At 67.2% G+C, this 50,246-nt stretch carries 34 protein-coding genes and 1 pseudogene; 23 read left to right on the plus strand and 12 right to left on the minus strand.

All coding sequences use genetic code 11. From position 1 onward, the window contains the following. Window positions 1-183: 183 nt before the first annotated feature. Window positions 184-732: a Dps family protein gene (locus tag AB4Y98_RS19855; RefSeq protein ID WP_025879374.1), complete on the minus strand. Its 549-nt coding sequence runs from the start codon at window positions 730-732 to the stop codon at window positions 184-186. 86 nt (window positions 733-818) lie between these two features. On the opposite strand from AB4Y98_RS19855, the gene hrpA reads away from it, so the two are divergent. Next, the gene (gene hrpA / locus AB4Y98_RS19860; RefSeq protein WP_442245002.1) at window positions 819-4,904 is read left to right on the plus strand and encodes an ATP-dependent RNA helicase HrpA; all 4,086 of its coding nucleotides are present in this window, start codon (window positions 819-821) and stop codon (window positions 4,902-4,904) included. A gap of 138 nt (window positions 4,905-5,042) precedes the next feature. Here the strand turns inward: hrpA and AB4Y98_RS19865 are convergent, their stop codons facing one another. Beyond that, window positions 5,043-5,579 carry a hypothetical protein gene (locus AB4Y98_RS19865; protein WP_176019856.1) on the minus strand — a complete coding sequence of 179 codons (537 nt, stop codon included), beginning with the start codon at window positions 5,577-5,579 and terminating at the stop codon, window positions 5,043-5,045. A gap of 129 nt (window positions 5,580-5,708) precedes the next feature. Between AB4Y98_RS19865 and AB4Y98_RS19870 the strand changes: the two genes are divergently transcribed. Together AB4Y98_RS19870 and AB4Y98_RS19875 are read left to right on the plus strand one after the other, a co-directional pair. Continuing rightward, on the plus strand, window positions 5,709-7,865 hold the full coding sequence (locus AB4Y98_RS19870) for a bifunctional (p)ppGpp synthetase/guanosine-3',5'-bis(diphosphate) 3'-pyrophosphohydrolase (RefSeq protein WP_099843383.1): 2,157 nt from the start codon (window positions 5,709-5,711) through the stop codon (window positions 7,863-7,865). 30 nt (window positions 7,866-7,895) lie between these two features. Next, the gene (locus AB4Y98_RS19875) at window positions 7,896-9,461 is read left to right on the plus strand and encodes a hypothetical protein (RefSeq protein ID WP_442245003.1); all 1,566 of its coding nucleotides are present in this window, start codon (window positions 7,896-7,898) and stop codon (window positions 9,459-9,461) included. Here the strand turns inward: AB4Y98_RS19875 and AB4Y98_RS19880 are convergent. Further along, complete coding sequence (locus AB4Y98_RS19880) at window positions 9,458-11,557, minus strand: glycosyltransferase (RefSeq protein ID WP_442245004.1); 2,100 nt, start codon at window positions 11,555-11,557, stop codon at window positions 9,458-9,460. The genes AB4Y98_RS19875 and AB4Y98_RS19880 overlap by 4 nt on opposite strands. 95 nt (window positions 11,558-11,652) lie before the next feature. Here AB4Y98_RS19880 and mrcB point away from each other — a divergent pair, with 95 nt between their 5' ends. From mrcB to tsaB, 4 genes are all read left to right on the plus strand, one after another. After that, the gene (gene mrcB / locus AB4Y98_RS19885; RefSeq protein ID WP_442245005.1) at window positions 11,653-14,094 is read left to right on the plus strand and encodes a penicillin-binding protein 1B; all 2,442 of its coding nucleotides are present in this window, start codon (window positions 11,653-11,655) and stop codon (window positions 14,092-14,094) included. Beyond that, window positions 14,091-14,627, plus strand: a complete 537-nt coding sequence (locus AB4Y98_RS19890) for a hypothetical protein (RefSeq protein ID WP_080150494.1) — start codon at window positions 14,091-14,093, stop codon at window positions 14,625-14,627. Before mrcB ends, AB4Y98_RS19890 begins: the two co-directional genes overlap by 4 nt. A 567-nt stretch (window positions 14,628-15,194) precedes the next feature. Further along, on the plus strand, window positions 15,195-17,243 hold the full coding sequence (locus AB4Y98_RS19895; protein WP_442245006.1) for an ATP-dependent DNA helicase: 2,049 nt from the start codon (window positions 15,195-15,197) through the stop codon (window positions 17,241-17,243). Between the two features lie 9 nt (window positions 17,244-17,252). Further along, window positions 17,253-17,966, plus strand: coding sequence for a tRNA (adenosine(37)-N6)-threonylcarbamoyltransferase complex dimerization subunit type 1 TsaB (tsaB, locus tag AB4Y98_RS19900; protein WP_428704319.1), 714 nt, complete (start codon window positions 17,253-17,255; stop codon window positions 17,964-17,966). A 532-nt stretch (window positions 17,967-18,498) separates the two neighbouring features. Here tsaB and AB4Y98_RS19905 read toward each other — a convergent pair. After that, entirely contained in the window at window positions 18,499-19,383 is an 885-nt protein-coding gene (locus AB4Y98_RS19905) for an energy transducer TonB family protein (protein ID WP_312787528.1), read from the minus strand. Further along, window positions 19,383-20,330, minus strand: a complete 948-nt coding sequence (gene gshB / locus AB4Y98_RS19910; protein WP_180166096.1) for a glutathione synthase — start codon at window positions 20,328-20,330, stop codon at window positions 19,383-19,385. Before gshB ends, AB4Y98_RS19905 begins: the two co-directional genes overlap by 1 nt. 240 nt (window positions 20,331-20,570) lie before the next feature. Here gshB and pilG point away from each other — a divergent pair, with 240 nt between their 5' ends. From pilG to AB4Y98_RS19945, 7 genes are all read left to right on the plus strand, one after another. Further along, window positions 20,571-20,972: a twitching motility response regulator PilG gene (gene pilG, locus AB4Y98_RS19915; protein ID WP_005418455.1), complete on the plus strand. Its 402-nt coding sequence runs from the start codon at window positions 20,571-20,573 to the stop codon at window positions 20,970-20,972. A gap of 18 nt (window positions 20,973-20,990) precedes the next feature. Next, complete coding sequence (locus AB4Y98_RS19920) at window positions 20,991-21,353, plus strand: response regulator (protein WP_049466295.1); 363 nt, start codon at window positions 20,991-20,993, stop codon at window positions 21,351-21,353. Continuing rightward, a complete protein-coding gene (locus AB4Y98_RS19925; RefSeq protein ID WP_025877750.1) occupies window positions 21,353-21,883 on the plus strand; it encodes a chemotaxis protein CheW in 531 nt (176 codons plus the stop codon). The genes AB4Y98_RS19920 and AB4Y98_RS19925 overlap by 1 nt, the downstream gene beginning before the upstream one ends. A gap of 41 nt (window positions 21,884-21,924) precedes the next feature. After that, on the plus strand, window positions 21,925-23,961 hold the full coding sequence (locus AB4Y98_RS19930; protein ID WP_312108306.1) for a methyl-accepting chemotaxis protein: 2,037 nt from the start codon (window positions 21,925-21,927) through the stop codon (window positions 23,959-23,961). Between the two features lie 100 nt (window positions 23,962-24,061). Beyond that, window positions 24,062-30,706, plus strand: coding sequence for an Hpt domain-containing protein (locus AB4Y98_RS19935; protein WP_442245007.1), 6,645 nt, complete (start codon window positions 24,062-24,064; stop codon window positions 30,704-30,706). Continuing rightward, window positions 30,693-32,024 carry a chemotaxis protein CheB gene (locus tag AB4Y98_RS19940; protein WP_394198481.1) on the plus strand — a complete coding sequence of 444 codons (1,332 nt, stop codon included), beginning with the start codon at window positions 30,693-30,695 and terminating at the stop codon, window positions 32,022-32,024. The genes AB4Y98_RS19935 and AB4Y98_RS19940 overlap by 14 nt, the downstream gene beginning before the upstream one ends. Further along, window positions 32,021-32,485: a chemotaxis protein CheW gene (locus AB4Y98_RS19945; RefSeq protein WP_312109829.1), complete on the plus strand. Its 465-nt coding sequence runs from the start codon at window positions 32,021-32,023 to the stop codon at window positions 32,483-32,485. The genes AB4Y98_RS19940 and AB4Y98_RS19945 overlap by 4 nt, the downstream gene beginning before the upstream one ends. 153 nt (window positions 32,486-32,638) lie before the next feature. Here AB4Y98_RS19945 and AB4Y98_RS19950 read toward each other — a convergent pair. Both AB4Y98_RS19950 and bioA read right to left on the minus strand, forming a co-directional pair. After that, window positions 32,639-33,250: pseudogene (locus AB4Y98_RS19950) on the minus strand (16S rRNA (uracil(1498)-N(3))-methyltransferase); the annotation flags it as partial. Continuing rightward, entirely contained in the window at window positions 33,241-34,632 is a 1,392-nt protein-coding gene (gene bioA / locus AB4Y98_RS19955) for an adenosylmethionine--8-amino-7-oxononanoate transaminase (RefSeq protein WP_363732059.1), read from the minus strand. The gene bioA and the pseudogene AB4Y98_RS19950, both read right to left, overlap by 10 nt. Before the next feature lie 77 nt (window positions 34,633-34,709). Here bioA and nudE point away from each other — a divergent pair, with 77 nt between their 5' ends. The 5 genes from nudE (at window position 34,710) to AB4Y98_RS19980 (ending at window position 37,643) form a co-directional block, all read left to right on the plus strand. Next, on the plus strand, window positions 34,710-35,273 hold the full coding sequence (gene nudE, locus AB4Y98_RS19960) for an ADP compounds hydrolase NudE (protein WP_312109837.1): 564 nt from the start codon (window positions 34,710-34,712) through the stop codon (window positions 35,271-35,273). Further along, entirely contained in the window at window positions 35,270-36,073 is an 804-nt protein-coding gene (gene cysQ, locus AB4Y98_RS19965; RefSeq protein ID WP_442245008.1) for a 3'(2'),5'-bisphosphate nucleotidase CysQ, read from the plus strand. The genes nudE and cysQ overlap by 4 nt, the downstream gene beginning before the upstream one ends. A 14-nt stretch (window positions 36,074-36,087) precedes the next feature. After that, complete coding sequence (gene mazG / locus AB4Y98_RS19970; protein ID WP_088100967.1) at window positions 36,088-36,924, plus strand: nucleoside triphosphate pyrophosphohydrolase; 837 nt, start codon at window positions 36,088-36,090, stop codon at window positions 36,922-36,924. Next, entirely contained in the window at window positions 36,921-37,247 is a 327-nt protein-coding gene (locus tag AB4Y98_RS19975; RefSeq protein ID WP_032974968.1) for a YnfA family protein, read from the plus strand. The genes mazG and AB4Y98_RS19975 overlap by 4 nt, the downstream gene beginning before the upstream one ends. 93 nt (window positions 37,248-37,340) lie before the next feature. After that, the gene (locus AB4Y98_RS19980) at window positions 37,341-37,643 is read left to right on the plus strand and encodes a DUF962 domain-containing protein (protein WP_363732067.1); all 303 of its coding nucleotides are present in this window, start codon (window positions 37,341-37,343) and stop codon (window positions 37,641-37,643) included. Window positions 37,644-37,676: 33 nt separating this feature from the next. Here the strand turns inward: AB4Y98_RS19980 and AB4Y98_RS19985 are convergent, their stop codons facing one another. From AB4Y98_RS19985 to AB4Y98_RS20005, 5 genes are read right to left on the minus strand one after another with little or no spacing between them, the layout of a single operon-like run. Continuing rightward, window positions 37,677-38,861 carry a GDSL-type esterase/lipase family protein gene (locus tag AB4Y98_RS19985; RefSeq protein WP_442245009.1) on the minus strand — a complete coding sequence of 395 codons (1,185 nt, stop codon included), beginning with the start codon at window positions 38,859-38,861 and terminating at the stop codon, window positions 37,677-37,679. A gap of 14 nt (window positions 38,862-38,875) precedes the next feature. Continuing rightward, the gene (locus AB4Y98_RS19990) at window positions 38,876-39,628 is read right to left on the minus strand and encodes an SDR family NAD(P)-dependent oxidoreductase (protein WP_089236518.1); all 753 of its coding nucleotides are present in this window, start codon (window positions 39,626-39,628) and stop codon (window positions 38,876-38,878) included. 45 nt (window positions 39,629-39,673) lie between these two features. Beyond that, window positions 39,674-40,978, minus strand: a complete 1,305-nt coding sequence (locus tag AB4Y98_RS19995) for an MFS transporter (RefSeq protein WP_033831792.1) — start codon at window positions 40,976-40,978, stop codon at window positions 39,674-39,676. Further along, a complete protein-coding gene (locus AB4Y98_RS20000) occupies window positions 40,975-43,224 on the minus strand; it encodes an oligoalginate lyase (protein WP_442245010.1) in 2,250 nt (749 codons plus the stop codon). Before AB4Y98_RS20000 ends, AB4Y98_RS19995 begins: the two co-directional genes overlap by 4 nt. Next, window positions 43,221-44,567: a polysaccharide lyase 6 family protein gene (locus AB4Y98_RS20005; RefSeq protein ID WP_442245011.1), complete on the minus strand. Its 1,347-nt coding sequence runs from the start codon at window positions 44,565-44,567 to the stop codon at window positions 43,221-43,223. Before AB4Y98_RS20005 ends, AB4Y98_RS20000 begins: the two co-directional genes overlap by 4 nt. Before the next feature lie 336 nt (window positions 44,568-44,903). On the opposite strand from AB4Y98_RS20005, the gene AB4Y98_RS20010 reads away from it, so the two are divergent. The 4 genes from AB4Y98_RS20010 to AB4Y98_RS20025 all read left to right on the plus strand — a co-directional run bounded on the left by AB4Y98_RS20010 (window position 44,904) and on the right by AB4Y98_RS20025 (window position 50,158). Further along, window positions 44,904-47,795, plus strand: a complete 2,892-nt coding sequence (locus AB4Y98_RS20010) for a TonB-dependent receptor (RefSeq protein WP_442245012.1) — start codon at window positions 44,904-44,906, stop codon at window positions 47,793-47,795. Window positions 47,796-47,897: 102 nt separating this feature from the next. Continuing rightward, on the plus strand, window positions 47,898-48,641 hold the full coding sequence (locus AB4Y98_RS20015; protein WP_442245013.1) for a FadR/GntR family transcriptional regulator: 744 nt from the start codon (window positions 47,898-47,900) through the stop codon (window positions 48,639-48,641). 121 nt (window positions 48,642-48,762) lie between these two features. Then, complete coding sequence (locus AB4Y98_RS20020; protein WP_313113754.1) at window positions 48,763-49,722, plus strand: SPFH domain-containing protein; 960 nt, start codon at window positions 48,763-48,765, stop codon at window positions 49,720-49,722. 1 nt (window position 49,723) lies between these two features. Next, the gene (locus tag AB4Y98_RS20025) at window positions 49,724-50,158 is read left to right on the plus strand and encodes an NfeD family protein (protein WP_105164521.1); all 435 of its coding nucleotides are present in this window, start codon (window positions 49,724-49,726) and stop codon (window positions 50,156-50,158) included. Window positions 50,159-50,246: the final 88 nt, after the last annotated feature.

A 50,246-nucleotide genomic window follows, 5' to 3' on the forward strand; every position in this document is an offset into this window, starting at 1 on the left:
GGTGGGTCCGGTTGCGGGGGCGTGAGCGCCATGGATGGCGCGACCGAGCCTACAGGGACGTATTCACGGCGTCCCCCGCAACCGGACCCACCCCGCCAACCCTCAGGAAACCAGCTTTTGCTTCGGCCGTTGCCGTTGCCTCTGCAGGTGCAGGGCGCAGCCCTGCCGAACCACCCAAAACCTTTACTGGAGCAGCGAGCGCAGCATCCACGCGTATTTCTCGTGGGTCTGCAGGCGCTGGGTCATCAGATCCTCGGTCGGGGCGTCGTCAGCGTCGTCGGCCACATCCAGCACTTCACGTGCCGTACGGCATACCGCTTCGTTGGCGACCACCAACTGGCGTACCATTTCACGCCAGTCCGCACTGTCGGTCAGGCCCGGCTCCTCGACGATCGAGGTCAGCGCAGCAAATTCCCGGTAGGAGCCCGGGGCATTGAAGCCCAGTGCGCGGATGCGCTCGGCCACATCGTCCAGTGCCGCCCATTGTTCGGTGTACTGGGTCTCGAACATGGTGTGCAGCGAGTTGAACATCGAGCCGGTGACATTCCAGTGGAAGTTGTGGGTCTTCAGGTAGAGCGTGAACGCATCGGCCTGGAACCGCGCCAAACCGTCGGCGATCTTCTTGCGGTCGCCCTGGGTGATCCCGATATCGATGTTGGGGGCCGACGGCGCGGAAGCCGCAAGCTTCTGCTTGCCGGTCTTGGGCTTGGTCGTGCTCTTGGTCTTCGCCATGGGGTTCCTCCTTGTGGAATCGTTGGCCTTCACAATAAATCAGTCGTGATGACTGGTCGCATTCAAAGTTTTAAACGAACCGATTGATGAACGCTATCGACAAAATGCCGCAGTCCCGCCAGCGCCAACAGCGTGCCGCCATCGACGGCGCCATGAGCCGCGACCGTGGACGATTGCTGGGAATGCTCTCGCGTTGCCAGGCCAAGCCACAGGATGCGGCGTTGGCCGCCAGTTTCGAGCAGGCCTTGCAGGTTTCGGTGCAGCGCCGGCAGGCGCGGGCGCAACAACAGCCGGCCATTACTCTGGACCCACAGCTGCCGATTGCGCGTGAAGCCGAGACCATCACCCAGTTGATCCGCGACCATCAGGTGGTGGTGATCGCCGGTGAAACCGGCTCGGGCAAGACCACCCAGCTACCGAAACTGTGCCTGGCCGCCGGCCGTGGCCAAGCCGGCATGATCGGCTGCACACAGCCGCGCCGGATCGCCGCACGTGCGGTGGCCAGCCGTGTCGCGCAGGAACTGCAGAGCGAGCTGGGCCAGCTGGTGGGCTACCAGGTGCGCTTCAACGACAAGGTCGGCGAAGACACCCGCATCAAGTTCATGACCGACGGCATCCTGCTGGCCGAGATCGCCAGCGATCGCTGGCTGTCGAACTACGACACGATCATCGTCGACGAAGCGCACGAACGCAGCCTCAACATCGACTTCCTGCTTGGCTATCTCAAACAGCTGCTGCGCAAGCGCCCGGACCTGAAGCTGATCGTCACTTCGGCGACCATCGACACCGAGCGCTTCGCCCAGCATTTCGACAATGCGCCAGTGATCAGCGTCGAAGGCCGTACCTATCCGGTCGAGGTGCGCTATCGCGCGCTGGAAGGCGAGGGCGAAGACCAGGGCGAACGCACGGTCAACGATGCGATCGTTGCGGCCATCGACGAAATCACCCGCCTGGATTCCCGTGGCGACGTGCTGATCTTCCTGCCGGGCGAGCGTGAGATCCGCGATGCGCACCAGTCGCTGGAGCGGCGCAAGTACCGCAATACCGAAGTGCTGCCGCTGTACGCGCGGCTGTCCAACCAGGACCAGGACCGCGTGTTCAATCCCGGCCCGAACCGGCGCATCGTGCTGGCCACCAACGTTGCCGAGACCTCGTTGACGGTGCCGCGCATCCGTTATGTGGTCGACCCCGGTTTCGCCCGCGTCAAGCGTTACAGCCCGCGCAACAAACTGGACCGGCTGCACATCGAGCCGATCTCGCAGGCCAGTGCCAACCAGCGCAAGGGCCGCTGTGGCCGCGTGGCCGAGGGCATCTGCTATCGCCTGTATGCCGAGGCCGATTTCCAGGCGCGGCCGGAGTTCACCGATCCGGAAATCCGTCGTTCCAGCCTCGCGGGGGTGATCCTGCGCATGCTGCAGCTCGGCCTGGGCCGCATCGAGGACTTCCCGTTCCTTGAGGCGCCGGATGAGCGGGCCGTCGCCGATGGTTGGCAGCATCTGACCGAGCTGGGGGCGATCGACAGCGAGCGCCACTTGACCGCGATCGGCAAGCAGATGGCGCGCCTGCCGGTGGACGTGAAACTGGCGCGCATGCTGGTGGCGGCGCAGGCCGCGGGCTGCCTGCGACCGATGCTGGTGATCGCCTCGTTCCTGGGCATCCAGGATCCGCGCGAGCGACCGCCCGAGGCGCGCGGCGCGGCCGACAACGCACATGCGCAGTTCGCCGATGGCCGCTCCGAGTTCGTCGGTGTACTGCGCCTGTGGGACGCCTATCGCCAGTCCCATGAGGATCTGACCCAGTCCAAGCTGCGCGACTGGTGCGGCCGCCACTTCCTCGGCTTCCTGCGCATGCGTGAATGGCGCGAGCTGCATCGGCAGCTGCGCCTGCTGTGCGAGGAACTGGGCTGGAAGGAAGAGGCCAACGAGGCATCGATGGCACCGCTGCTGGCCGGCAGCAGTGCGCCGGCTCCGGCGCGCGATGATGCTGCTGCGGTGAAGGCGACCCGTGGCCAGCTGCACCGTGCCGCGCGCCTGGCCCGCGAGGGCAAGGCCGAAACGGCGCCCGCGCCGGTCGCCGCCCGTGCGCAGAAGGACCAGGCGCCCGACGGCGGTGGTTACAGCGAACGCGTTCGCGCCACGGCGTACCAGACCCTGCATCGGGCCTTGGTGGCGGGGCTGCCCACGCAGATCGGCCATCGCAGCGAGAAGGGCGATTTCCAGGCGCCGCGCCAACGCCGTTTCCTGCCGTTCCCTGGTTCGACGCTGTCCAAGCGGCCGCCACCCTGGCTGCTGGCAGCCAACCTGCTGGATACGCAGAAGGTCTGGGGCATGACCCTGGCGGCGATCGAGCCGGACTGGGTGATTGCCGAACTGCCGCACCTGCTGCTGCGCAAGCACTTCGACCCGCATTGGTCGCGTGCGCAGGGCCAGGTGCTGGCCTCCGAGCAGATCAGCCTGTTCGGGCTGGTGCTGGCGCCGAAGAAGCCGGTGCATTACGGCCGCATCAACGCCGGCGAGGCGCATGACATCTTCGTGCGCCAGGCACTGGTGACCGGTGAGATCAACACCCGCGCCAGCTTCGTGGCCGACAACCAGAAGGTGCTGGAGCAGGCACGCGAGGAAGAAGCCAAGCTGCGCCGTGCCGGCATCGTTGCCGACGAGGACTGGCAGGCACGCTGGTACCTGGACCGGGTGCCGCCGCAGATCCACTCCGCGTCAGGGCTGGATGCGTGGTGGAAGGCGTTGCCGCCGGAACAGCGCAAGGGCCTGCACTGGTCGCTGGTGGATCTGCTGCCGGGCGAAGGCAGCGAGCAGGAGCGCTACCCGAAGTACCTGGCGTTGGGCCAGGCGCGGTTGCCGCTGCACTACCGCTTCGAACCCGGGGCCGAAGATGACGGCGTGACACTGGACGTCCCGCTGCACCTGCTCAATGCATTGGATGCGGTGCAGTTGGGATGGTTGGCGCCCGGTTTCGTTGCCGACAAGGCGGCCGCGCTGATCCGCAGCCTGCCCAAGGCGATGCGGCGCAACTACGTGCCGGCGCCGGATTTCGCGCGCGCGTTCTACGAAGCGTTCCCGCAGCCCAGTGCCGATGCGATCACCGGTGAGCTGGCGCGCTTCCTGTCACGGGCAACCGGGGCAACGGTGGCCGCGATCGATTTCGAGCCCGGTTCAATCGAGCCGCACCTGCACATGAACCTGCGCCTGCGCGATGAGCAGGGCAAGGTGCTGGCAACCTCGCGCGACCTCGATGTGCTGCGTGCGAAGTTCGGTGGCCGTGCCGGCGATGCGTTCGCCGCACGTGCCGGGCGCGAGATGGCGGCCGATGGCCTGCGCACGTTCCCGGCCTCGCCGATTCCGCTGCAGGTACCGGGCGAGGCCGGCGTGCCGGCCTATCCCGCGCTGAAGGATGAGGGTGACAGCGTTGCACTACGCATCTTTGCTGATCGCCAACAGGCCGAGGAAGCACACCCGCTGGGCGTGCGTCGACTGCTGGAGATCGGCCTGGGCGAGAAGATCAAACAGGCACGCAAGCAGTTGCCGGTAGCAGCGAAAACCGGCCTGTTGTACGCCTCGATCGAAACCCAGGAACGCCTGCGTGGCGATCTGGTCGATGCGGCGCTGAATGCCGTGCTGGCCGACGGCCTGAGCGATATCCGCGATGCGGCGGCGTTCGAACAGCGTCGCGAGCACGCCGCAAAAACGCTGTTCGGCGAGGCCATGCAGCGGTTGAAGCTGGCCGAGACGATCCTTGCCCTGGTGGCCGAATTGAAGCCGATGCTGGAAGCACCGTTGATGGGCTGGGCGCGCGGCAATCTGGATGACATGGAAGCGCAGCTGGTTGGGCTGATCCATCCCGGCTTCCTGCGCGACACGCCGGCCGACGCCCTGGCGCAGTACCCGCGCTACCTGAAAGCGATGATCCTGCGCACCGAACGCGCCAAGCGCGATCCCCCGCGTGACCAGGCGCGCATGCTGGAACTGCACCCGTTCCTGGAGGCGTTGCAGGTGGGCGAGCAGCAGGGCCTGCGCGAACGGCCGCAGTGGCAGGCATTACGCTGGGACCTGGAAGAGCTGAGGGTATCGCTGTTCGCCCAGGAACTGGGCGCACGCACCGGCGTTTCGGCGAAGAAACTGGCACAGCGGGTGACCGCACTGCGCCAGGCCTCGTAACCCCTGGGCTGACCCCGCCGGGTACTGGCTGGCGGGGTCAAGCGGAATGGCATCCACGCATGGCGTGGATCTACTGCGGGACGTGGCGCAGCAGGTTGTCGCCAATCGTTGGCTTGGCTCTACAGCAAAGCCAGGCCGTTACTTGGTGCGGCGGACCTTGGGCTGGGTGTTCACGCCTTCGACCTTCAGGTACCACACGCCCATCACCCCGGGGCTGATGCTGACTTTCGGCGATTGCTTGCGTACGCCGGAAACCGAGGTGGTATCGGTCTGTTCCCACTGCTGGCCATTGTCCAGCACGTAGATCCGGCCCTTGCCGAAACCGCGGAACTCGCCCTGCAGCACGCCGCTGATCGGTTCGTTGCTGCCGAAGTCGAAGAAGCCGCGGTTCTTCACGATCACTTCCTGGCGGCCTTCCTCACGCGCTTCTTCGCGCACCGCAGCGACCGCCTCGGTGGTGGCGGCTTCAACCTTGCCCTGCAGCCAGCGGTTGAGCGTGGCCAGCTCGGCGGCATTGAGCTTGTCCAGGCCTGCGGCCTTGAATTCGGCCGGCGACATCTGCTGCTGCAGGTCGCCCTGCACCACGCGCTGGGCCAGCGCGGGCGCCGACAGGGACAGCAGCACGGCGGCACAGGCCAGCAGGCGAGGGCGGAAAGGCAGGGTGATCGAAGGCATGCGGAACTCTCCCGTGGATGTCGGCGAGTGTAGCGGCATGTCCACATTCCCGGCGATGCTGGCCGCGGCGATTGTTCCTGAACGGCTGCGGCGCTAGTGTAGGGGCTTCTGTCTTGCCTGCTCGATGCTGTGAACCGCGCTTCCGTCCCCGGCCTGGATGCCTTGTTGAACCGCCCCTCGGCAGCCGTGCTGCCGGCTCCGCTGCGCCAGGCCCTGCGCGGGCATTGGGAAGCGCCCGACTGCGACCCGCAGATGCGTGCCAGCTGGTCGGTGCTGGGCGATACCCTGGACGCGCTGGCGATGCTCTCGGCAGACGAGGGTGCCGTGGTGGCGGCCCTGCTGTTCGATCTGCCGGGCCTGCGCGTCCATCTCGATGCACTGCCGCTGGGCAGCCACAAAGCGGCGGTGATCGGCCTGCTCGATGGACAGGATGCGGCCGATCCCGTCTGGGCACTGCATGCCGGTCGCGAGGCCGGCCGCAACAGCGAAGGCCTGCGCCGGTTGCTGCTGGCCATCATCCGCGACCTGCGGGTGGTACCGATCCTGCTGGCCCGGCAGCTGGCGCGCATGCGCGCGGCCGACAAGCTCGATGAGGAGCAGCGCCGCGCGCTGGCCCAGTTGACCCGCGACATCCATGCGCCGCTGGCCAACCGGCTCGGCATCTGGCAGTTGAAGTGGGAGCTGGAAGACCTGGCCTTCCGTCACCTGGAGCCGGAAACCTACCGGCGCATCGCGCGTGAGGTCGACGAAACCCGCATCGCCCGCGAGCGTTATGTCGAGAATGTGAAAAAGGTGCTGTCGCGCGAACTGGGCGTGCAGGGCATCCGCGCCGAGGTCAGCGGCCGGCCCAAGCACATCTACAGCATCTGGCGGAAGATGCAGAAGAAGCGCCTGGCTTTCGACCAGCTGTATGACATCCGTGCGGTACGGGTGATGGTCGACGACGTCGCCGCCTGTTACGCCGCGCTCGGCGTGGTGCATGCGCTGTGGGCACCGGTGCCGAGCGAGTTCGACGATTACATCGCCCGGCCCAAGGCCAACGATTACCGCTCGCTGCACACGGCGGTGGTTGGCCCGGAAGGGCGCACCATCGAAGTGCAGATCCGCACCCACGACATGCACGCGCAGGCCGAGCTGGGCGTGGCCGCGCACTGGAAGTACAAGGAAGGCGGCAAGGGCGCGGAGAAGTCGTTCGATCGCAAGATCACCTGGATGCGGCAGCTGCTGGAGCAGGCGCAGGACGGGCAGGGCAATGAACTGGCCGGGGCGCTTGATGCCGAGCTGACCGAAGACCGTGTCTACGCGCTGACCCCGAAGGACGAGGTGCTGGACCTGCCGCAGGGCGCAACACCGCTGGATTTTGCCTACCAGGTGCACACCATGGTCGGGCACCGCTGCCGTGGGGCCAAGGTCAACGGCCGCATCGTGCCGTTGACCTACCGCCTGCGCAGCGGGGATCGCGTCGAGATCCTCACCGGCAAGGAGGCCGACCCGCGCCGCGACTGGCTGATGCCGGCCAACGGCTTCCTGGCCAGCAACCGCTCGCGCGAGAAGGTGCGCAGCTGGTTCCACAAGCTGGACCGTGCGCGCAACGTGCAGGCAGGGCGCGAGCTGCTGGAGCGCGAACTGAAGCGGCTGGGCCTGCAGCATTCGGACCTGTCCGCGGCGGCGAAGAAGTTCCATGCCGACAGTGTCGACGACCTCTACATCCAGGTCGCCCTGGGTGATACCGGCCCCAACCAGGTCAGCCGTTCGCTGCTGGAAGCCGAGCGTGCGGCCAGCCAGCCGGCGCCGACGTCGGCATTGCCGCGGCCGACCGCGCGCCGCGAGAACCTGGGCAAGTCCAAGTTCACCGTACAGGGCGTGGGCAACCTGCTGGTGCAGCTGGCGCGTTGCTGCCAGCCGGTGGCGGGCGAACCGATTGTCGGCTACCTGACCCGTAGCCGGGGTGTCACGGTGCATCGTGCAGACTGCGTGGCACTGGCGCGGCTGGCTGCGACCAGCCCGCAGCGGATCCTGCCGGTGGAATGGGGCCAGGCCGGCGGTGGCTATGAAGTGGACGTGGTGGTCGACGCAGTGGACCGCCGCTGGCTGCTGAAGGACATCACCAACCTGATCGCACAGGAAGACGCCTACGTGCTGGACATCCACAGCGACAACGTCCGCAACAGTGGCCGCGCGCATCTGCGCCTGCGGCTGAAGGTCAGCGACTACGGCCAGCTGTCGAATCTGCTGGGCAAGCTCGATGCGTTGCCCGGCGTCAGCGAGGCGCGTCGTCTGGGCTGAGCTTCACGCTGCCCCGGCTACCCTGCACGCATGGAACGCGAGCCCCCGCATCGCTCACACGGCGCCGCACATCCGGCGCTCGATCGCGTTCGCCGTGAAAGCCGCTGGTGGTGGCTGCAGGCGCGCCATGCACGCCGGGTGTGGCGTTGGGCGCTGTTGACGGCTGCAGCCGTGTTCGTGCTGCTGGTGCTGGTGCGCAAACCGCTGGCGGACTGGTTCTGGGATGAGCCACAGATAGAGCAACTGCTGGCCGAGGGCGATCGCGCGCTGGCAGAAGGTCGCTTGACCGCGGGCGACGGCAGCGGCGCGCGAGAACGCTATCAGGCGGTACTGGCCCTGGATGGCGACCGTCCGCAGGCACGACAGGGCTTGGCCCGAACCGGTGCGGCAGCGCTGCAGCACTCACGCGAGCGGCTGCAGGCGGGCGACCTGGACGGCTGCGCGCAGGCGCTGGCGTTGGCGCGTGAGCTGCAGGTGCCGCGTGCCGAGGCAGACGCGGTGGCCCAGCAACTGCAGGCGCGTCGTCGTGCTGGGGCTGGCATCGGCGCCTTGCTTGCGCAGGCCCGCAATGCCTTTGCAGCGGGGCGGCTGGACGACGGCGACAGCAGTGCGTTGCCGTTGTTCCAGCGGGTGCTGACGCTGCAGCCGGACAACCTGCCTGCGCTGGAAGGTCGCGAGGATGCATTGAGCGACCTGCTGCAGCAGGCGCGTGCACAGGCCGCGCGCGGCGAATTGGCCACGGCGGCTGTGATCCTGCAGCGCGCACGTCAGTTCGATGCAGGTCATTCCGAGCTTCCTGCCAGCCAGGAAGCGCTCTCCCAGGCCGTCGATCAACGGCTGCAGCAGGGTCAGCGTGCGCTAAAACGGCAGCAGCTTGAGACGGCTGCGGATAGTTTCCAGGCCGTGCTGGCGGTCACGTCCGATGATCCCACTGCACTGCGTGGGCGCGAGCAGACCGTGCAGGCATTGCTGGCGCGCAGCCAGAAGCGGGCCGACGATTTCCAGTTCGAGGCGGCCGACAAGGATGCTGCGCTGGCGGCAGGTCTGGGTGCCTCGCAAGCGGCGCAGCAGCAGCTTGCACAGCGCCTGCAGCGTGCGCGGCAGGCACGCCAGTCGTTGCAGCAGCCGGGCATCAGCGCTGCCCAGCGTGAGCGCCAGCTGCGTGATCGGTTGCGCCAGATCGATCGCGCCGAGCGTGCCGGGCAGTGGATCACCCCCCCCGGGCACAGCGCCTTCGATGCGCTGCGCGAAGCGCAGGCACTGGCACCGCGCGACAGCCGGGTCAAGGCGGCGGCAGCGCGCCTGCTGCCCGCCAGCAGGTCCTGTTTCGATGACAACCTGCGACAGAACCGGGTGCAGGCCGCAGGTGCCTGCCTGCAAGCGTGGCAGACCCTGGCGCCGACGGCCGCAGGATTGCCCGATGCGCGTTCCCGCCTGGCCCAGCGCTGGCTGGCGATCGGCAGCGAACGGCTGGGTCGTGGTGATGTGGAATTTGCCGCCTCGGCCGTGGAGCAGGTGCGGCGGTTGCAGCCGGATCTGGCCGAGCTTGCCGCGTTCGAGGACCGCCTGCGGCACGCAGGCGGCCACATCGACTAGTCGAAGAACACCCGCTGCACGGTTGCCGATGCGGCATCCAGCGAGAAATGTTCGGCCACGTTGGCCAAGCCAGCGGCGGCCAGCTGCTGCCAGAGCACAGGGTCCTGGTACAGGCGGACCACCGCATCGGCAAAGCCCGCTGCATCGTCGGCCACCAGCACGTCCTGGCCGGCACGCAGGTGCATGCCTTCCACCGCGCAGGTGGTGCCGACCACGGGCTGGCCATGGGCCATGCTCAGGTTGATCTTGCCCTTCACGCCGGCGCCGAAACGCAGCGGCGCGATGGCGATCCGGGCACCGTCCATGTACGGAACGATGTCTTCGACGAAGCCATGCATCACTACGCCCGGCTGGTTGGCTGCCAGGGCAAGCAGCGTGTCCGGTGCACCGGCACCGATGCAATGCAGGCGCACCTGCGGCAGCGCCGCGCGGACGTGCGGGAACACATCGCCGATGAACCACTCCATCGCATCCAGGTTCGGCGGATGGCGGAAGCCGCCGACGAACACCAGGTCGTGGCGCTGCGCGAACGGTGCACCCGTGCCGGCGACCTCATGCAGGTTGGAGATCAGCTCCACCCGGACCTGGGGCGCATCGGCCTGCAGCTGTTCGCGCTCGGCGGCGCTGACCAGCACGGTGATGTCGCACCGGTCCATCACTGCCAGTTCGCTGGCGCGGGTGCGTTCGGCGTTGCGCAGCAGGCCAGCATCGCCCGCCACTTCCGCACCCCTGCGTTCGCGCAGGTAGTGCAGGTCGACGGTGTCGAACACGGTGCGGGCCTGCGGCGCATAGCGCTCAAGCAGCGGCAGGCATTCATTGGCGACGTGGTGGCGCACCATCATCACCACGTTGAAGCGGGTGCCGTGGCTGCGCAGCCAGCCTGCAACACCGTCCAGGAAGGGCGTATACCAGACTTCCACGCCCATCCGCTGCAGGGCTTCGGTCGCCACGCCGCCGTGTTCGCGCCGGGTGGGCACGAACACCACGTGGGCGCCGCCCTGCAGCAGCAGGCGGATCAGGTTGACCTGCCGCAGCGAGCCGGAGTCGCGCTCCGGGCGCGGCACTTCCTCATCCAGGATCAACACCTGGCGACGGCCGCGCAGCAGCAGCGCCGGCGAAGGTACCTCGCCGAGCTTCGGATGGGAGGCCAGTTCAGCGGCCCATCTGGCTGCGAAAATACCTTGGTTGCGTAACTGGTAGGCCTTCACGCCGCTGCCGGTATCGGTGCCATTGCTGGTGCCTTCATCGTGGATCACCCGGCTGGCCGGTTGCACCAGCACGCGCAGGCCCTGTGCCCGCACGCGGAAGGCCAGGTCGGTATCTTCGTAGTAGGCGGGCTTGTAGCGGGTGTCGAAACCGCCCAGCTGCTGCCACAGGGCACGCGGCAGCATCAGCGCGGCGCCGGAGCAGTAATCGACGTCGCGCAGGCTGGCGAAGCGGGGATCATCGGCGGCTTCGAAACGGCCGTAGCTCCAGCCGCTGCCATCGCTGAAGATCACCCCGCCCGATTCCTGCAGGCGGCCGTCGGGGTACAGCAGCTGGCTGCCGACCAGACCGGCATCGGCGACGGTCGCAAAGGTGTCCAGCAATGCCTCCAGCCAGCCCGGCTGCGGCACGGTATCGTTGTTGAGCAGCACCACATAGTGGCCGCGCGTGCGCGACACGCCATCGTTGCAGGCCTCGATGAAACCACCGTTGTGCTCGCGGACTTCGTAGCGCAGGCCACTGATCTGCGGCATCCACTGCACCGTTGCGTCGCTGCTGCCGTCGTCCACCACCAGGATTTCGCAGGCCACCGACGGCGGGTGCGCGGCCAGGGCGCGCAGGCAGGCCAGGGTATGGTCGACGTGGTTGTACACCGGAATGACGATGCTGACGTCCGGGGTATCGCTGGTGGGCACCGCAAAGGGAGCGAACGGCTGTGCCGGTGGCAGGTAGAGCGGCTTGCGCGGTGCCGGCACCGCGCGCTGGGCGTGGACCCGGATCCGCTGCCATGTGGCCCGCCAGCCGCGGGTGCGCAGGCTGGCCAGGCTGCGGCGGGCCAAGCCGGTCAGGCGATTGATCAGGTAGCGGATTTCGGCCAGGGACATCGCCATCCGGTTGCAACTCCAGCTTAAGCAGGGGGGCCGGGAGAATTCGCCTGCCGCAGCGGCTGGGGTAGACTCGCCAGACCCTACATTGTCGCATTCCCGTGCCCCGACGCTACGATTCAGACGATATCGACGATTTCGACGACGACGACCAGCAGGACACCGGTCCGCTCTGGCGCCGCCGGCTGATCACCTGGAGCATGGCGGCGGTCGCGTTGGGATTGGGTTTCCTGATCCCCTATACGCTGTACCTGAACCAACAGGTGACGCAGCGCTTCGGTGAACTGCGCTGGCAGATCCCGACGCGCGTCTATGCACGCCCGCTGGTGCTGATGCCCGGCAAGGCGATGGATGCGGCAACCCTGAAGACCGAACTGGCCGCCTCGGCCTATCGCGATGATGGCCAGGGCAAGGATCCGGCAACCTATGCGGTGCAGGGCGGGCGCTTCGTCATCTCCAGCCGCGGTTACAACGATGTCGATGGCCACGTTGCTGCGCGCCGGGTCGAGCTGTCGCTGTCCGGCGGCAGCATCGCCTCGCTGCGCGACGCCGACAGCCGCAAGGCGCTGAAGGCAGCCCGCATGGATCCTGCGCGCATCGCCACGCTGTATGGGCAGAAGCAGGAAGAGCGCCGCCTGATCCGCATGAACGAGGCCCCGGACCTGTTGGTCACTGGCCTGCAGGCGGTCGAGGACAAGGACTTCAACCGCCATCACGGCATCGATCTGTCCGGCATCGCACGCGCGGTCTGGGTGACTGTCCGCTCCGGTGGGCAGAGCCGCCAGGGTGCTTCCACCCTGACCCAGCAGCTGGCCCGCAGCGGCCTGCTGGGAATCGGCAAGGAACAGACCGTCACCCGCAAGTTCAACGAGGTGCTGTATGCGTTGATCATGGAAGCGCGCTATGACAAGCGCACCATCTTCGAGGCGTACCTCAACCAGGTGTATCTGGGCCAGCGCGGCAGCCAGGCGATCCACGGCATGTCCTCCGGTGCCGAGTTCTGGTTCGGCCGCGATCTCTCCTCGCTGGAAACCGAGCAGATCGCGCTGTTGATCGGCCTGGTCAAGGGGCCGTCCTACTACGACCCGCGGCGTAATCCCGAGCGGGCGCTGGACCGTCGCAACTTCGTGCTGGGCAAACTGCACGAGGCGACCTTGATCGATGATGCCGAGTACCAGCGTGCGTTGAAGGCGCCGCTGGGCGTGCCCAAGACCCCGGGCCTGGTGGCGGCCAACCGCTTCCCGGCCTACGTCGACCTGGTGCGTCGCCAGCTTGCCCACGACTATCCGGAATCGGCCCTGCAGGGCGCCGGCCTGAGCGTGATGAGTGGTATGTCGCCGTCCGCACAGGCCTATGCCGAAGGCGCGGTCACGCGCACCATCAAGTCGCTGGAAAGCAAGCGTCGCCCCGAGCTGCAGGCCGGCCTGGTGATGACCGACGTGCACAACGGTGACGTGGTGGCGGTGATCGGCAGCCGCGAAGTGTCCGAGGTCGGCTTCAACCGTGCCATCGAGGCGCAGCGCCCGGTCGGCTCGCTGCTCAAGCCGTTCGTGTACCTGCTCGCGCTCGCGCAGCCGGACCGCTATTCGCTGGCCAGCTGGGTCGATGATTCACCGGTGACCGTGCAGCTCAGCCGCGGCCGCAACTGGAACCCCGGCAATGCGGACAACCGCAGCCACGGCACCGTGCGCCTGATCGATGCGCTCGCCCACTCCTACAACCAGGCGACGGTACGGGTGGGCATGCAGGTCGGCCCGGAACGGGTGACGCAGCTGATCCACGTGCTGGCCGGCATCAAGGCCGAGGCGAACCCGGCGGTGATCCTCGGCTCGACCGACCAGAGCCCGTACGCGATGGCGCAGCTGTACCAGTTCCTGGCATCGGGCGGCGAGATCCAGCCGCTGCACGCGGTGCGTGGCGTCCTTGATCCGCAGGGCAAGCTGCTCAAGCGCTACGACAAGACCCCTGCACCGGCACAGGAAGGTGACTCGATTGCCGCCAACCTGATCAGCATCGGCCTGCAGCAGGTGGTGGCCAGTGGTACCGCGCAGCGTTTGAACGCCGATGGCCTGGGCCGCCTGCAGCCGGCCGGCAAGACCGGCACCACCAACGATGGCCGCGACAGCTGGTATGCCGGTTACACCGGCGATCACCTGGCGGTGATCTGGATGGGCAACGATCAGAACGAACAGGCTGGCCTGTACGGCGCCACCGGCGCGATGCGGGTGTGGTCGGGCATCTTCCAGCGCCTGCCGACGGCGCCGTTGAAGGTCAGCAACAAGGGCCTCGACTGGCAGCCGGTTGCCGCTACGGGAACCAACAGCACCGATGAAGGGTGCCCGGGTGCCCGCCGCTTCCCGTTCGTGGTGGGCTATGCGCCTGCGTATGAACCTTGCGCACCGGCGGCCTTGCCGGACGCGCAGGGCGGTGCGGAAGGCGAGGGCGGCGGCTGGCGCAGCTGGTTCGGCCTTGACCGTAAGCCCGAACCCGCTGCTGAACCTGCCGCAGCACCCGCTGCAGCGACTCCTCCTCCAAGCCGATGATGCCGATGACTATCCGTTCGCTGTTCCAGCCCTTGGTCCTGAGTGGCCTCAGCCTGGCCCTGGCGGCCTGCGTGAGCAGCGCGCCGCAGGTGGTCAAGCCGGTGGATACCACCACGCCCGCACAGCGGCTGGCAGCCGTGGAAGCCGCAGCCGGGCCGGATGACAAGGAACTGTCGGTGCAGCCACTGCGCGATTCCCAGGTTGAGGATCTGCGGCAGACGGCGCTGACCCAGCGCAAGGCCAATGATCTGGCTGGCGCGGCCGGCAGCCTGGACCAGGCGTTGCAGATCGTGGCCGGTGATCCGTCGGTATTGCAGGAACGCGCGGAACTGGCGCTGCTGCAGGGCCAGTGGGCGGAGGCGGAAACGTTCGCACGCAAGGCTGTGGACCTTGGCTCGAAGACGGGGCCGTTGTGCCGTCGGCACTGGGCGACGATCGAGCAGGCGCGCCTGGCGCGGGGCGAGAAGGAGAATGCGGTGTCCGCGCACGCGCAGATTGAAGGCTGCACGGTGCCGGGGATCAAGCGGTACTGAGTTTCCAGCCAACGGCGCAGCCCCTCGTGGCTGGCTGCCTGGTCGCGCAAAAGCCGCGCTGGGCCGGGCAGGTTGGATTCGCGGGGGACGCCGTGAACCCATCCCTGGGGGCTTGGCCGCGGCATCCATGCCGCGGACACCCCCGCGMACCCAMCCYGCCCGRCCYCYGACAGTTTCCGTGTGCGGTCAGCCACGGAAAAGAAAAAGAAAATCAATAGCGGGTCGCGCGCTGCGCGCACTCGCTGCTGGGTCGGATCCGTTTCCGCAGGAAAACGGATCCGACCCCTTCTACTTTCTCAGTTACACCAACCGCTTCCGCCCTGCCTTTGCATTCCGTCAACGGGAAACTGTCGAAGGCGGGGCTGTGGGTTTGCGGGGTGTCCGCGGCATGGATGCCGCGGCCAAACCCCCAGGGATGGGTTTACGGCGTCCCCGCAAACCCACAGCCCCCCGCCAGCCCTCAGTACAACCCAGAGCCATGAACAAACGCTGTTGCCGTTGCTTTTGCTTGTGTTCTGGCCTGAAACGGGTGCCGGGCAGCGCCCGGCCGGGTATCCTTTCCACCTGATGTCCGACCTTGTCCATGCCAGCCGCGAAGCCCTCAGCGAAGGCGGCGCGCTCGCCTCCCATCTGGACGCGTTCGTTCCGCGTCCTGCGCAGCTGCGCCTGACCGAGGCCATTGCCGCGTCGATGCAGCAGCGCGACCTGCTGCTCGCCGAAGCCGGTACCGGCACCGGCAAGACCTTTGCCTATCTGGTGCCGGTGCTGCTGTCCGGAATGCGCACCATCATTTCCACCGGCACGCGCGCGCTGCAGGACCAGCTCTACCACCGTGACCTGCCACGCGTGCGCCAAGCGCTGGGCGTCGGCCTGCGCAGCGCGTTGCTGAAGGGACGCAGCAACTACCTGTGCCGCTATCGCCTGCAGCAGGCACGCGGTGAACCGCGCTTTTCCAGCCCCGAACAGGCGGCACAGTTCCAGCGCATCCTGGCGTGGTCCGGTCGCTCGGATTCGGGCGATATCGCCGAACTTGATGGCCTGGCCGACGACTCGCCGCTGCTGCCGATGGTCACTTCCACCGTCGACAACTGCCTGGGCAACGAGTGTCCGTTCTGGGAGGACTGCTTCGTCGTGCGGGCCCGCCAGCGTGCCCAGGCCGCCGACCTGGTCGTGGTCAATCACCACCTGCTGCTGGCCGATCTTGCGCTGAAGCAGGAGGGCTTCGGCGAACTGCTGCCCGGTGCGCAGGCCTTCGTCATCGACGAGGCCCATCAGTTGCCCGAACTGGCCGCGCAGTTCTTCGGCGAGGGCTTCGGCATGCGCCCCTGGCAGGAACTGGGCCGTGACTGCCTGGTTGAAGCGCGCGGCGTGGGTGGCGCACAGTCGGCACTGCAGGAACCGGTCGATCATCTGCAGCAGGCGTTGTCTGCGCTGCGAGCTGCGATGGAGGGGCTGCCCGCGCGCGGCACGCAGTGGCGGGCATTGGCGATGCCGCAGGTACGCGAGGGTTTCGATGCGGTGATGTCCAGCCTGGTGGTGCTGGAGCAGGCATTGCAACCGCTGCGCGAAGCCGCTGCTGGCCTGGATGCCTGCCATGCGCGCGCACGTGAGGCGATTTCGCGGCTGGGCCGTTGGCTGGGGGATGAAGAACCCGCGCTCGACTTCGATGCCGATCCTGCAGAAGCGACCGCCGCCGCTGGTGACGTGCTCTGGTATGAACTGACCGCGCGCGGTTTCCGCTGCCAGCGCACGCCGATGGATGTGTCCGCGCCGCTGCGCGAACATCGCGAGCGCAGCCATGCAGCGTGGATTTTCACCTCCGCCACGCTGACCGTTGGCGGCGGCTTCGAGCACATCGCCACGCGCCTGGGCCTGGATGATCCACAGACGCTGGTACAGCCCAGTCCGTTCAACTGGCCCGAGCAGGCACTGTGCTACCTGCCTGAAGGCCTGCCGGATCCGGCTGCGCGCGGTTTCGGAACCACGCTGATCCAGGTGCTGCGTCCGGTGCTGCAGGCGTCGCAGGGCAGGGCGTTCCTGTTGTTTGCTTCGCATCGTGCGCTGCGCGAGGCGGCCGAGGCGCTGCGTGATGGGCCCTGGCCGCTGTTCGTGCAGGGCGAAGCGCCGCGCGCGACCCTGCTGCAGCGTTTCCGCGAATCCGGCAATGGCGTGCTGCTGGGCTCGGCCAGCTTCCGCGAGGGCGTGGATGTGGTCGGCGAGGCATTGAGCGTGGTGGTGATCGACAAGCTGCCCTTCGCCACGCTCGATGATCCGGTGTACGAAGCGCGGCTGGATGCCATACGCACCCAGGGCGGCAATCCCTTCCGCGACGAGCAGTTGCCGCAGGCGGTGATTGCCCTGAAGCAGGGCGTTGGCCGCCTGATCCGCAGCGAGACCGACCGTGGCGTGCTGGTGCTGTGCGACCCGCGCCTGCTCAACCGGGGTTATGGCAAGGTCTTCCTGCAGTCGCTGCCGCCGTTCCGGCGAACCCGGGCCCTGGCCGATGTGCAGGCCTTCTTTGCGCCACAATGGGCGCCCGTGGCAGATGCTGCTGCCCCGACCGCCGCCGTGGCGGGGCCGGAGCCGGCTCCCGGCGCCACGTTCCCCCTGTTCTGACCCGATCCGATGAAACTGCTCGCCTTTGAAACCGCCACCGAAGCCTGTTCCGTAGCCCTGCATGTGGATGGGCAGGTACTGGAACGCTTCGAGATCGCCCCCCGCCGGCATGCCGAACTGAGCCTGCCGTGGGCGGAGGAGCTGCTGGCCGAGGCCGGCATCAGCCGCCGCCAGCTGGACGGCATCGCGCTCAGCCGTGGTCCCGGTGCGTTCACCGGTGTGCGCTTGGCGATCGCGTTGGCGCAGGGCATCGCGCTGGCGCTGGATCGGCCGTTGTTGCCGGTGTCGACGCTGCAGGTGCTGGCGCTGCGCGCGCCGGTGGAAGAGAACCAGATCCTGTCGGCGATCGATGCGCGGATGGGCGAGTTGTACGTGGCGCGCTTCGAGCGCGTGGATGGACTGCCGGTGGCGCGGGATGCCGAGCGCGTGTGCGTGCCGGCGGCGGTGTCGTTGCCGGAAGCCGCGTCCGTCTACGGCGTCGGCACCGGGTTTGCCGCGGCCGAGGGCGCGCTGGTCGCGCAACTGGGGGCTGGCCTGCGCCGCTTCGATGCGACGGCGCTGCCGCGTGCAGCGGATGTGCTGGCACTGGCGGTACCGGCGTTCGCGCGCGGCGAAGGCATTGCGCCGGAGAAGGTCGAGCCGGCGTACCTGCGTGACAACGTGGCGCTGACGCTGGTCGAGCAGCAGGCGGCGCGGGATGCCAAGGCGAAGGCCAACGGCTGAGCCCCTCGTGGCGGGTGGTGGGTCGCTGAAAGCAGAAGCCGTGGGTTGGCCGGGCGGGTGGGCTACGCAGGGGACGCCGTGAATACGTCCCTGTAGGCTCGGGCGCGCCATCCATGGCGCTTACGCCCCTGCGCAGCCCACCCGCCCGGCCACGGATAGTTTCCGTGCGCGTCCGCCACGGAGAATCAAGAACAAAATCAAARTCAAAMGCCGGTCGCTTCGCTCGCATCCACGCATGGCGTGGATCTACCGTGCAGGCATGGCGTGGATGCATCGTGTCGACCAAGGTCGACAGCTACCAACAGCAAAGATGCGCCGCGATCTGTCAGGGGTGGGGCGGTGTGGGCTTGCAGGACCGTTGGCGCCATGGATGGCGCCATCGAGCCCCCATGGATGGGTTTACGGCGTGTCCTGCAAGCCCACACCGCCCCGCCAAACCGAACAGCCCAACCGCCGCTCTTGATCTTGCCGTTGCAGTTGCCGTTGCTGTTGCTTGCAGCGGGTCCCGGGCCGCAGGCCCGGGCAGAAAACCTTACCGGTCGTCGCGCAGTTCGCCACCGGGCAGGAACACCCACGTGCGGGTGACCTGCAGGATGTCGATCTGGTCTTCGCTGTCGGGCAACGGCGGGAACGGTTGCGCCAGCTGGATCACCCGCAGCGCGGCCTCGTCCAGCAGCGGCGTGCCGCTGGACTTCAACACCCGGCTGCTTTCCACGCTGCCGTCGCGGCGTACCCCCACGCTGATCACCACCTGTCCCCCCAGCCGGCGCTGCCGTGCTTCGTCGGGGTAGTTCAGGTTGCCGACCTGCTCGGCGCGGTCCACCCACGCACGCAGGTAATTGGCGTAGGCGTATTCGCGCGTGCTGGCCGAAACGAATTTCCGGTTCGGGCGCTTGGCGTACTGCGCCGAACGCAGGTGCACTTCCGCCGCCAGCCGCGCCATTTCAGCATCGCGCTGTTCGCGCGCGGTCATCGGAGCATCCGGTGTTGGTTGCAGCGGGGTAGGGCGCGACTGCGCCACGGCCACGGTGTCCTGGCCATTGCGGCTGCTGACCACCCGCGCCTGCGGTGGTGGCACTGGTGCTGCCGACTGTTGCTGCTGGGGTACCGGACTGATGCCGGACTGGGCCTGCGGCACGATGCCGGCCTGGTTGTCGCGGGGGCGCTGCGCACGATCGTGCTCGCCACCGCCTTCCTGGCTGGCGGCAGCCAGGAAATCGGCCTGCTTCGGGGTCAGCGCGGTGCGGGTCTGGCTGAAGATCACTTCCAGGGTCGGCACCAGTGGCGCGTCGCCTTTCACGGCAAAGCCGACCCCGAGGATCAGCAGGGCGTGCACCAGCACCGACAGGGCGATGGTGGCGCCCAGCCGCTGCGCTTCGCGCGGCGGCGGGGCGAGGACGGCAGGTGCGGCATCCATCAGTGCAGATCGGCCTCGATCGCGTCGAACAGGGTGCCGGCGATGTTCAGGCCGTACTGCGCGTCCAGCTCGCGCACGCAGGTCGGGCTGGTCACGTTGACCTCGGTCAGGTAGTCGCCGATGACGTCCAGGCCGACGAAACGCATGCCGCGACGCTTCATTTCCGGGCCGACCTGGGCGGCGATCCAGCGGTCGCGTTCGCTCAGCGGACGGCCTTCGCCGCGGCCACCGGCGGCCAGGTTGCCGCGGAACTCATCGCCCTGCGGAATGCGCGCCAGGCAGTAATCGACCGGCTCGCCATCGACCAGCAGGATGCGCTTGTCGCCGGCGGTGATGTCGGGAATGAACTTCTGGGCCAAGGCGAGCTTGCGGCCGCCGTCGGTCAGCGTTTCCAGGATCACGTTCAGGTTGGGGTCGCCCTGGCCGCTGCGGAAGATCGAGCGGCCGCCCATGCCATCCAGCGGCTTCAGTACCGCCTGGCCGTGTTCCAGTGCGAAGGCCTTCAGTGCCTTGGCGTCGCGGCTGACCAGGGTCGGTGGGCAGCACTGCGGGAACAGCAGCGCGGCCAGCTTCTCGTTGTAGTCGCGGAGGCCCTGCGGGTTGTTGACCACGCACGCACCGGCGGCGGCAGCGACATCCAGCACCTGGGTGTCGTAGACATACTCGGCGTCGACCGGCGGGTCCTTGCGCATCAGCACGATCTGGCCGGGACCGAATTCGGTCCGGCTGAATGCGCCCAGCTCGTACCAGCCGGCCGGGTCGTCGCGCACCTGCAGGGGGGCGGTCCAGGCCACGGCCACCCCGCCTTCCAGCGCCAGCCCGCCCGGGCGCACGTAGTGCAGGGCATGGCCGCGGCGCTGGGCTTCCAGCAGCATGGCGAACGTGGTGTCCTTGGCGATCTTGATGTGGGCGATGGGGTCCATCACCACGATGACGTTCAACGGCATGGGTGCACCTGTCAGGCAAGGCGTTGATGGTAGCGGCAACGCCGGCCGTGCGCCTCCCCGGCGATGTGCAACGCAGCGTCCCTTGCCGGGCTGCGCAGTGATTGCCAATCCGGTCACGTTCAGCCCGGCGCCACGCCCCGCGCCACGGACCGCCCTTGAAGCGGGCGCGGGAAGTGCGATATAGATACGCTTTCGCAGCGGCTCCCGCCAAAGATTGGGCCGTGCGCTTGGGGAATGGCAATGACTGAAAACACGACTGCGGGCGGGGAGCTCGCAGGACTCCGGGTGATGGTCATCGATGACTCGAAGACCATCCGCAGGACTGCGGAAACACTGCTGAAGCGCGAAGGCTGCGAAGTAGTGACCGCGACGGACGGTTTCGAGGCGTTGGCCAAGATTGCCGACCAGCAGCCGCAGATCATCTTCGTCGACATCATGATGCCGCGCTTGGATGGCTACCAGACCTGCGCACTGATCAAGGGAAACCAGCTGTTCAAGGCGACCCCGGTGATCATGTTGTCGTCCAAGGATGGTCTGTTCGACAAGGCGCGGGGGCGCATCGTCGGCTCGGAGCAATACCTGACCAAGCCATTCACGCGCGAAGAACTGCTGGGTGCCATCCGCACGTACGTCAACGCCTGACCAGGGGGGAAAGGCACAATGGCTCGTATCGTCCTGATCGAGGATTCACCGACCGACCGCGCGGTGTTCACCCAATGGCTGCGCCGTGCCGGCCATGAGGTGCTGGAAGCGGACAACGCCGAAGAAGGCCTGCAGCTGGTCCGCGACCAGGTGCCGCAGCTGGTCCTGATGGACGTGGTGCTGCCGGGCATGAGCGGTTTCCAGGCGACCCGGGCGATGGCCCGCGACGCAGCAATCAAGCACATTCCGGTCATCATCGTCAGCACCAAGGCGATGGAAACCGACAAGGCCTGGGGGCTGCGCCAGGGCGCCGCCGACTACATCGTCAAGCCGCCGCGCGAGGAAGAACTCATCGCCCGGATCAACGAGCTGGTGGCCTGATGCGCTCGCCCTTCGACATTCTTGAAGCCTACGAACGGCGCAGCCTGGCCCACGCGGTGCAGCTGCCCGGGCGGCAGTTCGCCCAGGACCTGTGGCGTGGCGTCGGTTTCCGTGTTGGCCAGCGTCGGCTGGTGTCCGATTTCCGCGAAGTGGTGGAGATCGTGCCGATGCCGCCGGTGACCCCGGTGCCCTGCGCGCAGCCGTGGCTGCTGGGCGTGGGCAACCTGCGCGGCAACCTGTTCCCGGTGGTCGACCTGAAGTACTTCCTGGAAGGGGCGCGCACCGTCCAGCAGGAAGGCCAGCGCGTGCTGATCATGCGCCAGGCCGGTGGCGACGTCGCCCTGACCATCGATGAACTGTTCGGCCAGCGCAGCTTCGAGCTGACCCAGCAGATCGAGGCCGGTTCACTGGCCGAGGGACGCTACGGCCACTTCGTCGATCGCGCTTTCCATGCCGATGGCAACGACTGGGGCGTGTTCTCGCTCTCGCTGCTGTCGCGCACCCCTGAATTCCGGCAAGCCGCGGCCTGAGGCCGGGCATCGCCCCCTGCATTGAAAATCGAGGTTGAACGATGAGTACTGCTTCGGATGCCACCAAGTCCGGCAAGCTGCGGCTGGGCGGCAGCAACCTCTGGCTGGCGCTGCTGGCGCTGTCGATGATCCTGTTCGGTGTGAACACCGGCGTGTCCACCTGGCAGGGCAGCCGCCTGGCCGATGCCGGTTCCAAGGCCGCGGACCTGCAGGTGCTGTCGCAGCAGCTGGCCAACCAGGGCCGTGACGCGGTCGGCGGCAACGCGCAGGCCTTCACCGCCTTCAAGGCCACCCGCAACGCGATCGAACAGAACGTGTCGACCCTGCAGGGCCGCTACGGCAACGAACCGGGCGTCTCCCGGGCGATCTCGACCCTGGCCGACACCTGGACGCCGCTGGGCAAGCAGGCAGGCCAGCTGGTGGCCAGTGAACCGGCAGTGCTGGCCCTGGCCGGCAACGCCAACAACTTCTCCGGTGCGGTGCCGGGCCTGCAGGCCCAGTTGAACGAACTGGTGCGTGCGATGTCCGCCTCCGGCGCCCCGGCGTCGCAGGTCTACAGCGCCCTGCAGCAGGTGGTGGTCGCCGGTTCGATGGCGCGTCGCGTGACTGAAATCCGCGCCGGCGGCACGGCTGCTGCCGCTGCCGGTGACGCGCTGGCCCGCGACATCACCGTGTTCTCGCAGGTGCTCGATGCGCTGCGCAATGGCAACGAGGATCTGGGAATCACCGCCGTGCGCGGCGCCGCCGCCGTCGCTGCGCTGGAGCAGTCGCAGCAGAAGTGGCTGGCGATGAAGCAGGACGCCGACGCGATCCTGGCCAGCTCGCGCCAGCTGTTCGCCGCGCAGTCCGCTGCCTCCGCACTGGGCCAGGGTTCGGCGAAGATGCTGACCGACAGCCGCAAGCTGTTCGAAGCCTTCTCCTCGTTCGGTTCGGTGTCCGACACCCGCCTGTTCCCGAACTTCTGGATCGGCGTGGTGTCCGGTGCGCTGTCGCTGATCGCGATCATCGGTTTCGTCTCCACCAATGTGCGCAGCCGCTCGCGCGAGCAGGAACTGCGCTACCAGACCCAGGTGGAGTTCAACAGCCGCAACCAGCAGGCGATCATGCGGCTGCTGGATGAAATCTCCTCGCTCGGTGAGGGCGATCTGACGGTGAAAGCCTCGGTGACCGAGGATATGACCGGCGCGATCGCGGACGCCATCAACTACGCGGTGGATGAACTGCGCCACCTGGTGACCACCATCAACGACACCTCGGCCAAGGTCGCGCTGTCGACCCAGGAAACGCAGGCAACGGCGATGCAGCTGGCAGAAGCGGCCGGCCACCAGGCCAACCAGATCACCTCGGCGTCGGACCGGATCGGCGAAATCGCCGCCAGCATCGAGCAGGTATCGCGCAACTCGGCCGAGTCGGCCGACGTGGCACAGCGTTCGGTGGTGATCGCCGCCGAAGGTGCCGGCGTGGTCCGCGAGACCATCCAGGGCATGGACCAGATCCGCGACCAGATCCAGGAGACCTCCAAGCGCATCAAGCGCCTGGGCGAATCCTCGCAGGAGATCGGCTCGATCGTGGAACTGATCAACGACATTTCCGAGCAGACCAACATCCTGGCATTGAACGCGGCCGTGCAGGCGGCTTCGGCCGGTGAAGCCGGTCGTGGTTTCGCGGTCGTGGCCGACGAAGTGCAGCGCCTGGCAGAACGTACCTCCGGTGCGACCCGACGCATCGAGAACCTGGTGCAGGCCATTCAGGCCGATACCAATGAAGCGGTCACCTCGATGGAGCAGACCACCGCCGAAGTGGTGTCCGGTGCGCGCCTGGCCGAAGACGCCGGTACCGCACTGACCGAGATCGAGCGCGTGTCCAACGCGCTCAACACCCTCATCAAGAACATCTCCATCGCCGCCCAGCAGCAGTCGTCGGCGGCGTCGGACATCACCCGCACGATGGGCGTGATCCGCCAGATCACCGGCCAGACCTCGCAGGGTGCCGGGCAGACCGCCGAGTCGATCGGCCACCTCGCGCAGCTGGCGGCCGACCTGCGTCGTTCGGTCGCCGACTTCAAGCTGCCGGCGTGACACGGGCAGGGTGGCGAGCAAGGAACCAGTCGATGAAGCATTTCCATTCCCCACGCCAGGATCCGCGCGACCGTCGCGCGGCGGCGACCGGAGCGCATCCATGAGCAGCCTGCGCGATGCGATGAGCCACGCAGCCTTGGGCTGGGTCAAGCCCGAGCTGGACGAGACCCTGCGCCTGGTGCGCAACGAGGTCGAGTACTTTGCCGAAGACCCGGGCGACAGCAGCCGCATGCGCATCTGCGCCGGCTACCTGCACCAGGTGCAGGGCACGCTGCGCATGGTTGAACTGTATGCACCGGCGATGGTGGCCGAAGAGCTGGAACAGCTCGCCATTGCTGTCGGCAAGGGCGAGGTCGCCGAGCGTGATGAGGCCTGCGCCACCCTGATGCGCGGCAGCGTGCTGCTGCCGGATTACCTGGAGCGCCTGCAGAACGGACACCGTGACATTCCGATCGTGCTGCAGCCCCTGCTCAACGAGATCCGCGCCGCCCGTGGCGAAGCGCTGATCAACGACAGCGTGCTGTTCGCGTTCGCGCCCGATTCGGTGACCGCCACCGAAGCGGAACTGGACCATGCACGCGGCAGCCTCAGCGGCCGCAACCGCGAGCTGCTGGACACCGTTGGCAACGCGGTCAAGGAAGAACTGCTGCAGGTCAAGGACGCGCTGGACCTGCACCTGCGTACCGACGGCGCGCCGCAACAGCTGCAGGAGCAGGTGACCAAGCTGGGCTCGGTGGCCGATACGCTGGGCATGCTCGGCCTGGGGGCCGCGCGGGGCGTGGTCGTGCAGCAGCGTGACGCGCTGCGCGGAGTCGTCGAAGGCCGCCAGCAGATCGACGAAGACATGCTGCTGGATATCGCCGGTGCGCTGCTCTATGTCGATGCATCGCTGGACGACCAGGTTGCACACCTGGGTGCCAGTGGCAGTGGCCAGGATGATCCGAGCGCGGTGGAGAACCGGCGCACGGTGGAGGTGCTGGCGCACGAGGCGATCGCCAATTTCGCCGCCGCCCGCGAGCATTTCGTCGCTTTCATTGAAACCAGCTGGAACCATGCCGAACTGCAGGACGTGCCGCGCCTGCTCGGGGATGTCTCCGGCGCATTGCGCATGCTCGACCTGGGCACCGCTGCCGACTACCTGCGCGGCGTTCAGCAGTACATCGAAGCCGAGCTGATCGGCCGCCAGCGCGTGCCCAGTGGACGCCAGCTGGACACCCTGGCCGACGCCATGGCCAGCCTGGAGTACTACCTGGAGGCCCTGCGTGACCGCCGTCCGGGTCGCGAGGACATCCTCGACATCACCCGCAGCAGCCTGGAGGCCCTGCGCTACTGGCCGCTGCCCGAGCGTGACGTGGTCACTGCCGAAGCCGTGCAGCCGGTCGTGCGTGAGGCCGTGGCCGTGCCGGCCGCGCCACTGCAGATCGAACCGCTGGATATCGACGTGCAGGCCTCCGCGCCGGCACCGGGTGACGTGCCGGCGCCGCTGCCCGATTTCACCTTCGACCCGCTGCCGGAGGCTACGCCCGCCGACAACGGCCTGATGTTCGGATCGCTGGGTACGCCAGCGTTGTCGGCCGAACCGCACGGCACCCCGCCGCCCCTGTTGTTCGCTGCCTCCAGCGCCCCCGCGCCGGAAGTGCCGCAGTGGGAACTGGGTGGATTCGACGCGCCGGCAGGGAGTGCTGCCGAACGCCGCGACGAGCGTGCGCCGACGTTCGACAGCTTCGATCCGGTCAGTTTCGACCCTGTGTCAGCCGAACAGTCCGACGCTGCTGCCTGGATGTTGTCCGAAGCGCCGGTGCTGGATGAGGGCGACACCCAGCTAGCCGCCGTAGACGGCAACGATGACGCCCTGCTGGCGACGTCGTTGGATGAGTCGACGTTTGCCGCGCCGCTGGATGCAGTCGTTTCACCGGCATTCGATCCGGTTGCCGCCGAGCAGGACGGCCAGACGTCGCTGAGCGACGACGTGGTGTTCCGTTTCGACAGCAGCCTGTTGCACAACGCCGATGACGTGTTGTCGCTGGAGGCAATGGAGACCCTGTCGCTGGACGATGAACAGGAGTCGCCTGCGGCGGTGGAGCTCATTGACGCAGTTGCGGTGTCCCAAGCCGACGATGGCCTGGCCATCGCAGAGCTGACCGACGCCAGCGCTGGGACCGATGCTGACGCTTACGTCGCGCCGACCGCTGATCTGCGCGCGTCCGAAGACCTGCCGGCATCGGCGGCTGTGCCGACCGTGGCCCTGGTCGATGTGGATACCATCGCGCCGATCGACTTCAGCGAAGCCGATGCGCAGTTCTTCGCAGAGCTGAATGCTGCCGCCGCCGGCTTCAATCCCCAGGCCATGCCGGCCACCGTCGTGGCGAGTGAAACCGTGCCGCCGACCGTGGCCGAGGGCGGGTTCGATGCGGGTTTCGACGACGATGCCGAAAACATCGACCAGGACATCCGCGAGGTGTTCCTGGAGGAATTTGACGACGAACTGGGCAATCTCGGCACGCTGCTGCTGGCATGGCGCATGCAACCGGACAACATGGACCGGCTGCGGCCGATCCGGCGCATTTTCCACACACTGAAGGGCAGTGGCCGCCTGGTTGGCGCACGTACCCTGGGTGAGTTCGCGTGGAAGATCGAGGGCATGCTCAATCGCGTGCTCGACGGCAGCCGTGCCCCCACGCCGGCGGTGCTGGCGATGGTCGATCACGCATATGCGGCACTGCCGCAGTTGAACGCGGCACTGCGCGATGGCCAGCGGGTCAGCGTCGACCTGCAGGCGATGCAGGCCATCGCCGATCGCGTGGCTGCAGGCGAAGAGACGTTCTACGTTGCGTTGCCGGGCGCCACTGCGCCGATGGCCGTGGCGCCGGCCGATGCGGTCGAACCGCTGGGCAGCACTGAGCCGCTTGTCGATGTGCCGGCAGAGAGCGCTGTCGAAGTGGCAGGTACTCCGGCCAACATCGACAGCGTGCTGCGCGAAATCCTGGAGGCCGAGGTGGAACTGCACCAGGCCACCCTGCAGGGCTGGTTGCGCTCGGCGCAGCAGGCGCCACAGCCGGTCAGCGACGCGTTGCTGCGTGCGGTGCACACCATGAATGGCGCCTTCGCGATGACCGAAGTGCCGGAAATCACCGCCGTTACGGGCGGCGCCGAGTCGTACATCAAGCGCGCCCTGGCCGCCGAGGTGGTGCCCGGTGATGACGCCGTGGCGGCACTGGACGAGACCGCACAGGCGATCAACGCGACCATGGACGCGCTGCAGGCCGAACAGCCGCGGATTGCGCCGCAGGCTGAACTGGCGCAGCGCCTGCAGGCGCTGGCCGGTGAACTGCCGGAAGCACGCTGGCCGATGGCCGGGCTGGAACTCGATGAAGACGAAGACGATCAGCTGCTTTCGYTGGTCGCCGATGCCGACGTGGTCGAGTCGCCCCATGGGCTTGAGATCGAGCCGGAAGCCGGACGTGACACCGATGGCGCCGATGTCACCGATGCCGAGGTGCTGGAGGCGCTGCAGTTCAGCGAGGACGCGTTGAGCGATGCGGGCCTGGAGTCCGCTGAATTGACGGGCAGCGATGATCTATCGCGCTACTTCGATGCAGGGTGGCCTTCGATGCCGGACGCCCCGGCGCCGGAGTCGACGTTGGAAGTGGCTGCTTCCACGATCGTTGCCGAGGAGATTGAAGCCGGACAGGCGGTGGCGACATCGGAAGACACCGCATTGGAAGACGCCGCGCTGACTGCGGTGGATGATCTGTCGCCGTATCTGGATGCCAGCGCACTGCCGGTTGACGACCGCGATCTGGATGTCGCAAACGACCTGAATACGTCGCTGCCGTTTACATCTGAAACGGCGGTGGATGATGACGCTGCTGCAGTGCCGCTCGACAGCGAGCTGTCCAGCCTGCAGGATGAAATGGCTGTGCCGGGCTTCGCAGACCCGGTCACGCTGGAAGCCGCGCTCGAGGCCGGCCTGCACGTGATCGACGAGGAGCAGGGCCAGGACGAAGACGGGCAATGGCCCGTGCTCGGCCTGCAGGCCAGCGAACTCGCGCCTGGCGAGGCGGAAGCCTTTGCCGAGGATGCGGACGTCGGCGGGGAGGCGGCGGTCGGTGAAGGAGAGAGCACCGACCAGCCGTCCCCGGCGACGGTGGAAGACGTCGAGCCCGTGGAGACGGCGCAGGACGCCATTTCGCCCTCGCGTTTCTTCGAACTGGAAGATGCTCCGGGCCAGGATGCCGCGGCGGACAGCGGCATGATCGTGGTGCCGATCGCGGCGGAGGCAGCGGCAATCAACGCCGAACCTGTTGCTGTCGACAGCGCCGATGCGGTGGTGCCGGCGGATGCGGTTCTGCTCGGTGCTGAGACCGACCCCGAATCCGAAGACAGCGCCGACCTGCTCGACTTCAGCATCTATGACCGCGAGCTGGTCGACATCTTCGTCGAGGAAGGCAAGGACCTGCTGGATCATTGCGATGGGCTGATCAGCGAACTGCGCGAAGCGCCGCAGGATCGCGAAGCCCTGGCCGGCCTGCAGCGCGATCTGCATACGCTCAAGGGCGGCGCGCGCATGGCGGGCATCAACCCCATCGGCGATCTCGGCCACAGCATCGAATCGCTACTGGAGGCCGTCGCTGGCGGGCGCACCGAGATCGAACGTCGTGACGTGCAGTTGCTGGAACGCGGTTTCGATCGTCTGCACCAGCTGCTGACCCGCACTGGCGAACACCGCGTTGTCGAGCCGGCACAGGATCTGCTCGATGCCTTTGAAGCACGCACCACAACCGACATCGCCGCTGCCGGCGCTGCTGCTGCCGCCGCCGCCGTGGCAGAGCAGACCCCGCAGGCGACTCCGGCCGTGGCCGTGGTCGACGCCCCGTTGTCGGCACCGTTGCCGGTGGAAGGTTCCAGCGAGGAAGACCCGCTGGCCCGTCCGCAGCAGGAACAGGTGCGCGTGCGCGCCGACCTGCTCGACCGCCTGGTCAACCACGCCGGTGAAGTGGCGATCTACCGTTCGCGTCTGGAACAGCAGCTCGGCGCCTTCCGCGGCGCGATGGGCGAGCTGGAGCGCACCAACGCGCGTCTGCGCGACCAGTTGCGTCGCCTGGACCTGGAAACCGAGGCGCAGATCGTTGCCCGCTACCAGCGCGAGCAGGATCAGGCCGACCAGAAGTTCGATCCGCTGGAACTGGACCGTTTCTCCACCCTGCAGCAGCTCAGCCGCGCGCTGAACGAGTCGGCCGCCGATCTGGGTGGCCTGCAGGGTGTGCTGGATGATCTGTCGCGCCAGTACGATTCGCTCCTGCAGCAGCAGTCGCGTGTCAGTTCGGAACTGCAGGATGGCCTGATGCGCGCGCGCATGGTGCCGTTCGACGGCCTGGTGCCGCGCTTGCGCCGCGTGGTCCGCCAGGCCGGCATGGACACCGGCAAGCAGGTCCACCTGACCCTGGAAGGTACCCACGGCGAACTCGACCGCAACGTGCTTGATCGCATGGTCGCGCCGCTGGAGCACATGCTGCGCAACTCGGTGGCCCATGGTCTGGAAGCACCGGAGCAGCGTCGTGCCGCCGGCAAGCCGGAAGAAGGTGAAATCGCCATCCGCCTGCACCGCGAAGGCTCGGAAATCGTGCTGGACGTGGCCGACGATGGCGCTGGCCTGGATCGTGAGGCGATCCGACGTCGTGCCATCGAGCGCGGCCTGCTGCCTGCCGATGCGCAGCCGAGCGAGCAGGAACTGGACAACCTGATCTTCGCCTCGGGCTTCTCCACCGCCGACCAGGTCAGCCAGCTGGCGGGGCGTGGCGTCGGCATGGACGTGGTCGGCAACGAAGTGCGCCAGCTCGGCGGCTCGGTCGACATCCAGTCGGTGCGTGGCCAGGGCGTGCGTTTCACCCTGCGCCTGCCGCAGACGCTGGCGGTCACCCAGGCGGTGTTCGTGCAGATCGGCGAAACCACCTTCGCGGTGCCGGTCGCCTCGGTCAGTGGTATTGGCCGGCTGTCGCACGAGCGCTTCGAAGCAGCCGACAGCAGCTACCGGTACGGTGGCGAAGACTATCCGCTGTACGACCTTGGCAGTCTGGTCGGCCAGGCCCCGGCACGCGCTGACGGCCAGGCCCAGGTACCGCTGCTGCTGGTCCGCGCCGGCGACCTGCGCGCCGCCGTTGCGATCGATCAGGTGCTGGGCAACCGCGAAGTCGTGGTCAAGCCGGTGGGCCTGCAGATCGCCTCGGTGCCGGGCATCTACGGCGCCACCATCACCGGCGATGGCCGCGTGGTGGTGATCCTGGACGTGGCCCCGCTGGTGCGTCGTTTCCTGGCCAACCCGACCGCGCCGGTGCTGGTCAACGCACCCCGCCAGGAACGGCAGGTGCCGTTGGTGATGGTGGTGGACGATTCGCTGACCATGCGCAAGGTCACCGGCCGCATCCTGGAGCGTCACAACTTCGAGGTGAGCGTCGCCCGCGATGGCGTCGAAGCCCTGGAACAGCTGGAAGAGCGCGTGCCGGACCTGATGCTGCTGGACATCGAAATGCCGCGGATGGACGGTTACGAGCTGGCCACCGCGATGCGTGCCGACCCGCGCTACAAGGACGTGCCGATCGTGATGATCACCTCGCGCAGCGGCGACAAGCACCGCCAGCGCGCCTTCGAAATCGGTGTGCAGCGCTACCTGGGCAAGCCGTACCAGGAGCTGGACCTGATGCGCAACGTGTACGACTTGCTGGGGATTGCCCGTGTCCGTGAGTGACCTCGATCCGGTTCCGGCCGTAGCCCTGCTGGCCCGCCCGGGTGCGGCGCGTGAGCGCCTGCGCGAGGCGTTGGCCCATGCCGACGTGCAGATCGTGCTGGAAGACGATCCCATGACGCTGGAACCGCAGGCGCTGCATGATGCGCGCCCGCAGTTCGTGGTGATCGCGCTGGAAGCGGCCATTGAAGACGCGCTGGAGCGCCTGGAACCGGCGCTGTCGGCGCCCGGCTTGACCCTGGTGTTCGATGAGGCTGAACTGGCCGCGCGTCGCGATGGTTGGGAAGCGCAGCGCTGGGGCCGTCACCTTGCCGCCAAGCTGCACGGCCACCAGCAGGTGCTGCCGCCCGGCGCCGAGGACGAACCGGCACTGCAGCTGGAGCCGGGCCTGCCGTCGACGCCGCCGGTGCCGAAGGAAACCGCGCTGCAACCGCACCTGGAACAGGCCCGTTCGTGGGCCGACGACGTGCCGGCTGATGGCCTCTATTCGCCGCCGACACATCTGCACGAGCCGATTGCGCTGGAGCAGGCGCTGGCTGCGCTGCAGCCGGTGCTGCCGGAAAGGGCAGCGCCCGTGCAAGCAGCACCGGAACCGCCGCCGGTACCGGCAGCTGCGCCGTCGGTATTCAACGACCACACGGCCTGGTCGCTGGTTGACGAGGCCAGCGACGCGCCGGCAGTTGCATCGGCTGCCACCTCGACCGAATCGGCGGAACCTGCATTCGATACCGGACATCTTTCACTGGTCGACCTGGACGCTACCGCGCCTGCAGGCAGTCGCTCCGGCGCACTGCTGGTACTGGCCGGTATCGGCGGTCCCGATGCGTTGCGTCGCCTGCTCGCTGCACTGCCCAGCGGGCTGGCCGTGCCGGTGCTGGTGCACATGCGCCTGGACGGCGGCCGCTACGGCAACCTGGTCAAGCAGATGGCGCGCGTATCGCCGCTGCCGGTGCAGCTGGCCGAAGCCGGCCAGCGCGCCACCGCTGGCGAAGTGCACGTGCTGGCCGATGACATCGGCGTGCACGCTGCTGCCGATGGCCTGTATTTCCAGAGCGAAGCGCAGGGCATCTCGATTGCCGCGTTGTCGGCCGAGCACAGCGCGCTGGTGCTGCTCAGCGGTGCTGACCTGGCCCATGTGGGCCCGGCGTTGGACCTCGCCGCCGCCGGCGCCTGGGTAGCCGGGCAGGTGGGCGAAGGCTGCTACGACCCGGCTGCGGCGACGGCCGTGGTCGCTGCCGGCATGGTGGCCGGTGAACCGCAGGAACTGGCGCAGGTGATCGCCGCGCGTTGGGGCCTGGATGACGACGGAGATGCCGCATGAGTTACGCCAGCAATGATGAGATCCGCGGCGTCCTGATCTCGGCCGGTGCCGAACGGGTCCTGCTGCCCAATGCAACCGTGGCCGAGATGATGTCACGGGTGCCGGTGCAGGCGGTCGCCGACGCGCCGCGCTGGCTGGTGGGTGAGATCGGTTGGCACGGCTGGCAGGTGCCCCTGGTGTCGTTCGCACGGCTCTCCGGCTTGGGCGAAGAGACGGTGGCCGGCCACAACAAGGTGGTGGTGCTCAAGACCCTCAACGGCAATGCACAGCGCCCTTACTACGCACTGTTGACGCAGAGTTTCCCGCAGCTGATTTCGGTTCCGCGCGACGGCCTGCTGGCCGACGCGTCCGAAGAAACCCTGCCCGACATCGTGCACATGCGCGTGCTGCTGGGTGAACAGAGCGCGCTGTTGCCGAATCTCGACGCGCTGGAAGCTGCGCTGGATTCGCTGACGCCCTGAATCCTGCCGATCGGTAGTGCCGGCCGCTGGCCGGCAGCCACGGGATCAAGAGGTTGCAGAGTGAGGCCCTACCCCAGATCGCGCAGCCGTGACGGCATGAATACCGAACGGTAGTGCCGGCCGCTGGCCGGCAGCCATGGGATCAAGAGGTTGCCGCGGTGACCAGCCGCCTTCCGGCCCGATGGCGATCACCACGCCGCCGGCCGGTGCCGTCTGCAGTGTCGACAACCGGTGCGCTCCCAGCGGGTCCAGGGTCAACCGCAACGTATGGTCTGGCAGCGCCGCGCTGGCCTGTGCCAGCGACTGCGGCGGTCCTACCTGCGGAATGCGCGCACGACCGGACTGCCCGCAGGCCGACTGTACGACGTTGTTCCAGTGCGCCACGCGTTTTTCCGCGCGTGCTGCATCCAGCTTAACTTCGGTGCGCTCGGCATTCACCGGCACGATGGCGCTCACCCCCAGTTCGGTGGCTTTCTGCAGGATCAGGTCCATCTTTTCGCCGCGTGCAATGCCCTGCAGCAGGGTGATGGTCAGCGGCGATTCGTTGGCGATCGGCTGCACCGCGTCGATGCGTACCTGTACCTCGCGTTTGCCGGCCATGGTCAGCGTCGCGGTGTAGTCATGGCCATCGCCGTTGAACAGCACGCAGGTGTCACCCTCGCGCAGGCGCATCACCCGTACCAAGTGGTTGGCCGTCTCTTCCGGCAGGGTCACGGTCTGGCCGCTGTGCAGCGCCAGGTCGATGGGGCAGCGGGTCACGCGCATGCAATCGCCTCGTCGATGGCCGCCAGCGTGGTATGCGCCAGCAGCTCCAGTTGTTCGTCGTCCACGCAGTACGGTGGCATCCAGTACAGCACGTTGCCCAGCGGGCGCAGCACTACGCCGCGCTTCAGCGCCACCTTGTAGGCGTGCAGCCCCAGCCGCAGCGCCGGATCGAAGGGCGTGCGCTTGTCGCCGTTGCGGGTCAGTTCGAAGGCCACCACCATCCCGGCCTGGCGCACATCGGCCACGTGCGGATGGTCGGCGAACGGTGCGGCCAAGGTGCCCATCACCGAGGCGATGCCGCGGTTGCGCGCGATCACATCGTCCTCGCCGAAGATGTCCAGCGTGGCCAGCGCCGCCGCGCAGGCCAGCGGGTTGCCGGTGTAGCTGTGCGAATGCAGGAAGGCACGTTCGCGCGAATCATCAAGGAAGGCGTCGTACAGCGCCTGCGTGGCCAGCACCGCAGCCAAGGGCAGGAAGCCACCGGTCAGGCCCTTGGACAGGCACAGCAGGTCCGGCATCACCCCGGCCTGCTCGCAGGCGAACATCGTGCCGGTGCGGCCGAAGCCGGTGGCGATCTCATCGGCGATCAGGAACGCACCATGGGCATCGCACAGTTCACGTACGCGCTGCAGATAGGCCGGATCGTGCATGCGCATGCCACCGGCACACTGCAGCCGTGGCTCCAGGATCACCGCGCAGATCTCGCCCGGATGCTGGTCGAACAGCGTGGCCAGGCCATCGGCGGCCTGGCGTGCGCGGTCGGCCGCACTCTGCCCGGGCTCGGCCAGGTAGGCGTCGGGCGAGGGCGCAAACAGGCCCTCGGCCAGCAGCGGCGCATAGACCCGGCGGTACAGCGGAATGTCGGCCAGTGCGAGGGCGCCCAGCGTCTCGCCGTGGTAGCCGTTTTCCAGCGAGACGAAGCGCGTGCGCCGGGTCTCACCGCGGTTCTGGAAATACTGGAAGGCCATCTTCAGCGCCACTTCGACGCCGGCCGAACCGTTGTCGGCGTAGAACACCTTGGCCAGTGGCGCGCGGCCGGGCTGGCGCGGCGCGAGGGCCAGCAGGCGCTCAGCCAGGGTGATCGCGGGCTCGTGGCCGAACCCGGCCAGCATCACCTGTTCCAGCTGTCCAGCCTGGGCGGCGATGGCACCGCCGATGCGCGGCTCGGCATGGCCGAACAGGTTGGTCCACCAGCTGCTGACCGCATCCAGGTAGCGGTTGCCGTCGTGATCGATCAGCCAGGCGCCTTCGCCGCGGGCGATCGGCACCAGCGGCAACGTGTCCGGATGCTCTCGCATCTGCGTGCACGGGTGCCACAGGACCTTGAGGTCGCGTTGCCGCCAGTGCTGGACCAGCGGAGAGGGGGTTGGGTCTGCTAGCATTTCGGGCTCATGAACATGTTGCTGCCTGCACATTCTATCGGCCTCGGCGCATGCGCCGGCTGCCACGGAGATTCCGCATGAACGATGACCGCGCCAGGCGTCCTCTGCCGATCATCCATCGGATCACCGACGAGGAGAACGGGCCCTTCCAGCGCCAGCACCTGGACCTGGAGTTCTCAAATGGTGAACGCCGCCGCTTCGAGCGCCTGGTCAGCCGCGGCCATGGCGCGGTGGTGGTGGTGCCGATGCTGGATGAAGAAACCGTGCTGCTGGTGCGTGAATACGCGGCCGGCATGCACCGTTACGAGCTTGGCCTGGTCAAGGGCCGGATCGATGCCGGCGAAACGCCGGAGCAGGCCGCCGACCGTGAGTTGAAGGAAGAGGCCGGCTACGGCGCTCGGCAGGTCGACGTGCTGCGCGCGATGACCCTGGCGCCGACCTACATGAGCCATCAGTCCTGGCTGGTGGTCGCGCGCGACCTGTACCCGGAGAAACTGGCCGGCGACGAGCCGGAGGAACTGGAAGTGGTGCCATGGAAGCTGGCCGATCTGGACCAGCTGATGCTGCGCGAGGACTTTTCCGAAGGGCGTTCGCTGGCGGCACTGTTCATCGCCCGCCAGTGGCTGCAGGGAGCACGATGATCAAGCTGACCACGGAACTGCGCGAGACCGCGATCGCCATTGCCCAGGAAGCCGGGCAGGCGATCATGCAGGTCTACAGCAACGGTTTCGACGTGACACTCAAGGACGACGACAGCCCGGTCACCGCTGCTGACCTGGCTGCCGACCGGGTGATCCAGCAGGGGCTGCGCCAGCTGACCCCGGACCTGCCGATCCTGTCGGAAGAGTCGCCGCTGGTGCCCTGGGAGCAGCGTCAGCACTGGGGCGCGTACTGGCTGGTCGACCCGCTTGATGGCACCCGCGATTTCGTCAAGCGCAATGGCGAGTTCAGCGTCAACATCGCGCTGATCTACCAGGGCGCCCCGGCCTTCGGCGTGGTCCAGTCTCCGGTCACCGGCATTGTCTGGCACGCGATGCGGGGCGAGCTGGCGTATCGTCGGCAGGGTGTACATGACACCGTGCTGCGTACCCGTACACCCGCGACTGCGCCCCTTCGCGTCGCCGCCAGCCGCTCGCATCGTTCAGCAGAGACCAATGCCCTGCTGGCCCGTATGGGCGACATCGAGACCGTGGTCCAGGGCTCTTCGCTGAAATTCTGCCGGATCGCCGAAGGCGGACTGGATGTCTATCCGCGGCTGGGCCCGACCTCCGAATGGGATACCGCTGCTGGCCAGTGCGTGCTGCACGCGGCCGGTGGCGCGGTGCTCTCGGTCCGGACCGGCAAGCCGTTCCGCTACAACCGCCGGCCGACGCTGTTGAACGGCGATTTCATGGCGCTGGGCGATACCAGCCTGCCGTGGCGGGACTGGTTGTCCGATTGATCCAGGAGAAACGCATGAGCACGCACGATACCCCTGCCACCGGCAACGCCAGCGCGGAGCTGGAGCGCCTGCTGGCCATCATGGCGCGCCTGCGTGACCCGCAGGGGGGCTGTCCCTGGGATCTGGAGCAGAACTTCGCGACCATCGCCCCCTATACGATCGAAGAAGCCTATGAAGTGGCCGACGCGATCGATCGGGGCGACCTCGACGACCTCTGCGATGAACTGGGTGACCTGCTGCTGCAGGTCGTGTTCCATGCGCGCATGGCTGAAGAACAGGGTGCGTTTGCCTTCGCCGAGGTCGCGCGCGCGATCAGCGACAAGATGCAGCGGCGGCACCCGCATGTGTTTGCCGATGTCAGCGTCGACGATGCCGACGGCGTGATGCGTAACTGGGACGCGATCAAGCGTGCTGAGCGCGCGGCAAAGGGCGATCAGGACACCTCGGCGCTGGCCGGGATCTCCCGTGGCCTGCCGGAATGGCAGCGGGCGGTGAAGCTGCAGTCGCGCGCGGCCAAGGTGGGTTTCGATTGGCCCGGTCCGCTGCCGGTACTGGACAAGGCGGCCGAGGAACTGCAGGAACTGCGCGAAGAGTTCGAACGCGGTGACATCGTGGGCAACAAGGCGCGCCTGCAGGAGGAACTGGGTGACCTGCTGTTCGTGTGCGCCAACCTGGCGCGCCATGCGGACATCGATCTGGGTGCCGCGCTGCGTGGGGCCAACCACAAGTTCGAACGTCGCTTCCGTTCGATGGAGGCGCAGGCCGAGGCACAAGGCGATTCGCTGGCCGCACTCGATCTGGATGCGCAGGAAGCGCTCTGGCAGCACGCCAAGGCCACCGAAAAAGCGTGAAAACGCTCGGTCTGTTCCTGCTGACCGCGCTGGCCGAGATCATCGGCTGCTACCTGCCGTGGCTGTGGCTGCGCAAGGGTGGCAGTATCTGGCTGCTGTTGCCGGCGGCGGCCAGCCTGGCGTTGTTCGCCTGGCTGCTGACCCTGCACCCGACCGCCAGCGGACGCGTGTACGCAGCCTACGGTGGCGTGTACATCGGCACGGCGCTGTTCTGGCTGTGGCTGGTCGACGGCATCCGTCCCAGCCGCTGGGACATGCTGGGGGCTGCGCTTTGCCTGGCCGGCATGGCGGTGATCATGTTCGGGCCGCGGCAACCGGGGTAAGCCGGGCAGGTGTAGAGTCGAGCAATGCTCGACCGTTGTTGTGGCAACAACAGCCGGGCATGGCTCGGCACCTTCAACGAACGGAGCACGCGCATGTCCCGCTTCGCCAGCTTCCGCGAGTTCTACCCGTTCTATCTCAGCGAGCACCGCAACACGGTCTCGCGTCGGCTGCACTTCATCGGCAGCTGCGGCGTACTGCTGCTGGTCGCCATCGCCGTGCTGCGAGGGCAGCCGCTGCTGCTGTTGGCGGCATTGGCCTGCGGCTACGGCTTTGCCTGGGTCGGTCACTTCTTCTTCGAGAAGAACCGCCCTGCAACATTTCGTCATCCACTGTATTCGTTCATCGGTGACTGGGTGATGTTCGCCGACATCCTGCGTGGCAGGGTGAAGTGGTGATCTCGCCGTGCGCGCCGGCCGGCGCCGTACGACTCAACGCGCGTTGCAGCCCAGCGCCGCCAGGTTGATCGCGTCGGCCATGCGCCGGTAGCCCTCGTCGTTCGGGTGCAGATGATCGCGGGTGATGTCCGCCGGCAATGATTCCGGCTGTTTCGGATCACGCAGCGCCGCATCGAAATCCACCACGCCATCGAATCCGGTGTCCTGGCCACGCGCCCACTGGTTGATCGCGGTGCGGGTGGCGGCCGATACCGGCTCGTAGCGCTCCGAATCGCCGAAGGGCGTCAATGTGCCGAGATGAGCGCGGATGCCATGCGCATGCAACCGCGCGGCCACCTGACGGTAGCCCAGCAGCATGTCTGCCGCGCTGCGTCCCGGCAGCGGCTGTGCGCCGCCACCGTGGCGGATGTCATTGATGCCTTCGAACAGGATCACCTGGTCGGCGTCGGCCACTGCGATCACGTCGCGATCCAGCCGCGACAGCGCGCTGTGGCTGCGGCCGTGGTCCAGCAGCTTGTTGCCGCTGATGCCCTGGTTGAGCACCACGAAGCGGTCCGGGCAGGCCTGCTGCAGGCGCTGGCCCAAGCGCTCGGGCCATTGGTTGAACGAGCCACGCGAAGCCGTCGCGCCCTCGGTGATGGAATCACCCAGGGCCACGATCACCTGCGGCCGGTCCGCGCGCTGCACCAGTACCGCAGAGAACACGTTCTGCTGGTAGCCCACGCGCACGCTGTCGGCCACCGCGTCCTGCTTTCCGTCGGCCACCCGCACCACCGTACGGCGCACCGCGGGGCGGGTGGGCTGCGGGAAGTACGCGGTCACGCTGATCTCCTGCAGGGCGGCAACCCGCAAGGGCAGTGCATCACTGAGCAGCGCTGCGCCCACCGGTACGTCGATGGAGGTGCGTCCATCGACGGTGACCGGCAGCGCTGCCGCCTTGCCATCCTTCAGGCGCACCCGTACGTCTTCCACATGCAGCGGCGTGGTGCCCAGTTCGTTGCTGATGCGCAGTCGCAGCGCATCGCCCTTGCTACCCAGGCGAATGTCCTGGCGCACGGTCTGCGCGGCGAACTGCACGGGCGCGTCAGCGCTGCCATCCTTGCGGTCAGGCGCGGGCGAAGCGGTCCAGGCGGTGACCCAGACCGGTGCGGCCAGCGCCACAGGGGCGGCCACGGCGCTGCCGATGGCCAGGGAAAGCAGTGTGATCCAGCGCTGCATGGGCTTCGGTCCGGTCAGGAGAAGTAGGTGCCGCCGTTGACGTCCAGATTGGCTCCGGTGACGAACGCTGCTGCATCCGACGCCAGGTACACCGCCGCATCGGCGGCTTCGTCCGGCAGGCCCTGGCGACGCAGCGGCGTCGCGCCGGCCACCGCCGTACGCACTTCCGGTTTGGTGAATTCGTCATGGAAGCGGGTGGCGATCATGCCGCAGCACAGTGCGTTGACGCGGATACCCTTCGGCCCCAGCTCCTTGGCCATGGCCCGGGTGAAGGTCATCACGCCCGCTTTGGCGGTGGCGTAGATCGCCGCGCCGGGGCCGCCGCCATCGCGACCGGCCTGCGAGGCGAAGTTCACGATCGCCGCGCCTTCGCCCATGTGCGGTACCACGGCGTGGGTGGTCAGGTAGGTGGAGGTCAGGTTGAGGTCGATGACCTTGTGGAAGAACGCCGGATCGATGTCGGCCAGCGGACGACGCTCGACCATGCCGCCGGCCACGTTCACCAGCACGTCGATGCGCTGGCCGAATGCAGCCTGCGTCGCCGCGACCAGGCCGGCCACGGCGGCGGGATCGGTGACGTCGGCGCGGTGGGCGATGGCCTGGCCACCGGCCGCCTTGATCAGCGCCAGCGTTTCCTGCGCGCTGGCTTCGTCGTTGGCGTAGTTGAGGCAGACGCGTGCGCCGGCCGCAGCCAGCTTGATCGAGACGGCACGGCCGATATCACGGCCACCACCGGTGACGATGGCCACCTTGTCCTGGAACGACATGCGGGAAACTCCTTGGTTTGCGGGGGAATGCGAGGGAATGGGGGCTCAACCGTCGGTGCGGTCGAGCTTGTGGATCGGTCCGGTCCACCACCACAGTGCGGCCAGCGACAGCGGCACCAGTGCGGCGACGAGGATGAAGATCGGTGCATAGGAATGGCGGGTCAGCACCGGCACCAGCCAGGTGGTGATCAACGTTCCGGCTACGGCGGCCAGGCCGCCGAGACCGGCCAGCGTGCCCACCGAGCGGCCATCGAACAGATCGCCGGGCAAGGTCTGGATGTTGCCGATGGCGATCTGGAAACCGAACAGCACTGCTGCAATCGCCAGCACCGCAAACAGCGGCTGGTTGGCCAGTACCGCGCCCAGCAGGGCCGGTGCCATGATCACGCAGCCCAGCGAAATCGACAGCTTGCGCGCACGGTCCACGCTCTGGCCGGCATTGATCAGGCGCCCCGACAGCCAGCCGCCGCTCAGGCTGCCGAGCATGGCGCCGACGAAGGGCACCCAGGCGAACAGGCCGATCTGCTTGATGTCGAAGCCGAAGGTCTCGGCCAGATAGATCGGCAGCCACGATACGAACAGCCACCAGATCGGATCCAGCAGGAAACGGCAGGCGAGCATGCCCCAGCTCTGCCGGTGGGCCAGCAGCGAACGCACGCTGACCTTCGGTGCATCCACGCGTTGCTGGCCAGCCTGGTCTTCCATGATCAGGCGCCGCTCGGCGTCACTCACCCACGGATGCTTGTCCGGGCCGGCGCGATAGACGAACAGCCATGGCAGCAGCCACAGGAAACCAAGTGCACCGACCAGCACGAAGGTGCCGCGCCAGCCCAGCCACAGGTACAGGCCGGCGATGGCCGGCGCTGAAACGATGGCACCGATGGACGCGCCCGCGTTGAAGATGCCCTGTGCGAGGGCACGCTCACGCGCGGGGAACCACTCGGCATTGGCTTTCACCGCGCCGGGCCAGGCACCGGCTTCGCTGATGCCCAGCATCGCCCGCACCACGCTGAAGGAGAGCATGGAGTGGGTGACCGAATGCAGCGCGATCGAGATCGACCACACACTGATCGACAACGCGAACCCCAGCCGCGTCCCGATCATGTCGAACAGGCGCCCGAACAGGAACTGGCCGGCGGCATAGAAGAGCATGAACACGGTGACCAGCAGTGCGTAATCGTCCTTGGTCGCGCCGACTTCCCTGGCGATCTCCGGCCACATCACCGCCAGTGCATTGCGGTCGATGTAGTTGATCACCGTGGCCACCGCGATCAGGCCGACGATCAGCCAGCGCACGGCCGAGCGCACCGGCACCTTGCGCAACGTAGCCACGGCCGAGGGGCCGTTCATCGTGCATCACCCTTGCTGCGGTCCATGCGCGCATGACTGCCGCTCCAGCGGTAGGCATGGCCATCCACCGTCACGCTGTGTTCGCCCTTCGCGTCGCTGTCGTCGGCCACGCCGAGTGCGATGCGGGCGCCGCTGGCCAGGCGCAGCTCGAGCACCTCGGCATCATTGCCGCGGGTGCGGATGATCTGCTTGATGCGGCTGTCTGCACCGTGCACGTACTCGGCGGTGCCGTTGTACTCGCCATGCGGCTCCAGCACGCTGAAGAAGGTCACATCCTTCTGTCCTTCCACGCGCTGCAGCAGCGCCGGTTCACGGCGCAGGTTGAACTCGGGATCATTGGCACCGCTCTCCACCAGCAACGCCTGCGCCGGCGCGCTGCTGCCGAAGCGGTAGGTGTAGAAGCGTCCGTCGAGCAGCCACGCCAGCGTGCGCGGCTCACTGCCGGCCTTGCTGCGTGCGTCCAGCCACAGGTGCTGGTAGCCGTTGTCGCTGCCGAGTACCGGGCGCTGGGTGGGGAAATGCTCCGCCTCGAAACCGGTGGTGACGATATGGCCGTTGAAGTGCAGTGGCAGGTCGTAGCGTGCAGCCTTGTCGCCGTGCACCTGCAGCAGGTCCAGCACCACCGGCAGGCCCAGTTCGGGGTGGCGCAGCAGTGCCTGGGTGCGGGTGAACACCACGCCCGGATAGGCATCGCGCATCGTCGCCGAGGCGATCTGGGTATCTGCGTCGGCCTGGAAGAAGCGCACCTGCGGGGCGAGTTCCTCACCGCGCTTCCAGTCGCCCTTGAAGTGGCTCTGCTCGTTCACCACCAGCGTGTTGTGGGCCACGGTCTGCTTGGCCCAGCTGCGGTTCTCGGCAAGATAGATGCCACCGCGCTTGGCTTCCACGTTGAGGAAGCGCGCCGCGCCGTAGTCGGTCACCACGGCGTTGCCATTGTCGTAGAACAGCCAGTTGAGCTTGTCGAAGTGGCCGTGGCCCATGCCCTGCATGGTGTCCTTCTGCACCAGCGCCTGGCCGCGTTCGCCGCCCATGCGCAGGATCGCCAGACCGCCGCGTTCACCGTCCGGGCCGTCGCGCAGCAGCATCGGCCGGTAGTCGAACGGTTTGGCTTTGTTGGCTGCCAACGCCTGCGCCACCTGCAGCCCTTCCGGCGACAGCAGCAGGCGTTTCTGCTGCTGGGCGACCGACAGCAGACGGTCATCGCCGGCCTGCGCATAGGCGATGCCGATGCCAGCCACCAGCTCTTCGGTATCGATGCCCTTGTCCAGGATCGCATCGTTGATCGGGAAGAACAGGCCGTCGTAACTGGTCTGCACCAGCACGTCCACCGCCTTCAGCAGCACGCCGTCGCGGCGCGCGAAGATCTTCCGCTGCGGCTCGTTGCGTTCGATCGCGTTGGCAAACAACAGGAACGGCGCCAGCGCATAGCGCTGGTAGTAGGGGCCTTCCTCGTAATACCCATCGGGCGAGAACAGCAGGTCGATCTGCCGCAGGAAGCCGAACTGGTCATCCTTGCGGCTGCCGCGCAGCGATTTCTCCACCAGCTCCCGATCACGCAGCACGTAGCCGGTCATGCCGGTGGCGGCCACCGCCCAGGTCGCGTGGTTGTGGATCTGGTCGTAGTTCTTCGGCTCGCTGGCCAGGAACTCGGCCATCGGCCGGAACACCTGCGACTCGATGATCTGCCGATCCTGCGGCGACAGGGCATCGCGGATCGCGTCGTAGCCCTGGATGGCGTTGACCAGCCAGACCGAATCGTTGAGCACCTGCCAGAACACCCGGCCGGGAATCTGTCCGCGTCCCTCCGGATGCGGGCCGAGGGTCGGGTAGAGCTTGGCGTACTCCAGCAGCATGTCGCGCGAATAGGCGACATAGGCCTTGTCGCCGGTCAGCCGATACAGGGTGCCGGCGGCCAGCAGTGCCTGGTAGTTGCGCTTGTGCTGCTCATGGGTGCGGCCGCCGCCCTTGTCCTTCGGCACCGGCACGTCGATGCCGGCCTTCATCATCTTCTGCAGCGATTTTTCCGTACGCGCCTGTTCCTTGGCGAACCACGGATAGCGGCTGCCTTCGCTGGCCATCTGCTGCCACTGCGCGGCGGTCACCAGTACCGGCGCGGTATCGCCTTGTCGCGCGGCTGTGGCAGGTGCCGCATGCAGCGATGCCGTCGGCAACAGGGCGAAGGGAGCGGCCAGGGCGAGGGCGAGCGCCAGACGGTGGGAACAAAGGGACAGCGGCTGCAACCTCATCGATCAACTCCGGTGCTGGTGCGTGACAGGGCAACCTCGCCCACCTTGGGATACCAGTCCACCCCCGTCTGTTCGCGCGGGGTCATTGCCAGCGCCGGGTCGGCGCCGATGGTGGGCAGGGGCGTTGCCGGCACCCACAGGCCGCTTGCGGCCTGCTGCAGGGTGATGCTGGCGCTGTTCACCCCGCCGGGGAATACGCTGCTGGCCTGCGGCGACTGCACGTTGCCGCTGAAGGCGATGCCCGCCAGTGAACTGGCCGCATTCGGTGGATTTTTGCTGGTGCGGTTGACGATCAGGTTGCCGCTGAAGTGGCTGTTGCTGGCGGCGACCACGATGCCCTTGGTTTCGTCATGGCCCACACCGAAGCTGATCTTCGCCACGTCGACGAAGGTGTTGCGGCTGATGGTCGCGTTGACCACCGGCGCGTAGCCGGACAACGGCGGATTGGCCTGTGCATCCATCACCGCCAGTGCCGAGCGGTTGCTGGAGCCGGCCAGCCGTTCGAAGTAGTTGTTGCTGACGGTCTGGTCGGCATTGATGATGCGCACGCCGCCGGTGCCGGCCTTGTCGTCGCCGAGGAAGAGGTTGTCGACCACCCGGTTGCCCTTGCCATGGCGCAGGGTCAGCGCGCCGGCCGAACGATAGAACACGTTGCCGCGGAAGGTATTGCCGCCGGACTTGTTGGAGACGATCTCGGTCTCGCCATCGCAGCCCTCGAACCAGTTGTTCTCCACCGTGCTGTTGGAATCGCTCAGCGAGGTGTCGCTGGTGCCGACGCGGATCGTCTCTCCGCCATTGACGCCCAGCGCCGGCCGCGGGCCGAACCAGTTGTGGTCGATGCGGTGCTGGTTGTCCAGGCCCTGGGTGGCATCGCGCACCACCACCACCGTCGGGCCGGCGTTGGTCTTGCCGCGCAGCTGGCTGTGGTCGAGGCGGTTGTTGCTGCCGTACAGCGACACCCAGTAGTCCTGGTCGCTGCCATCGGGGTTGCTGTAGTCATCGATGACCAGGCCGGTGACACGGCTGTGGCTGGCCACTGCCTTGCTTGACTCGCGGAACGCCACCACCGCGTCGCCCGGGGTGTAGCCGTTGCGGAATACCAGGTTGGAGACCTGCAGGTAGCTGCCGGCCAGGCGCAGGTCCGACCCCCCGCTGAGGATCACCTTGCCCGGCGTCTGCGCGCGCAGCACGATCGGTGCGGCGGCGGTGCCCTGGCCCTTCAGCAGCAGGCGCGCATCGATCCAGGTGCCATCGGCCAGCACGATTTCATCGCCGGGTTGCAGCGCGGCAGCGGCGGTGGCGAACTCGGCGGCATCATGGACCAGCCAGCTTGCAGCATGCACCGGCAAACTGGTCAGGCATGTTGCCAGTCCAATTGCCAGGCAATATCCAAGGGTGGGTTTCGAAAGGCGGTGCGAAGTCGGTTGAATGCGCATGAAGTCCTTCCAGGGACGGCGATGCCGCGGTTTCGGAGTGGGTGTGCATACCACTTGGTAGGTGTGTTGTAAGCCACGTTGCGCGCAAAGTCATGCTGCATCAGCACATGAAATGCCGGGCAACAGGTCTGAATCAAAGGTATTACGAAAAATCCAGTCCAGTTGGTTGACATTTCTGTGTCGGCGTGTCGAAGCTGCGTCCCACGCCTACTGTCCGGGCGATCCTTTGGGAGGAGGAAAACCATGCGGCAACCAGCCGGAGTTGTACGTCGTACACCGTTGTCACCCACACCGCTGATCGTGGCACTGCTCGCTGCGCTGGCGGCTTCACCGGCCGTGCAGGCGCAGTCTGCCGGTAGCGGTTCAGGGCAGGACGCCACCACCTTGGACCAGGTCCAGGTCACCGGCATCCGCGAATCGATGCAGAGCTCGATCAACAAGAAGCGCGACGACACGGTGATCGCCGATGTGTTGTCGGCCGACGACATCGGCGACCTGCCCGCGCCATCACTGGCCGATGCGATCGAAACGCTGACCGGTGCCGCCTCGACCCGCGACAAGACCGGCGCATCGGAAATCTCGATCCGCGGTCTCGGCGCCTTCCTCAGCAGCACCAATTTCAACGGCCGCGAGATCACCAACGGCAGCGGCGACCGCTCGGTGAACTTCAACATGTTCCCGGCCGAGCTGATCAATACGGTGGCGATCTACAAGACCCAGCGTGCCGACATCATCGAAGGCGGTGTCGCTGGCACCATCGGGCTGGAGACGGTCAAGCCGCTGGAGTACGGCAAGCGCTCGGCGCAGATCGATCTGCGTGGCAGCTGGGCCGAGTATGACAAGAAGTACCGCGACGACGATGGCATCGGCTATCGCGGTACCGCCAGCTACATCGACCAGTTCGAATTCGGCAACGGCCAGAAGCTCGGCATCTCGCTGGGCATCCAGCGGCTGGAGGGCACCGATCCGGAGGAGAGCATCACCAGCGGCTCCACCTGGTATGCCTGCGATGGCAGGCAGAACGTGGCCAATGCCAACTGCAATGAGGTCAGCGCCCAGGCCATCGCCAACGGCGCGCCGTACTATCTGGTGCCAAGCAGCCGCATCTATCGCCTGAAGCAGGAGCGCAATGATCGCCAGAGCGAATTCGCGGCGATCCAGTGGCGGCCCAACGACGTGGTCGAGGTCAACCTCGATTTCGAACATACCGAGCGCAACTGGGACGAGGACCGCAGTGACCTGAGCCTTTCCAACGCACGTCGCGGCATCACCCAGCGTGACGTGGACGAGGACGGCATCGTCCGTCACCTGCATGGCAGCACCTCCATCGATTCAACCTCCAACCGCTATTGGCGCGGCGAGGAGTACACCGGTGGTGGCCTGAACCTGATCCTGCGTCCGAGCCCGGCCTGGGAGCTGTCCACCGATCTTTCCTATTCGCATACCAACCGCCTGGACAGCGAGCGCATGACCCGGCTGCGCGCCAACCAGCGCGACGTCAACAACGCCATCGTGCCGGGTATCAGCAGCGGCGCCACCGGCTATGTCGACTACGACTGGGACTGGCATGGCGAGGTGCCGAGCGTCGCGCTGGCGCCGAACTTCGACCCGAACAACTGGGACGCCTACACCGGCGCGGCGCGGGTGACCTCCAGCGCGACCGAGAACGACCACAAGATCAAGGCCGGCCGCTTCGATGCCAGCTTCATGCCCGAGTCCGGTTTCTTCACCCGCATCAAGGGCGGCGTGCGCGCCAGCCAGGCCGACTACCGCCTGCGCGACAACACCCTGGTGACCGACTACGACCAGCGCGTAGCGGCCGACAAGGCGAAGATCATTGCCGCCAACCGTGCCTGCCGTGCACCGTTCCCGCAGGACGACTTCATGGATGCGGCCAGCGGCAATACGATCTCCTCGTGGGCGTACTTCGATCCCAGCTGCCTCTACGCGTCCTTCCGCGGCACCAGCGACAGTGGCCTGGACCCGGACTTCCAGGACCCGAACAACGTCGATGTGACCGAGAAAACCCGCGCGCTGTACCTGATGGGTGAATTCAGCAGCACGCTGTTCGGCCTGCCGGTCACCGGCAATGTCGGCCTGCGCTGGGTCAAGACCGACGTGCGTTCGGAAGGCGTGCGCACCGACCTGGCGGTCATCGACAACGGCGACGGCACGATCCGCCTGCAACCCACTGGTGATTTCACCACCCAGGTGTTCAAGGCGGGCAACGACAAGCTGCTGCCAAGCCTGAATGCCGCGTTCGAGCTGAAGCCGGACCTGTTGCTGCGGGTGGGCGCGTACCGGGCGATGTCACGCCCGGACATCGCCGCACTCGGTGCCGGGCGAACCATCAATGTCAGCAGCGATGCCACCTATACCGGCCTGGCCGACGCGCTGGACGACATCAGTGCCAGCGGCAATCCGGCTGCACAGCCGCTGATGTCCTGGAACGGCGATGTCTCGCTTGAGTGGTATGCGAACCCGGATACGCTGCTGGCCGGTGCGGTGTACTGGAAGCAGTTCAACGGTGGCACCGCCACCGCGCTGGTGCCGGAGACCTACACCCTCAACGGACAGACGGTGACCGTGCCGGTGCGCCAGCAGGTGACCACCGATGAAGACAGCACCCTGACCGGTATCGAGCTCAGTGCCACCCACCGGTTCTCGTACCTGCCCAAGCCGTTCGATGGCCTCGGCTTCAAGGTCAGCTACAACTATGCCGACGCCGACTACCAGACGCAGGATTCGCGGTTGGGCGAGCAGTTGGCCGCCGATGGATCGATCATTCCGGCCATCGTTCCGCCGGCCGGCCTGAGCGGCTTCTCGCGGCATGTGCTGTCCGGTTCCCTCTACTGGGATGTGGGCCGCTTCAACATCCAGGCCATCGGCAAGTTCCGTTCGCACTATTACCAGGACTTCACCGGCAACACGGCGCAGCAGAACCGCTACTACGATGACAACACCAGCGTCGACCTGCGCCTGCGTTACCGGGTGAACAAGCAGCTGTCGCTGTCGCTGGAACTGATGAACCTGACCGACGAGCCACGCGTGGCGTACCAGCCGCTTTACGGGAATTTCCGCGAGGTGGTGAGCTACGGGCGGCGCGCGTATTTCGGTGTACGATACAAGTTCTGAACAGGGCGGCGCGGCCAATGGTCGCGCCGTCGCTCCAACCGGACCCGCACCGTGCCCGGTGGCCGGGGACGGGCCCGGAGGGAACCGCCAAGGGTCAGCCGCATGTCCGCCAACCGTCTCTACCAGACCATCGCCGCCAAGCTCCGCAAGCTGATCGAGGATGGCGAATATCCGTCGGGTTCGCGCCTGCCGGGCGAACGTGAACTTGCCGAACGCTTCGGCGTCAGCCGGGTCACCATCCGTGAGGCGGAAATCGCCCTGGAAGCGCAGGGCTGGATCGCGATCCGTATCGGTTCGGGCGTCTATGTGAAGCCGCGCCCGGCCCAGGCTGCCGGCGGGCTGCCCGATATCAGCGCCTTCGACCTGACCGCGGCGCGTGCCGTATTCGAGGCGGAAGCCGCAGCGCTGGCGGCAAGCAATATCGATGAGGCCGGCATCGCCGAGCTGCAGGTGCTGGCTGAAGCGCTGTGCCGGCGTGACCTTACCGATGAAGAGGCCGGCGACTACGACCGTCGCTTCCACCTGGCCATCGCCCGCCTGTCGGGCAACCCGGTGGTCGAGTATTTCGTGCAGCAGATCTGGCGCATGCGCAGCGAGCTGCCGCGGGTGGCCGAGGTCTACGCACGGGTGTGCCATGACGATGGTGCCAGCCGCGCCGACGAGCACATGGCGATCTTCGAGGGGCTGCGCGCGCGCGATCCCGTCGCTGCACGCAATGCGATGCGCCATCACTTCCAGCGCCTGTTCGAGGCGATGCTGGAGGCGACCGAAAGCCAGGCGCTGGCCGAGATCCGCCGGCAGACCCAGCAGGACCGCGAGCGCTTCCTGGCCACGACCCGGATCTGACCGGGTTCATCCTGCGGTGCCGGGCCATGCTCGGCTGCTTTCGGCTGGAACGTGCGGTACCCGCATCGCCTGCATCCACGCGCTATGCTGGGCTCCGGACGTCTCCCATAAGGAAAGCGCGATGTTCCCGACCATGTTCTTCAGCGCGGTGCTGGCCTTCGTGGCCGTGGTCATCCTGTTCAAGGCAGTGCGGATGGTGCCACAGGGCTATGAATGGACCGTCGAGCGGTTCGGCCGTTACACCCACACCATGTCGCCCGGCCTGCATTTCCTGATCCCGATCGTCTACGGGGTGGGGCGCAAGGTGAACATGATGGAGCAGGTGCTGGACGTGCCCGGCCAGGAAGTGATCACCAAGGACAACGCCGCCGTGCGCGTCGATGGCGTGGTGTTCTTCCAGGTACTGGACGCGGCCAAGGCCGCCTACGAGGTATCGGTGCTGGAAGTGGCGATGATCGCCCTGGTGCAGACCAACATCCGTACCGTGATCGGCTCGATGGACCTGGATGAATCGCTCAGCCAGCGCGAGGTGATCAACGCCAAGCTGCTCAGCGTGGTCGATCATGCGACCAACCCGTGGGGCGTGAAGGTCAACCGCATCGAGATCCGCGACATCCAGCCGCCGCGCGACCTGCTCGATGCGATGGCACGGCAGATGAAGGCCGAGCGCGAGAAGCGCGCGCAGATCCTCGAGGCGGAAGGTTCGCGGCAGTCTGAGATCCTGCGTGCCGAAGGCGAGAAGCAGGCTACGGTGCTGGAGGCGGAGGGGCGGCGCGAGGCCGCATTCCGCGACGCCGAAGCGCGCGAGCGCCTGGCCGAAGCCGAAGCCAAGGCGACCCAGGTGGTGTCGGCGGCGATCGCCGACGGCGACGTCCAGGCCATCAACTACTTCATCGCCCAGAAGTATGTGGAAGCGTTCAAGGAACTGGCCACGTCGCCGAACCAGAAGCTGGTGCTGATGCCGATGGAGGCCAGCGGAGTGATTGGTTCGATCGCCGGCGTGGCCGAGCTGGCCAAGCAGGCCCTGTCCAACCAGGAAACCCGGCCGCCGGCAAGGCGGCCGCCACCGATCGGAGGCTGACATGCGCTGGGAAGTCGTTGCCTGGGGTGCGTTGGCCTTGCTGCTGTTCGCCGCCGAAGCGCTGGCGCCCGGCGCGTTCATGCTGTGGATCGGCATCGGTGCGGCGGCGGTGTTCGCGCTGGTAGCGGTGTTCGCCGATATCCCGGTGCTGTGGCAGGTGGTCGCTTTCGTGGTGCTGAGCGTGCTGTCGATCCAGTGCTACCGGCACTGGGGCAAGCCGCGCGCGCGGCAGAGTGACGCGCCGCTGCTGAACCGCCGCGCTGAACAACTGGTCGGGCGGGTGGTGCCCTTGCAGCAGGCCATCGTTGGCGGGCAGGGCAGGGTCAGCATCGACGACGCGTCGTGGCAGGTGAGTGGGCCGGAGCTGCCGGCCGGCACGCTGGTGCGGGTGGTGGCGGTGCAGGGCAGTGCGCTGGTGGTCGAGGCGGTCGCCTAGGGTTTCCAGCGAACGGCACAGCCCCTCGTGGATTGGCCGCTTGATGCGTCGGGGTCTGTTTGTTGGGTCGGGGGGGGGGGGGGGGGGG

Origin of the sequence: Stenotrophomonas sp. 2YAF26 (assembly GCF_052114625.1) — a bacterium.
Taxonomy (GTDB): Bacteria; Pseudomonadota; Gammaproteobacteria; order Xanthomonadales; family Xanthomonadaceae; genus Stenotrophomonas; species Stenotrophomonas indicatrix.

Excerpts from the sequence above, each read along its gene's own strand:
- AB4Y98_RS19855 (WP_025879374.1), bottom strand. The coding sequence starts at position 732 with ATGGCGAAGACCAAGAGCACGACCAAGCCCAAGACCGGCAAGCAGAAG.
- hrpA (WP_442245002.1), top strand. The coding sequence starts at position 819 with ATGAACGCTATCGACAAAATGCCGCAGTCCCGCCAGCGCCAACAGCGT.
- AB4Y98_RS19865 (WP_176019856.1), bottom strand. The coding sequence starts at position 5,579 with ATGCCTTCGATCACCCTGCCTTTCCGCCCTCGCCTGCTGGCCTGTGCC.
- AB4Y98_RS19875 (WP_442245003.1), top strand. The coding sequence starts at position 7,896 with ATGGAACGCGAGCCCCCGCATCGCTCACACGGCGCCGCACATCCGGCG.
- AB4Y98_RS19880 (WP_442245004.1), bottom strand. The coding sequence starts at position 11,557 with ATGGCGATGTCCCTGGCCGAAATCCGCTACCTGATCAATCGCCTGACC.
- AB4Y98_RS19890 (WP_080150494.1), top strand. The coding sequence starts at position 14,091 with ATGATGCCGATGACTATCCGTTCGCTGTTCCAGCCCTTGGTCCTGAGT.
- AB4Y98_RS19895 (WP_442245006.1), top strand. The coding sequence starts at position 15,195 with ATGTCCGACCTTGTCCATGCCAGCCGCGAAGCCCTCAGCGAAGGCGGC.
- tsaB (WP_428704319.1), top strand. The coding sequence starts at position 17,253 with ATGAAACTGCTCGCCTTTGAAACCGCCACCGAAGCCTGTTCCGTAGCC.
- AB4Y98_RS19905 (WP_312787528.1), bottom strand. The coding sequence starts at position 19,383 with ATGGATGCCGCACCTGCCGTCCTCGCCCCGCCGCCGCGCGAAGCGCAG.
- gshB (WP_180166096.1), bottom strand. The coding sequence starts at position 20,330 with ATGCCGTTGAACGTCATCGTGGTGATGGACCCCATCGCCCACATCAAG.
- pilG (WP_005418455.1), top strand. The coding sequence starts at position 20,571 with ATGACTGAAAACACGACTGCGGGCGGGGAGCTCGCAGGACTCCGGGTG.
- AB4Y98_RS19920 (WP_049466295.1), top strand. The coding sequence starts at position 20,991 with ATGGCTCGTATCGTCCTGATCGAGGATTCACCGACCGACCGCGCGGTG.
- AB4Y98_RS19925 (WP_025877750.1), top strand. The coding sequence starts at position 21,353 with ATGCGCTCGCCCTTCGACATTCTTGAAGCCTACGAACGGCGCAGCCTG.
- AB4Y98_RS19930 (WP_312108306.1), top strand. The coding sequence starts at position 21,925 with ATGAGTACTGCTTCGGATGCCACCAAGTCCGGCAAGCTGCGGCTGGGC.
- AB4Y98_RS19945 (WP_312109829.1), top strand. The coding sequence starts at position 32,021 with ATGAGTTACGCCAGCAATGATGAGATCCGCGGCGTCCTGATCTCGGCC.
- bioA (WP_363732059.1), bottom strand. The coding sequence starts at position 34,632 with ATGCTAGCAGACCCAACCCCCTCTCCGCTGGTCCAGCACTGGCGGCAA.
- nudE (WP_312109837.1), top strand. The coding sequence starts at position 34,710 with ATGAACGATGACCGCGCCAGGCGTCCTCTGCCGATCATCCATCGGATC.
- cysQ (WP_442245008.1), top strand. The coding sequence starts at position 35,270 with ATGATCAAGCTGACCACGGAACTGCGCGAGACCGCGATCGCCATTGCC.
- mazG (WP_088100967.1), top strand. The coding sequence starts at position 36,088 with ATGAGCACGCACGATACCCCTGCCACCGGCAACGCCAGCGCGGAGCTG.
- AB4Y98_RS19980 (WP_363732067.1), top strand. The coding sequence starts at position 37,341 with ATGTCCCGCTTCGCCAGCTTCCGCGAGTTCTACCCGTTCTATCTCAGC.
- AB4Y98_RS19985 (WP_442245009.1), bottom strand. The coding sequence starts at position 38,861 with ATGCAGCGCTGGATCACACTGCTTTCCCTGGCCATCGGCAGCGCCGTG.
- AB4Y98_RS19990 (WP_089236518.1), bottom strand. The coding sequence starts at position 39,628 with ATGTCGTTCCAGGACAAGGTGGCCATCGTCACCGGTGGTGGCCGTGAT.
- AB4Y98_RS19995 (WP_033831792.1), bottom strand. The coding sequence starts at position 40,978 with ATGAACGGCCCCTCGGCCGTGGCTACGTTGCGCAAGGTGCCGGTGCGC.
- AB4Y98_RS20000 (WP_442245010.1), bottom strand. The coding sequence starts at position 43,224 with ATGAGGTTGCAGCCGCTGTCCCTTTGTTCCCACCGTCTGGCGCTCGCC.
- AB4Y98_RS20010 (WP_442245012.1), top strand. The coding sequence starts at position 44,904 with ATGCGGCAACCAGCCGGAGTTGTACGTCGTACACCGTTGTCACCCACA.
- AB4Y98_RS20015 (WP_442245013.1), top strand. The coding sequence starts at position 47,898 with ATGTCCGCCAACCGTCTCTACCAGACCATCGCCGCCAAGCTCCGCAAG.
- AB4Y98_RS20020 (WP_313113754.1), top strand. The coding sequence starts at position 48,763 with ATGTTCCCGACCATGTTCTTCAGCGCGGTGCTGGCCTTCGTGGCCGTG.
- AB4Y98_RS20025 (WP_105164521.1), top strand. The coding sequence starts at position 49,724 with ATGCGCTGGGAAGTCGTTGCCTGGGGTGCGTTGGCCTTGCTGCTGTTC.